Source organism: Afipia sp. P52-10, from assembly GCF_000516555.1.
In the GTDB taxonomy this organism is placed as follows: domain Bacteria; phylum Pseudomonadota; class Alphaproteobacteria; order Rhizobiales; family Xanthobacteraceae; genus P52-10.
The window spans coordinates 1-55,432 of the sequence record NZ_AZSJ01000004.1 but is presented as its reverse complement, the minus strand read 5'-3'; the positions used below and the strand labels follow the sequence as shown (position 1 = coordinate 55,432).

Annotated in this window: 63 protein-coding genes and 1 pseudogene; 45 read left to right on the top strand and 19 right to left on the bottom strand. The window is 59.8% G+C overall.

Annotation, left to right across the window (positions count from 1 at the left end; genetic code table 11):
- Positions 1-215: 215 nt before the first annotated feature.
- The 3 genes from X566_RS15265 (at position 216) to X566_RS15250 (ending at position 1,791) form a co-directional block, all read left to right on the top strand.
- Complete coding sequence (locus tag X566_RS15265; RefSeq protein WP_051444224.1) at positions 216-527, top strand: TIGR03809 family protein; 312 nt, start codon at positions 216-218, stop codon at positions 525-527.
- A 153-nt stretch (positions 528-680) separates the two neighbouring features.
- Positions 681-1,382, top strand: a complete 702-nt coding sequence (locus X566_RS24750) for a hypothetical protein (RefSeq protein WP_152539926.1) — start codon at positions 681-683, stop codon at positions 1,380-1,382.
- 13 nt (positions 1,383-1,395) lie between these two features.
- Positions 1,396-1,791, top strand: coding sequence for a hypothetical protein (locus X566_RS15250; RefSeq protein WP_034469024.1), 396 nt, complete (start codon positions 1,396-1,398; stop codon positions 1,789-1,791).
- A gap of 298 nt (positions 1,792-2,089) precedes the next feature.
- On the opposite strand, the gene X566_RS15245 is transcribed toward X566_RS15250, so the two are convergent.
- From X566_RS15245 to X566_RS15205, 9 genes are all read right to left on the bottom strand, one after another.
- Complete coding sequence (locus tag X566_RS15245; RefSeq protein ID WP_034469023.1) at positions 2,090-2,761, bottom strand: pyroglutamyl-peptidase I; 672 nt, start codon at positions 2,759-2,761, stop codon at positions 2,090-2,092.
- Positions 2,758-3,753, bottom strand: a complete 996-nt coding sequence (gene meaB / locus X566_RS15240; protein WP_034469022.1) for a methylmalonyl Co-A mutase-associated GTPase MeaB — start codon at positions 3,751-3,753, stop codon at positions 2,758-2,760. The genes X566_RS15245 and meaB overlap by 4 nt, the downstream gene beginning before the upstream one ends.
- A gap of 46 nt (positions 3,754-3,799) precedes the next feature.
- Positions 3,800-4,582 (bottom strand): DUF3298 and DUF4163 domain-containing protein, encoded by a 783-nt coding sequence (locus tag X566_RS15235; protein WP_034469020.1) that lies wholly within the window; start codon positions 4,580-4,582, stop codon positions 3,800-3,802.
- A 5-nt stretch (positions 4,583-4,587) separates the two neighbouring features.
- A complete protein-coding gene (gene scpA, locus X566_RS15230; RefSeq protein ID WP_034469018.1) occupies positions 4,588-6,744 on the bottom strand; it encodes a methylmalonyl-CoA mutase in 2,157 nt (718 codons plus the stop codon).
- A complete protein-coding gene (locus tag X566_RS15225) occupies positions 6,741-8,612 on the bottom strand; it encodes a methylmalonyl-CoA mutase subunit beta (RefSeq protein WP_034469016.1) in 1,872 nt (623 codons plus the stop codon). The genes scpA and X566_RS15225 overlap by 4 nt, the downstream gene beginning before the upstream one ends.
- A 111-nt stretch (positions 8,613-8,723) precedes the next feature.
- Positions 8,724-9,218 (bottom strand): 2-amino-4-hydroxy-6-hydroxymethyldihydropteridine diphosphokinase, encoded by a 495-nt coding sequence (gene folK, locus X566_RS15220; protein WP_034469013.1) that lies wholly within the window; start codon positions 9,216-9,218, stop codon positions 8,724-8,726.
- Positions 9,211-9,600 (bottom strand): dihydroneopterin aldolase, encoded by a 390-nt coding sequence (gene folB / locus X566_RS15215; protein ID WP_034469010.1) that lies wholly within the window; start codon positions 9,598-9,600, stop codon positions 9,211-9,213. The genes folK and folB overlap by 8 nt, the downstream gene beginning before the upstream one ends.
- On the bottom strand, positions 9,597-10,364 hold the full coding sequence (gene folP, locus X566_RS15210) for a dihydropteroate synthase (RefSeq protein WP_244434821.1): 768 nt from the start codon (positions 10,362-10,364) through the stop codon (positions 9,597-9,599). Before folP ends, folB begins: the two co-directional genes overlap by 4 nt.
- A gap of 207 nt (positions 10,365-10,571) precedes the next feature.
- Positions 10,572-10,979: a DUF4332 domain-containing protein gene (locus X566_RS15205; protein ID WP_034469005.1), complete on the bottom strand. Its 408-nt coding sequence runs from the start codon at positions 10,977-10,979 to the stop codon at positions 10,572-10,574.
- Between the two features lie 507 nt (positions 10,980-11,486).
- Here X566_RS15205 and X566_RS15200 point away from each other — a divergent pair.
- Positions 11,487-13,055, top strand: coding sequence for a helicase HerA-like domain-containing protein (locus X566_RS15200; RefSeq protein WP_034469003.1), 1,569 nt, complete (start codon positions 11,487-11,489; stop codon positions 13,053-13,055).
- Positions 13,056-13,094: 39 nt separating this feature from the next.
- Positions 13,095-14,492, top strand: coding sequence for a M20/M25/M40 family metallo-hydrolase (locus X566_RS15195; RefSeq protein ID WP_034469001.1), 1,398 nt, complete (start codon positions 13,095-13,097; stop codon positions 14,490-14,492).
- Positions 14,493-14,500: 8 nt separating this feature from the next.
- Here X566_RS15195 and X566_RS15190 read toward each other — a convergent pair whose 3' ends face one another.
- Both X566_RS15190 and X566_RS15185 read right to left on the bottom strand, forming a co-directional pair.
- Positions 14,501-14,857 carry an NIPSNAP family protein gene (locus tag X566_RS15190; RefSeq protein ID WP_034468999.1) on the bottom strand — a complete coding sequence of 119 codons (357 nt, stop codon included), beginning with the start codon at positions 14,855-14,857 and terminating at the stop codon, positions 14,501-14,503.
- A gap of 88 nt (positions 14,858-14,945) precedes the next feature.
- A complete protein-coding gene (locus X566_RS15185) occupies positions 14,946-16,592 on the bottom strand; it encodes a glycosyltransferase family 39 protein (protein ID WP_034468997.1) in 1,647 nt (548 codons plus the stop codon).
- A gap of 666 nt (positions 16,593-17,258) precedes the next feature.
- On the opposite strand from X566_RS15185, the gene X566_RS15180 reads away from it, so the two are divergent.
- The 3 genes from X566_RS15180 (at position 17,259) to X566_RS15170 (ending at position 19,666) form a co-directional block, all read left to right on the top strand.
- A complete protein-coding gene (locus tag X566_RS15180; protein WP_034468995.1) occupies positions 17,259-18,092 on the top strand; it encodes a hypothetical protein in 834 nt (277 codons plus the stop codon).
- 127 nt (positions 18,093-18,219) lie between these two features.
- Positions 18,220-18,630, top strand: a complete 411-nt coding sequence (locus X566_RS15175; RefSeq protein WP_034468993.1) for a MucR family transcriptional regulator — start codon at positions 18,220-18,222, stop codon at positions 18,628-18,630.
- 439 nt (positions 18,631-19,069) lie between these two features.
- Entirely contained in the window at positions 19,070-19,666 is a 597-nt protein-coding gene (locus X566_RS15170; RefSeq protein WP_034469714.1) for a DUF6456 domain-containing protein, read from the top strand.
- A 9-nt stretch (positions 19,667-19,675) separates the two neighbouring features.
- Here X566_RS15170 and X566_RS15165 read toward each other — a convergent pair whose 3' ends face one another.
- Entirely contained in the window at positions 19,676-20,107 is a 432-nt protein-coding gene (locus X566_RS15165; protein ID WP_034468991.1) for a SufE family protein, read from the bottom strand.
- Between the two features lie 148 nt (positions 20,108-20,255).
- Positions 20,256-20,666 (bottom strand): DUF5330 domain-containing protein, encoded by a 411-nt coding sequence (locus X566_RS15160; protein WP_034468988.1) that lies wholly within the window; start codon positions 20,664-20,666, stop codon positions 20,256-20,258.
- Between the two features lie 496 nt (positions 20,667-21,162).
- Here X566_RS15160 and X566_RS15155 point away from each other — a divergent pair, with 496 nt between their 5' ends.
- The 3 genes from X566_RS15155 to X566_RS15145 all read left to right on the top strand — a co-directional run bounded on the left by X566_RS15155 (position 21,163) and on the right by X566_RS15145 (position 24,151).
- The gene (locus tag X566_RS15155; protein ID WP_081740295.1) at positions 21,163-22,905 is read left to right on the top strand and encodes an ATP-binding protein; all 1,743 of its coding nucleotides are present in this window, start codon (positions 21,163-21,165) and stop codon (positions 22,903-22,905) included.
- Positions 22,898-23,581 carry a peptidoglycan-binding domain-containing protein gene (locus X566_RS15150; RefSeq protein WP_034468982.1) on the top strand — a complete coding sequence of 228 codons (684 nt, stop codon included), beginning with the start codon at positions 22,898-22,900 and terminating at the stop codon, positions 23,579-23,581. Before X566_RS15155 ends, X566_RS15150 begins: the two co-directional genes overlap by 8 nt.
- A 225-nt stretch (positions 23,582-23,806) precedes the next feature.
- Positions 23,807-24,151, top strand: coding sequence for a DUF1491 family protein (locus X566_RS15145; RefSeq protein ID WP_034468980.1), 345 nt, complete (start codon positions 23,807-23,809; stop codon positions 24,149-24,151).
- Positions 24,152-24,155: 4 nt separating this feature from the next.
- On the opposite strand, the gene X566_RS15140 is transcribed toward X566_RS15145, so the two are convergent.
- A complete protein-coding gene (locus X566_RS15140; protein ID WP_034468977.1) occupies positions 24,156-25,091 on the bottom strand; it encodes a DUF2336 domain-containing protein in 936 nt (311 codons plus the stop codon).
- A 132-nt stretch (positions 25,092-25,223) separates the two neighbouring features.
- Between X566_RS15140 and X566_RS15135 the strand changes: the two genes are divergently transcribed.
- Positions 25,224-25,427: a hypothetical protein gene (locus X566_RS15135; protein WP_034468974.1), complete on the top strand. Its 204-nt coding sequence runs from the start codon at positions 25,224-25,226 to the stop codon at positions 25,425-25,427.
- Positions 25,428-25,444: 17 nt separating this feature from the next.
- Positions 25,445-26,218, top strand: coding sequence for a hypothetical protein (locus X566_RS15130; protein WP_051444223.1), 774 nt, complete (start codon positions 25,445-25,447; stop codon positions 26,216-26,218).
- 66 nt (positions 26,219-26,284) lie between these two features.
- Here X566_RS15130 and X566_RS15125 read toward each other — a convergent pair whose 3' ends face one another.
- The 3 genes from X566_RS15125 to X566_RS15115 are packed head-to-tail and all read right to left on the bottom strand — an operon-like array spanning position 26,285 to position 29,703.
- The gene (locus tag X566_RS15125; protein ID WP_034468972.1) at positions 26,285-26,845 is read right to left on the bottom strand and encodes a DUF1254 domain-containing protein; all 561 of its coding nucleotides are present in this window, start codon (positions 26,843-26,845) and stop codon (positions 26,285-26,287) included.
- Complete coding sequence (locus X566_RS15120; protein ID WP_034468970.1) at positions 26,842-27,420, bottom strand: DUF1214 domain-containing protein; 579 nt, start codon at positions 27,418-27,420, stop codon at positions 26,842-26,844. The genes X566_RS15125 and X566_RS15120 overlap by 4 nt, the downstream gene beginning before the upstream one ends.
- A 24-nt stretch (positions 27,421-27,444) precedes the next feature.
- Positions 27,445-29,703, bottom strand: a complete 2,259-nt coding sequence (locus tag X566_RS15115) for a transglycosylase domain-containing protein (protein WP_034468969.1) — start codon at positions 29,701-29,703, stop codon at positions 27,445-27,447.
- Positions 29,704-30,031: 328 nt separating this feature from the next.
- On the opposite strand from X566_RS15115, the gene X566_RS15110 reads away from it, so the two are divergent.
- Positions 30,032-30,511: a YcgN family cysteine cluster protein gene (locus tag X566_RS15110; RefSeq protein WP_034468967.1), complete on the top strand. Its 480-nt coding sequence runs from the start codon at positions 30,032-30,034 to the stop codon at positions 30,509-30,511.
- A 123-nt stretch (positions 30,512-30,634) separates the two neighbouring features.
- Positions 30,635-32,158: an MDR family MFS transporter gene (locus X566_RS15105; protein WP_081740255.1), complete on the top strand. Its 1,524-nt coding sequence runs from the start codon at positions 30,635-30,637 to the stop codon at positions 32,156-32,158.
- A 1,225-nt stretch (positions 32,159-33,383) separates the two neighbouring features.
- On the opposite strand, the gene X566_RS15100 is transcribed toward X566_RS15105, so the two are convergent.
- The gene (locus X566_RS15100) at positions 33,384-34,283 is read right to left on the bottom strand and encodes an IS1595 family transposase (RefSeq protein WP_034468962.1); all 900 of its coding nucleotides are present in this window, start codon (positions 34,281-34,283) and stop codon (positions 33,384-33,386) included.
- Between the two features lie 243 nt (positions 34,284-34,526).
- On the opposite strand from X566_RS15100, the gene X566_RS25160 reads away from it, so the two are divergent.
- The 17 genes and pseudogenes from X566_RS25160 (at position 34,527) to X566_RS15035 (ending at position 45,508) form a co-directional block, all read left to right on the top strand.
- Complete coding sequence (locus X566_RS25160; RefSeq protein WP_173402590.1) at positions 34,527-34,679, top strand: hypothetical protein; 153 nt, start codon at positions 34,527-34,529, stop codon at positions 34,677-34,679.
- Between the two features lie 21 nt (positions 34,680-34,700).
- Entirely contained in the window at positions 34,701-35,168 is a 468-nt protein-coding gene (locus tag X566_RS24745) for a hypothetical protein (RefSeq protein WP_152539925.1), read from the top strand.
- Positions 35,155-36,423 carry a DNA-packaging protein gene (locus X566_RS15090; protein WP_051444294.1) on the top strand — a complete coding sequence of 423 codons (1,269 nt, stop codon included), beginning with the start codon at positions 35,155-35,157 and terminating at the stop codon, positions 36,421-36,423. Before X566_RS24745 ends, X566_RS15090 begins: the two co-directional genes overlap by 14 nt.
- A 51-nt stretch (positions 36,424-36,474) precedes the next feature.
- The gene (locus X566_RS15085) at positions 36,475-37,650 is read left to right on the top strand and encodes a phage portal protein (protein ID WP_034468959.1); all 1,176 of its coding nucleotides are present in this window, start codon (positions 36,475-36,477) and stop codon (positions 37,648-37,650) included.
- A gap of 77 nt (positions 37,651-37,727) precedes the next feature.
- Entirely contained in the window at positions 37,728-37,940 is a 213-nt protein-coding gene (locus X566_RS15080; protein WP_034469710.1) for a hypothetical protein, read from the top strand.
- Positions 37,941-37,969: 29 nt separating this feature from the next.
- Positions 37,970-38,122, top strand: a complete 153-nt coding sequence (locus X566_RS25155; protein WP_173402589.1) for a hypothetical protein — start codon at positions 37,970-37,972, stop codon at positions 38,120-38,122.
- A gap of 59 nt (positions 38,123-38,181) precedes the next feature.
- Complete coding sequence (locus X566_RS15075; protein WP_034468958.1) at positions 38,182-38,847, top strand: HK97 family phage prohead protease; 666 nt, start codon at positions 38,182-38,184, stop codon at positions 38,845-38,847.
- Positions 38,844-39,779 carry a hypothetical protein gene (locus X566_RS15070; protein WP_034468957.1) on the top strand — a complete coding sequence of 312 codons (936 nt, stop codon included), beginning with the start codon at positions 38,844-38,846 and terminating at the stop codon, positions 39,777-39,779. Before X566_RS15075 ends, X566_RS15070 begins: the two co-directional genes overlap by 4 nt.
- Entirely contained in the window at positions 39,772-40,260 is a 489-nt protein-coding gene (locus X566_RS24375) for an Imm1 family immunity protein (RefSeq protein WP_160170484.1), read from the top strand. Before X566_RS15070 ends, X566_RS24375 begins: the two co-directional genes overlap by 8 nt.
- A gap of 6 nt (positions 40,261-40,266) precedes the next feature.
- Positions 40,267-40,353: pseudogene (locus X566_RS25330) on the top strand (HK97 family phage prohead protease); the annotation flags it as partial.
- Positions 40,354-40,368: 15 nt separating this feature from the next.
- Positions 40,369-40,740: a hypothetical protein gene (locus X566_RS15065; protein ID WP_034468956.1), complete on the top strand. Its 372-nt coding sequence runs from the start codon at positions 40,369-40,371 to the stop codon at positions 40,738-40,740.
- A gap of 506 nt (positions 40,741-41,246) precedes the next feature.
- A complete protein-coding gene (locus tag X566_RS15060) occupies positions 41,247-41,471 on the top strand; it encodes a hypothetical protein (RefSeq protein WP_152539924.1) in 225 nt (74 codons plus the stop codon).
- A gap of 126 nt (positions 41,472-41,597) precedes the next feature.
- Positions 41,598-41,765, top strand: coding sequence for an HK97 family phage prohead protease (locus tag X566_RS24370; protein ID WP_244434798.1), 168 nt, complete (start codon positions 41,598-41,600; stop codon positions 41,763-41,765).
- 416 nt (positions 41,766-42,181) lie between these two features.
- Positions 42,182-42,598 carry a hypothetical protein gene (locus X566_RS15050; RefSeq protein WP_034468951.1) on the top strand — a complete coding sequence of 139 codons (417 nt, stop codon included), beginning with the start codon at positions 42,182-42,184 and terminating at the stop codon, positions 42,596-42,598.
- A gap of 128 nt (positions 42,599-42,726) precedes the next feature.
- The gene (locus X566_RS15045) at positions 42,727-43,977 is read left to right on the top strand and encodes a phage major capsid protein (RefSeq protein WP_034468948.1); all 1,251 of its coding nucleotides are present in this window, start codon (positions 42,727-42,729) and stop codon (positions 43,975-43,977) included.
- Positions 43,978-44,179: 202 nt separating this feature from the next.
- A complete protein-coding gene (locus X566_RS15040) occupies positions 44,180-44,848 on the top strand; it encodes a hypothetical protein (protein WP_034468945.1) in 669 nt (222 codons plus the stop codon).
- 291 nt (positions 44,849-45,139) lie between these two features.
- Positions 45,140-45,508, top strand: coding sequence for a DUF2019 domain-containing protein (locus X566_RS15035; protein WP_034468942.1), 369 nt, complete (start codon positions 45,140-45,142; stop codon positions 45,506-45,508).
- A 359-nt stretch (positions 45,509-45,867) separates the two neighbouring features.
- Here X566_RS15035 and X566_RS15030 read toward each other — a convergent pair whose 3' ends face one another.
- Positions 45,868-46,644 carry a trypsin-like serine protease gene (locus X566_RS15030; RefSeq protein WP_034468939.1) on the bottom strand — a complete coding sequence of 259 codons (777 nt, stop codon included), beginning with the start codon at positions 46,642-46,644 and terminating at the stop codon, positions 45,868-45,870.
- Positions 46,645-46,705: 61 nt separating this feature from the next.
- Between X566_RS15030 and X566_RS15025 the strand changes: the two genes are divergently transcribed.
- The 13 genes from X566_RS15025 to X566_RS14970 all read left to right on the top strand — a co-directional run.
- Complete coding sequence (locus X566_RS15025) at positions 46,706-47,266, top strand: head-tail connector protein (RefSeq protein ID WP_034468936.1); 561 nt, start codon at positions 46,706-46,708, stop codon at positions 47,264-47,266.
- 47 nt (positions 47,267-47,313) lie between these two features.
- Positions 47,314-47,688, top strand: a complete 375-nt coding sequence (locus X566_RS15020) for a DUF3168 domain-containing protein (protein WP_051444293.1) — start codon at positions 47,314-47,316, stop codon at positions 47,686-47,688.
- The gene (locus X566_RS15015; protein ID WP_034468933.1) at positions 47,675-48,022 is read left to right on the top strand and encodes a head-tail adaptor protein; all 348 of its coding nucleotides are present in this window, start codon (positions 47,675-47,677) and stop codon (positions 48,020-48,022) included. Before X566_RS15020 ends, X566_RS15015 begins: the two co-directional genes overlap by 14 nt.
- 80 nt (positions 48,023-48,102) lie before the next feature.
- On the top strand, positions 48,103-48,471 hold the full coding sequence (locus X566_RS15010) for an HK97 gp10 family phage protein (protein WP_160170483.1): 369 nt from the start codon (positions 48,103-48,105) through the stop codon (positions 48,469-48,471).
- Complete coding sequence (locus tag X566_RS15005) at positions 48,464-48,880, top strand: DUF3168 domain-containing protein (RefSeq protein WP_051444222.1); 417 nt, start codon at positions 48,464-48,466, stop codon at positions 48,878-48,880. Before X566_RS15010 ends, X566_RS15005 begins: the two co-directional genes overlap by 8 nt.
- Positions 48,881-48,931: 51 nt before the next feature.
- Positions 48,932-49,378, top strand: a complete 447-nt coding sequence (locus X566_RS15000; RefSeq protein ID WP_034468930.1) for a phage tail tube protein — start codon at positions 48,932-48,934, stop codon at positions 49,376-49,378.
- Positions 49,375-49,776, top strand: coding sequence for a gene transfer agent family protein (locus tag X566_RS14995; RefSeq protein ID WP_051444221.1), 402 nt, complete (start codon positions 49,375-49,377; stop codon positions 49,774-49,776). The genes X566_RS15000 and X566_RS14995 overlap by 4 nt, the downstream gene beginning before the upstream one ends.
- A 2-nt stretch (positions 49,777-49,778) precedes the next feature.
- A complete protein-coding gene (locus X566_RS25035) occupies positions 49,779-49,949 on the top strand; it encodes a hypothetical protein (RefSeq protein ID WP_160170482.1) in 171 nt (56 codons plus the stop codon).
- Positions 49,950-49,959: 10 nt separating this feature from the next.
- Positions 49,960-50,790 (top strand): phage tail tape measure C-terminal domain-containing protein, encoded by an 831-nt coding sequence (locus X566_RS14990; protein WP_034468927.1) that lies wholly within the window; start codon positions 49,960-49,962, stop codon positions 50,788-50,790.
- A complete protein-coding gene (locus X566_RS14985; RefSeq protein ID WP_244434797.1) occupies positions 50,784-51,434 on the top strand; it encodes a hypothetical protein in 651 nt (216 codons plus the stop codon). Before X566_RS14990 ends, X566_RS14985 begins: the two co-directional genes overlap by 7 nt.
- A gap of 23 nt (positions 51,435-51,457) precedes the next feature.
- Positions 51,458-52,096: a hypothetical protein gene (locus tag X566_RS14980; protein ID WP_343213087.1), complete on the top strand. Its 639-nt coding sequence runs from the start codon at positions 51,458-51,460 to the stop codon at positions 52,094-52,096.
- Positions 52,093-52,500 carry a hypothetical protein gene (locus tag X566_RS14975; protein ID WP_034468921.1) on the top strand — a complete coding sequence of 136 codons (408 nt, stop codon included), beginning with the start codon at positions 52,093-52,095 and terminating at the stop codon, positions 52,498-52,500. Before X566_RS14980 ends, X566_RS14975 begins: the two co-directional genes overlap by 4 nt.
- Positions 52,501-55,432 (top strand): phage tail protein (locus tag X566_RS14970; RefSeq protein ID WP_051444220.1); only part of this gene is annotated, 2,932 nt, incomplete at its 3' end.

Genomic DNA, 55,432 nt, shown 5'->3' with positions numbered 1-55,432 from the left:
GCTGCTCTCAAGACACGCCCGGCATCACGTCTAACCGAAGGTCGGAGTTGTGGTTGCGGGCAAAGGATCGTGGGTAGGTAAACGAACGGACTTGCATGTTCTCCTCGTCATGAAAATCAGATACATACTGATTCGTAGGTGATGTAAGCGTGATCGCGTGCGCGTGGCGTATCTCGGTTCGTTTTCCTCCAAACGGCATTGCCTCCGGCGCCTAAATGACAGCCTCTTTTGATGCTCAGCGATTCCAGCGTACGCTGGAACGTTGGCGAGCGCTTGCGGACAAGCGACTCGCCCATGTGACAGACCTTTATGAAACAGGCCGCTGGCAGCGCTATTTCAGCGAGCGCGATTTCCTAGCGATGATGCGTGAGACCCGCGAGGCCGTCGAATCCTGGCATCGGCTGGTGCCGGAGATCGCTTCAGCCGATGTGGTCGAGCTGGCGCCGTCGCGGACGCATCTTCCAACGCCATCTTTCGTTGCTGCACCGAATGTGGCTGCGTCAAGCGTCAAGGCTTCGGCTGCGTGACAGCGGGCCTTAACAGAGCTCATCGTTAGAATAGCGATCTCGTAGTGAAACGGCGTGCGTCCGAGAGATGAGGCTTTGACTTGACTCAAGGTAAATAATCCTATAGAACAAATCATGAACATAATTTATAGAGGACCATAGGATTACTAAAAGATGGGGCTACGCAGCGAGATAGAGGATGTCCGGCGGCAGATGCGCAGCGAGTATGCTGCGCTTTTGATTGAAGATGCGCGTCTTGTCGTCAAGAGCGCGAAGCTCATGCTGGTGCAACATCTGCTGGAGCACAAAGTCCGGCGTATGTTGTCGGGCATCAAGGCGAACTTCAATCCGGCGCAGCCGCGGGTGCCAGCGGGTAACTCCGATGGCGGGCAGTGGACGAATGACGATCGCAATTGGGAGAGGCTACGCGCGCAGTATGCGCGCAGCGATGGAATTACTGATCGCCGCGTTCTGTTGGATGCTATTCCTGATCCCGAGCGGATTATTTCTGGTGCAGAATACGCTGCTGACGGACACCATCACGTTCCTCGAGGAGTCTATAATAAACCGTATTATGATTTTAATCCTGAAGTCCGTAGGATATTCAACAATGCGAAAACTGGTAGGTTGGCAGATCCGAGCAGCAATCTAAATGATCGGATGCATCAAGCGTACAGCAGAGCAATTAAGGAGATGCTGGACAAGTTCATTCAAGACAATAACATCAGGAAAGGCGAGATGACACCAGCGCAGGCGTACCGATTTGTCGGTAAGGTGCTGAGCTCGCGTGATCCAAGGGTTTATCGCTTTCAAGAGCGTTTGATTATGCGCGAATTGCGCGCGCGAATGCCCGGCATGTTTCGAGGCGGCGAATAGAGAGTTAACCAGCATGATCGAGGAAGCATATCAGGAGCGGGTCTGGACCCTCATTTACGGCAAGCTCGTCGCGCTCTTTAGTCAGTTTGGTGAAGAAGAGTGCACGGGAGCAGGAGACTTCTGGGTCGTCGATGACAATTACGGATGGTCAAGGAGCACCGTCTTCGTTAACAATCTGCGATTGTTGACGCCGTGGATGGTGACCACTGTGCAATCGTTTTTGGAAGGCGTGCCTGATTGGACGATTGTCCTCGTCGTCGCCGTGGATGGTGAGGGAGAGCGCTGGCCCGACATGGGTGTCACCATACGCGAGCACGAAATCATCGATACGCTGCAGCGCGAGTACCTTCCGCCGCCATACAATCGACTGGAGTTTCCCGGCAGCCGGCCAGGCACGGGCTATGATTGAAGTTTCTAGCTGGCCTGGCTTGCACCCGGTGTTACGTAAATAGTCCTAATGAACTTAATTCATGAAGGACCATTGGGAATAAAAGGAGGGCTAAGCAGTGAGATCGAGGATCCTATCGGCATCAACGACAACCCAAAGCTCATCAATGAGTATGACAAGCCATGTGGGTTGCGTCGATAGCACGCGGGAAGAGTGTCAGCGAGGTTGTTGATTATCTAGGGCAAAGTGGAAGTCGAGGAGCTGGGTTTGGAGATTAATAGGGATCGAAACCAGCGTGTTGTGAAAATAATCACGGTCATCACTTTATAATACTAAGGCTACGATTGATACGCATTACCCGGGTGGTCCTGATCATCTCCGTTAGGATCGCTTCGCCGGCGTCGGTGAGGGCGTCTAAAGTCACACGCGGCGTTTTACTCTTAAGCTGGATCAACGTGCCTCGCGGCACCAGCGGCACATGGATGAAGGCCGTCAGCGGCGGCGGTGCCAGGCTGGCGCTCGCCTCGATCGTACGCCAGCAAAGGTAGTTGCAGAGATAACGGCCGGCGTCGCGCGAGAGGGCCGAAGGAATACCGGTCAGGCGCGCAGCACGCAGCAGGCGCTTCACATGCGGGCCAAAGGCCAGTGCGTCGGGACCGCCGGGCGCGATCTTGCCGAGCTTGATGCGTGTGTGGCCGGCATCCGGCCAGATCGTCGTGATGGCATTGCGCGCGCGGGTCTCGACGCGAAGATGCGGTGTGCGTGCAGCCAGACCAAACATCAACAGCGCATCGGGGCGATGCTTTCGCAGCAGCTTCGGTAGATCGTGATCAACGTCGCCATAAGCGACCGTAAAGATATGCGCGACGCGCTCAATGTCGTTGAACGCCGGGCGGCGAAGCTTCATCAGCCGGCTGACCAGCGCCTCCGTTGGATTGTATGGCGCCCCCGGAAACGGGCCGAAACCCGTGATGAGAATGCGGAGGCTCATGGTGCCTCCAGCAACCGTGCGATCGTGTCGGCGGCGAGCGCCGGCGTCATGCGGCCGTCGGCGACCCCGGCCTCGGTCTGCCTGACCTTCGCGCGGATGGCGGGGTCGGCGCGCAGCCGCGACTTCAGTCGCTCCTCCAGCATCGACCACATCCACTTGACCTGCTGCTCGCGGCGACGGGCAGCAAAGTCGCTGGATGCGTTCATGGCTTTGCGATGGTCCAGCACCTTCTGCCAAAGTCCGGCGATGCCGTCGCCGGTCAGCGCTGAGTAGGTGACGACCGGAGGATGCCAATGCTCCGAACGTGGTGCTAGAATATGCAACGCGGCGCGATATTCGGCGGCGGCGGCATTAGCTCGCGGAATGTTGTCGCCATCGGCCTTGTTCACGGCAATCATGTCGGCGAGTTCGACCAGCCCTTTCTTGATGCCCTGCAGCTCGTCGCCTGCGCCCGGCAGCATCAGGGCAAGGAAGAAGTCGGTCATGTCGCAGACGGCAGTCTCGGATTGGCCGATGCCGACCGTCTCCACCAACACCACGTCGAACCCTGCAGCTTCACACAGGAGCATGGCCTCGCGCGTCTTGGCGGCGACGCCGCCGAGTGTTCCCGCCGACGGCGAAGGTCGGATGAACGCTGCGTCGGAGGCCGACAGCTGCGCCATCCGCGTCTTGTCGCCGAGAATCGATCCGCCGGTTCGCGCGGATGAAGGGTCGACCGCGAGCACTGCTACCTTCTGTCCAAGACCGATCAGATACATGCCCAGGGCATCGATGGTGGTGGATTTCCCGACGCCCGGCGAGCCAGTGATGCCGACGCGTACAGCCTTTCCCGTATCCGGCAGAAGCTGTTGTACGAGTTCGCGTGCGGAAGCCTGGTGATCGCTACGGCGGCTTTCGACCAGCGTGATTGCCTGCGCCAAGGCGGCACGATTGCCGGCGCGCAATGCAGCGGCGAGCGCGGGTATGTCGGATGCGAATTGCGAACGGCTCATGCCTCGGGTTTACAACGGCGGTGATCCGCAAGCGAGGGGCAGCCGATCATTGTGTGCCGGTTTCTTTCGGCTTGTCGCCGCCGAAGATGGATAGGCCTTCTGCCGTCAAATATGGGTGGAGAATTCGCCAGGGTACGAACGCGGTATATGAACCTTCAACATAAGGTCCTACCGCATAGGGCGAATAGTGGAAGGTGAGACCTGAACTCTTGCCCGCCTCGGTCGACGGTTCGAGCGTCACAGGACCGATCTTGAGTAGGCTCGGTTCCACTCCCTTGGACCAGCTGTTGTCGGCCGGCTCGAACGTGCCTCGCTCCTTCTTTTCGACGGTCAGCGCGGAGATGATCGCATTTTGGATTTCGACCATCGCACGGCTGTTGTCCGACAGGTCTGTGAAAAATGGCCGGATGCTGATGCGCTTGCGGAGTTGTTCGTCCCAGAGCAGTGTGTCGAATACCGTGTTCGGGTGTGCTCCACCGGCATAGGTAATTTCGGTACGCAGCACGCTGATGTAGCGATTGGCGACCACCGAAGTCACGGAATAGTCCCGCTGCGACGTCCAACGCAAACCACTGCGAAACAATTCGGGCGATGTCTGCCATTCGCGGTCGGCTTCCTTCCGCTCGTGATCAGCCCACTTTTTGGCCTCGGCCAGGAGGTTGGCCGACAGGTTCTGTCTCGCCTTGATGGTGTCGTCGATCGTGACGGAAATCTCGATCGCTTTCGTTTTGATCGAGAGAGTGGGCTTTTCTTCCGTCGCATGCGCTAACGACGAAAGCACCGCGATCGTGGCTGCGATCGCGATGCGGATGGCCGAGCGACGAAACACAGTGTTTACTCCGCGGCCTCGCTGGAATGTCCAAGACGGACGTTCAGCTTACGGATCAGTTCCTCCGCCGCATCGGCGATGACCGTCCCCGGCGGGAAGATCGCTTCCGCTCCGGCCTTATAGAGGGCGTCGTAATCCTGCGGTGGCACCACGCCGCCGATGATGATCATGATGTCCTCGCGGCCGTGCTTCTTCAAAGCGGCCTTCAATTCGGGAACTGCCGTAAGGTGCGCGGCGGCGAGCGAGGAGACGCCGAGGATGTGGACGTCATTTTCAACAGCCTGGCGTGCGGCTTCGTCGGCCGTTGCGAACAGCGGTCCGATGTCCACATCGAAGCCGATGTCGGCGAAAGCCGAAGCAATCACCTTTTGACCGCGGTCATGACCGTCCTGGCCGATCTTGGCGACCAGAATCCGCGGACGCCGGCCTTCGGCGTCCTCGAACGCTTCGATCAGGTGCGCCAGCCGTTCGACCTTGTCGGACATGGTGGAAACCTCGCGCTTGTAAACGCCGGTGATGGACTTGATCTCTGCGCGATGGCGTCCGAACACCTTTTCGAGAGCGTCGGAGATTTCGCCCACCGTCGCCTTTGCGCGGGCCGCGTCGATAGCGAGCGCAAGCAGGTTGCCGTTACCGTCACCCGCCGAGCGTGTGAGGCTGTCCAATGCTGCTTGCAGAGCCTTTGGATCGCGCTCCTTGCGCAGACGCGAGAGCTTGTCGATCTGCAGCCGGCGGACGGTGGAGTTATCGACCTTCAGCACATCGATCGCGGCTTCGCTCTCGGGCTTGTACTTGTTGACGCCGATCACCGACTGACGGCCTGCATCGATGCGGGCCTGAGTCTTGGCCGCAGCTTCCTCGATGCGCAGTTTCGGTACACCGGCTTCGATCGCCTTTGCCATGCCACCCAGCGCCTCGACTTCCTGGATGTGCCCCCAGGCCTTCTTCGCGAGCTCCTGGGTGAGGCGCTCGACGTAGTACGATCCGCCCCAGGGATCGATGATCCGGGTCGTGCCGCTTTCCTGCTGCAGGAAGAGTTGAGTGTTGCGGGCAATCCGCGCCGAATAGTCGGTCGGCAAAGCCAGCGCCTCGTCGAGGGCGTTGGTGTGCAGCGACTGGGTATGGCCTTGCGTTGCCGCCATCGCCTCGATCGTGGTGCGCATGACGTTATTGAACACGTCCTGCGCTGTCAGCGACCAGCCGGAGGTCTGGCTGTGGGTGCGCAGCGACAGCGATCGGGTATCCTTCGGGTTGAAATCCTTCATCAGCTTCGCCCAGAGCAGGCGCGCGGCGCGCATCTTGGCGACTTCCATGAAGAAGTTCATGCCGATCGCCCAGAAGAACGACAAGCGCGGTGCAAAGCGGTCGATATCGAGGCCGGCGGCGACACCGGCTCGGACATACTCGACACCGTCGGCGAGCGTGTAAGCGAGTTCCAGGTCCTGCGTCGCTCCGGCTTCCTGCATGTGGTAGCCGGAGATCGAGATTGAGTTGAACTTTGGCATCTTCTGCGAAGTATAGCCGAAGATGTCGGAAATGATCCGCATCGAGGGGGTGGGCGGATAAATGTAGGTGTTCCGCACCATGAATTCTTTGAGGATGTCGTTCTGGATCGTGCCCGACAGTTTCTCCGGCGGCACGCCTTGTTCTTCGGCCGCGACGACATAGAGCGCCAGCACTGGAAGTACGGCGCCATTCATGGTCATCGACACGCTCATCTGGTCGAGCGGAATGCCTGCGAACAGTGTTCGCATGTCATAAATCGAATCGATCGCGACGCCTGCCATGCCGACATCGCCTGCCACGCGCTGGTGGTCGCTGTCATAACCACGGTGTGTTGCAAGGTCGAAGGCGACCGAAAGGCCCTTCTGTCCTGCGGCGAGGTTGCGACGATAGAATGCGTTCGAATCCTCGGCCGTGGAGAATCCGGCATACTGGCGCACGGTCCACGGCTGGTTGACATACATCGTCGGATAGGGGCCGCGCAGATACGGCGCGATGCCGGGATAGGTGTCGAGGAAGTCGATGCCCTTCAGATCGGCAGCACCGTATGCCGGCTTCACCTCGATCCCTTCCGGGGTGAGCCACGGCTCTCCGCCATCCTGCGCCGGAACCTGCGTATCGGCGAAGGCGATATCTGCGAAATTCGGAATACGGGTCATGACTTGGCCATCTTAGCATAAGCCGCACGCAGCGTCGTCAATGCGTCGCCGCCTGCGAAGATGAATTCTGTAACGCCGGCGCTTCGGTAATCGTTCTCCTTCTCGCCGGGACGGCCGGCGAGATAGATCGCCGTTGCGCCGGCCTCTGCGAGCGCCTTGGCCGCGTCGACGGCGTTGGTCCCGTAAACCGCATCGGACGAGCAGAGGCAGGCCAATGTGGTTCCCGTCTTCTTGAATTCGTGCACGAGGGTTGGAATCTCCCAGAAGCCGTCATTGTCGAGGGCCTCGATGCCGCCAGCCTCGAAGAAACTTTTCGCAAAATTCGCGCGTGCTGAAAAGTTCGCTGGTGTACCAAGGTTGGCGAGAAAAATGCGGGGACGCTGACCAGTTTGTTTAAGGGTGACGTCGGAGGCATCGCGCAACGCCTCGAAAGGCTCGGCGAGCCGATGTGGTGTCAACGCCTCGAACGTGATCTTGGGCTCACCATAGGATGGCAGGCGCACCGCTTCGACGTTCAGCACCTCAGGCGTCTTTTCCATCAGGTTTGCAAATTCACTGACGCCAGTGACGACATCCTTGCGGCGGGCGATGTTCTTCTCTCGCGCGCGGCGGACTTCGGCAATCTTATGCTGCAGCAGGTTGCCTTCTAGGGCTGCCCAGATGCCGCCAGCGCGCTCGATCTCCTGAAACAGCGTCCATGCGCGGGTGCAAAGCTGCGTCGTCAGCGTCTCGATGCCGCCGGAGCCCGCCGCAGGGTCGGTGACCTTTGCGAGGTTCGATTCTTCAAGCAGGATGAGCTGGGTGTTGCGGGCGATACGGCGTGCGAATGGATCAGGCAGGCCCAGCGCCAGCGTGTGCGGCAGCACGGTGATGCTGTTGGCTCCGCCGAGCCCGGCAGCAAACGTCGCCATCGTCGTGCGCAGCATGTTCACGTCGGTGTCGCGCCGCGTCAGCATGCGCCAAGCGGTATCAGTGGCAATGAACAAGGGGGAGGGCTCCAGCCCGCAAGCTTGTTCGACCCGCGCCCACAGCTTTCGTAAGGCTCGGAACTTGGCCATGGTCAGAAACTGATCGGCATCTGCGGACAGACGCGCATAAATCATGTCGCGGGCCTCGGGCAGAGCCATGCCGGAGGCTTCCAATGCACGCAGATAGGCAACGGCAACAGCCAGTACAAAGGCCAGTTCTTGGGCTTCCGATCCGCCGGCATCGTGAACCACACGACCATCGGCCACCGCTGCCGGACCCTTGAAGCCTTCCGCCACGACGTTGCCGACGGCTTGGGCCAGAGCCGGGGCAATATCGGTCCATGGATAAGGGCTGGCGCCCCAGATGGCGGCCGCGCCAAGGGGATCAAAGCCGAAGCGGATGTCACAGCTGCCCGCTGCGATCCCCTTTTCCTTCAGCAGGGCGGCAAGATGGAAGGGCGCCTCGCGTGACTGAGGGCCGATCTGAAAATCGATGCCTAACCCGGCGTCGAAATGGATGTCCTGTGCGAATGTGCGAATGGCCTCCGCGGAGGGATCCATGCCGAAACCAGCCGCGCCGTTGGCGCCGGCGAAGACCAGGGTCAGCGCTGTTGCCCCGTTCTCCAGATCGGTGATGGCCTGCTTGTTGGCCTGTACCGGATCGGGATGATCGATCCGCTGTGCGATCTGCCAGGGCGTGGAGGCTGGCCGCCCCGCCACCGATTTCGCATTGCTGACGCGTGAATAGAGCGGCTCGATCGCGAGCCCATCCGCGCTCTTACCCAGCAGCCGCTCGCGAGGCGCCCCCTTCAGGACGCTATCGACCAGCTTCAGCCATGTCTCACGGGTTGCCGCCGGAAATTCGGACGCCAGCGGCAATTCGTCGGTTGGGGCAGGCATAAGCGCAGGCACTCCTTGGTATTCATTCTCTGTTTGGGAATGAAAATGGCATGGCGTGGCAGCCGAGCCAATCGGCAGTTTATTCAAGCCGAGGCAGACATTTGCTCATGTCTAGGGGGGCGGCAACCTCTCGATCCCGCCAGTCTCGGCTTCGAGCCTCGCCAGGGCCTCCCGAACCCTCCGGCCGCCGATCACGCGGTCCGGTGCGATTTCAGCCAGGGGAACCAGCACGAATGCCCGTTCAAGCATCCGCGGGTGGGGAAGGGTCAGATCGGGCGTATCGATCATCAAATCGTCACAGGCCAGCAGGTCGAGATCGAGGGAGCGGGGACCCCAGCGGCGCTCCGCCTGCCTGTCCCGACCGAACTGCTTTTCGACCTGATGCAGGGCCCGTAGAATGTCATGGGGGGCCAAGGCGGTCTCGATCTCGATGCAGGCGTTGACGTATGGAGGCTGCTGCGTATCGCCCCAGGGCGGGGTGGCATAGTCGGACGATCGGGCGCGGAGCCTGCCTTGGATGGCCGCGCAGACTGCTGGGATCGCGCGGGCGAACGTCGCACGGACATCGCCGACATTGCCGCCCAGCGCGATCAGTGCGCTAGCCATCGGGCTTGTCATTTGACGATGCCCGTCGCCGGGTCAGGATGACTCCGACGTCATCGAAGATCGCAGCAATCGGTGCGTGTGGTTTGTGAACCGTGACCTTGATGGCTTCGATCGCCGGGAAGGCGGTCATGATCGCATCGGCGACTGCGCCCGCAGCGCGCTCGAGCAGATAATAGTTATGGCCCGCGAATGCCTTGGTGGCGGTGGCGACGACGTCCGAGTAGGAGATCGTGTCCTTCAGCTTGTCGGAGCGCGACGCTTCGCTGAGGTCGGTCGAAAGTTCCAGGTCAATCACGAAGCGCTGGCCGACTTCGGCTTCGTGTTCGAGCACGCCGTGACGCGCATGGATCACGATGCCGTGGATGAAGATGATGTCCGTCATCGGTGTCCTTCGATTGCGCCCGTCACGCGGAGGGCCTGAACTGTCTCCGCCACGTCATGCGCGCGGATGACGACCGCACCATGACGTACTGCGAAGAGATGGGCAGCGAGCGATCCGCCAAGCCGCTGATGCGGTTCTGAAGCGGTCACGGTGCTGATGAAGCGCTTGCGCGAGGCGCCGACTAGCAACGGGCAACCGAACGCCTTCAGCTCGGCCAGGCGAGCCAGGGCCGTCATGCTCTGTTCGGGGGTTTTCCCAAACCCGATGCCTGGGTCGAGCGTGATCATGTCCCTCGCGATGCCGGCCCGATCAGCAATCTCAAGCGTGCGCGTGAAAAACCGCGCGATGTCGCTCATGATATCGAGGGCCGGATCGACCACCTCGCGATTATGCATAGCGATCACGGGAGCATGATGATCGGCGGCGACGCGCACCATATCCGGGTCGCGTTGCAGGCCCCAGACGTCGTTGATGATGGCGGCACCCGTCTCGAGCGCGAACCGCGCAACACCAGCCTTCATCGTGTCGATCGAAACCGGCGTGCCGAGCGCGACGATATCGGCCAGCACAGGCTGCAGGCGGGCGATCTCTTGCTCTGCCGATACGGGTTGCTGACCGCCATAGGGGCGGGTCGATTCCGCGCCGATGTCGATCACCGTGGCGCCCTCGGAGATCATCCGTTGCGCCTGCGCCAGGGCTTGCTCCGGTTCGAGGAACTTGCCGCCATCGGAGAAGGAGTCCGGCGTTACATTGAGGATCCCCATGACCCAGGGCAGCGGCTGGCGCGAGACACGCCATCCCTTGATAGTCTGCGGCTGCTGCCTGGATCGCGTTCGGGATACCTCGGTCATGGATGCGCTTTGCGCGGTCCAAGGATCGGAGTCAAGGCGCCGAACCGCGGGATGCTGCCCAACGTCAGCGCGGTCTGGAATTTGGCCGACCTGAGCCGCGGATCAGGATGTCGGCGGCGGTCAATAGGTGATCTTGCGCGGGAGCTGCTTTGCCCGCTCGATCAGGGCGCTGACCGACTTTTCCGTGGGGCGGACGCGCACAAGCTTGTACTTGTCGTTGGCTTCGGCCATGGCCTCGGCCAGCTTCTTGGGATTGCGATGGCTCAGTTCGCCGACGGTCGTCACGCCCGCGCGGCGGAGCAGTTTGGCCTTTCCGCTGCCCATTCCCTTGATGCGCATGCAATCGGCATTGTTGGCCCAATCGAGCCATTGCTGTTCGGAAATTCCAGTCGCCTCGGCGAGCTCTTTGCGTCCCCTGACAGTGTGTGCGGCTTCGAGAAGTCCTTCCGTCGTGCGAATGCGCCTTGACTTCAGCTTGACCTCGATAAAGGGCGTCATTCCATCAATGTGCTTCAATGGATAGGTCATGGCACTCGCAATTGCTGCAACTCAGGCAGCCATTCCAAACCGACAAAGACGCGGGGAGCGTCGTTACTAACGACTTTTGAGAAACAGGCTGTCGCCGATAGTCCTTTCACGCTGAGGAGCTGGACGGCATTGTCCGCAATCCCGTTGATCGCTGAAGACGGCGGCTGATGCTGCATCGTGCGTTTATCGCGCCAGCACGCCTCGACCGTCGATCCAGGTCGACGATCACTTTAGGTCTCACGAATTGGGAAACACAAGTATCAAGGCTTCTATGATGGGCTTTTTGCAACTCGTCGTGGCAAAGTGTTGCAAGTCTGCAAGAGTCGTGGCGAAATCCGACGCAATCTCGTGCGGAACGATGCAGGACTGCAGGCCCTCACAGCCGACCATACCGACGCGAACGCGCACTCAGTGTTTCGCATCCGCAAGAGATTCAGGTAGATTCATTTCTCTGGCGGACGAACTAGGCCTTTAGACTAACTTGAGACGAACTTGACAGGCACGACCATGGCGAACGGTGACACAAAGGAAGCTATCTTCGTCGGCAAGGAAGACACCACGGCCAATCTGACGCTTGCACTGGCCAATCGTCACGGGCTGGTGACCGGCGCGACGGGCACCGGCAAGACCGTGACTTTGCAGGTCTTGGCTGAAGGCTTTGCCCGCGCAGGTGTGCCGGTGTTCGCGGCGGATATCAAGGGTGACCTATCCGGCATATCGGAGCTGGGCGAAGCTAAAGATGCGCTCGTTCAACGCGCGAAGTCGATGGACATGGAGTTCCAGCCGGATCAGTTCGCGACGATCTTCTGGGACGTGTTCGGCGAAAACGGTCATCCCGTGCGCGCGACGGTTTCAGAAATGGGCCCGTTGCTGCTGTCGCGGATGATGGACCTCAACGAGGTTCAGGAAGGCGTGCTGAACATCGCTTTCCGCGTCGCTGACGAGCATGGCTATCCCTTGCTCGACATGAAGGATCTCCGCGCAATCCTCGGCTTTGTCGCCGAACAGGCGGCCGCGCTGACCACTCAGTACGGCAACGTCTCGAAGCAGACTGTCGGTACGATCCAGCGTCAACTTTTGGTGCTCGAAAACCAGGGCGGAAACAATTTCTTCGGGGAGCCAGCGCTGGCGCTGAGCGATCTGATGCGCAAGGACAAGGACGGGCGCGGCTACGTCAATATTCTCGTCGCCGATCGTCTCATGCAGAATCCGAAGCTATATGCAACTTTCCTGTTGTGGATGCTTTCGGAGTTGTTCGAGCAGTTGCCGGAGGTCGGCGATCTGCCGCAGCCGAAGCTGGTGTTCTTCTTCGACGAAGCCCACCTGCTGTTCGACGATGCACCCGATGCGCTGATGACCAAGATCGAACAGGTCGTGCGGTTGATCCGATCGAAGGGTGTCGGCGTTTATTTCGTCACCCAGAATCCGATCGACGTGCCGGACAAGGTTCTCGCCCAGCTTGGCAATCGCGTTCAGCACGCCCTGCGCGCATTCACGCCTCGCGACCAGAAATCGGTGGCTGCGGCGGCTCAGACGTTCCGACCGAATCCAAAGCTCAATACGGAGAAGGTCATCACTGAGCTGGGGAAGGGCGAAGCGCTGGTTTCATTCCTTGAAGGCAACGGCACCCCGGCGATCGTCCAGCGGATCATGGTGCGGCCTCCGTCCGCCCGGATCGGACCGATCACGGCGGAAGAACGGAAGGCGTTGATAGACAAGAGTCCGGTCAAAGGGAAATACGATACCCCTGTCGATCGGGAATCCGCGTTCGAGATGCTGCAGCGAAGGATGCAGGAGACGGCCGGCGAAGCGCCGGCTGGTGCTGGCGAGGAAGCTCCGAGCGGCATACTCGGTCATCTGTCCGCCATCGCAGGCATCATTTTTGGCACGAGCCGGAAGCGTGGCACGAAATTGACGACCGGACAGGTGATTGCCCGCGACCTCACGCGGACCGTGACGAACAGGGTGGCCGGCAAGATCGCGGCCGACCTTGGTAAGTCGGTCGGCGGTCAGCTCGGAGGTTCGATCGGGCGGACCATCGTACGGGGCGCGCTGGGCAGCCTGCTGCGCCGCTAAACCGAGACTTCAGGGAAATTTCTAACGTCGGAGATCGTGATGGCCGATCAAAAGCCGCTTGCTGCAGTGCTGGATCATATCGATGCCAATATCGACGGCAGTCTGGAGCGTCTGTTCGCCCTTCTGCGCATCAAGTCGATCTCTGCCGACCCCGCCTTTGCTGACGATTGCAAAATGGCCGCCGACCATTTGGCGAAGGACATCGCATCCCTGGGCTTTGCGACCGACGTTCGACCAACAGGCGGCCACCCGGCGATCGTCGGCAAGAGCAATGGTTCGGGGCCACGCGTGATGTTTTATGGACATTACGACGTTCAACCTGTCGATCCGCTCAACCTCTGGGATCATCCTCCGTTCGAGCCCTCGGTGCGGACGTTGCCCGATGGCCGCAAGGCGATCGTCGCACGCGGTGCGCAGGATGATAAGGGCCAGCTCATGACGTTTATCGAGGCCTGTCGGGCCTGGAAGACGGTCACCGGCGGCTTCCCGGTTTCGATCACCATCCTGATCGAGGGAGAGGAGGAGGTGGGTTCGAAACATTTCGGCGGGTTCCTCAAGGATAACAAAGGTGACCTCGCGGCCGATTTCGCGCTCGTTTGCGACACCAACATGTGGGACCAGAATACGCCTGCGATCACCACCTCGCTGCGCGGCCTCGTCTACGAGGAGGTTCGGATCAAGGCTGCCAATCGCGATCTGCATTCGGGGTTGTTCGGCGGTGGGGCGCAAAATCCTATCCGCGTCCTGACACGCATTCTTGGCGGTCTGCATGACGACAACGGCCGTATCACGATCCCTGGTTTCTACGACGGTGTAAAAGATACACCGCCGGATGTGCTGGAGGCGTGGAAGAAATTGAACTTCTCGGCAGAGACATTTCTTAAGCCGATTGGTCTTTCAATTCCGGCCGGGGAAAAGGATCGGTTGCTGATCGAGCAAGTCTCGTCCCGGCCAACGTGCGATATCAACGGGATCGTCGGCGGCTATACCGGCGAAGGTGCAAAGACCGTCATTCCTGCAGAAGCGACCGCCAAGGTGTCGTTCCGCCTCGTCGAAGGGCAAGACCCGAAGAAGATCCGCGATGCCTTCCGCGCCTATGTGAGGGAGCGCCTGCCTGCGGATTGCTCGTGTGAATTCGCTGACCACACCAATGCGCCCGCGATTGCGCTCGACTGGTCGATGAAGCCGCTCGGGGCCGCCAAGCAAGCTCTGACCGACGAATGGGGCAAGGAAGCGCTGCTGATCGCATGCGGAGCTTCCATTCCGATCGTAGCCGATTTCAAGCATACACTCGGGCTCGACACGGTGATGGTTGGGTTCGGGCTGGAGGACGACCGGATTCACTCGCCGAACGAAAAGTACGACCTCAAGAGCTTCCATAAGGGCATTCGCTCCTGGGCGCGTATCCTTGCAGCCTTTGCTGAAGCGCGGGCCTGAGCAGCGGGTCAGATGTTTACGGCCGGCAAGAGACTCTTGCCGGCTGCAGGCGAATAGTCGAGTGGCGTGAGCAGACGGTCTTCGATTGCGCCCACCAGGGCGCCATGTTCCGCTGCCGTGGCCCGCTTGATCTCCGCCCACTCGGCGTCGGCCATGAAGGCCGTCCAGGTCGCGGATTTGGTTGCCTCGCCGGGCCACTCGATTAGGTAGACGAACCGGGGTTTGTCATCCTCACGCGTTTCCCACATTGCCACGATCTTGAAGCCGTAGTTGCGCATGATGCGAGCTGCATGGTCGCGAAACCGCGCATGGAACGCTGCCTTGTTGGTGTCGAAGATTTCGTAGATTCGCAGTTGATGGATCATCGGATAGTCCCGCCTGTTGCGAGCGGGTATCTTATCCGGCTACTGCCGCGAAGTCGTGACACGTCGCTGCGAGCGGGATCGATCGTCGTTACGGCGCCGGGATCGTCAACAGGCTTGAAATGCTGCTGCCGCGAATATCGTAGACGCGCGCGAAGACGACGTCATCGCGCTTGATCTCGACCAGCACCGGAGCATTGAGGCCCTTGCAGTAGAACTCGCCCAACGTCATGGCGAAATCCGCGCTCTGACTATCCCAACCGATGCTGAATTCCGGTCCGAGGGCGACCTGCGCTGGTCTTTGCGGTCCGCACACGGCGACCTTCCACTTCCGGTTTGCGGGCGGGACCTCCTGTCGCTCTTCCAGCTGCTCGCGCAACTCTTCGGATGCCTGCTTCAGGGCGAGACCCCAGTAGTCGAGCATATAAAGCGAGTCCGCAGCACGGACCGTGCCGGCGACGTGATTGAAATACGTATATTGGTACGGGTGCAGACGGACCATTTCGGTCAGCGGCAGCAGGAGCGCGACCGCGAATACGAAGCCAACGGCACTGAGCGCCAGCGGTCCCTGCTTTTTAACCTGATCGACAATCCAAGCGACGCCGACGCCGGCCATGACCGCCATCGGCGGGATCACGAACAGGAAGTGCCGGATGCCATTATAAAGAGCAGGTCGCTTTACCATGGCCACCATCAACGGCAGCGTTGCTGCAAGCGCAATCATCATCAGGATCATCTTGCGCCTTGCGGGAACATCACGGCGAGCCTGTGCAGTCACGGCGACGATCAAGCCGATGGCCAGTGGAACCATCATCACCTCCGGCAGCTTCAGCGCGAAGAGCGTCGGCAGATAGGACCAGGGCATGTCAGGCACGGAGACGAGCGCCCCGTTGAAGAGCTCTTTCCATGGCTTTTCGAAGAAAGCCGAGAAGTAGGTCATTGCCCTCAATGGATTGTCGAGTTCGACAATCGACCACGGCCAGATCAATCCCATCACCAGATAACCGAAGATCAGGCCGGGGATCAGGATATAGACCGTCCGCACCGCACGCCGGACCGCTTCGCGCATTCCCTGTGCGCGAACGTCTTCGATCAGAAGCGGTACGAAGCCGATCAGAGCGTAAACGAGCGCGAAACCGCCGAGGATCCGGCAGCCGAGAGCCAAGCCCACGCCGGTTCCGACGATCAGCACGGTGTGAGGCGTCGGCGCCGGATATTCTTCGACCAGCCGGACCAGCCCGAGCATCAGGACCACCATCGCAATTGCGAACGGGATGTCCTTCGGGTTCATGAAGATGTGGCCGTAGAATGCCGGGCAGAGCGCCACCAGCATCAGCGCGGCGAGGCCGGCGATCGGGCCACCCACACGTCGGCCGAGGCGCCAGGTCACGGCAATGCCGATAACGCCGACAAGGGCACCGAGCAAACGACGTGTTTCGAAAAGCTCGAGCGGGAGCACCTTATGCAGCAAGGCGGCGGCCATATCGAAGCCACCGCCATACATGTAGAGATTGACGAAGGAGAGGGCGCTCTTGTCGGTGAAGCCGGACTTGTAGAGGTTGAGCAGCAGTTCGGCATACTCGGCGTGGGTGTAGTCGTCCCAGCCCAGGCCATAGTCCTTGAACGTCAAGGACGCGATGATCGCGATCGCGGCCAGCATCAGGAGCGCGAGATCGTCGCACGTTTGCTCTATCGATCGCCGCAAAGGCATATCGATGGTCGAAGTGATACTGGACATCTGTTGCTAGACCGGCAGTCCCCTCAGGACCCGCTTACATCGCTGCGCAGGTCTTCTCTCCCCGACGCTGATTATATCGCGGTAGCAGATGATCGTAAGAGCCAATTATGGCGTTATTTTCCTAATGCAATGCAATAAATGCTCTTAAAGTAAAGAATAATAGAGGCTTTCAAGACTGAAGATGACTGTCCGTTCAGGAATCGTGCGTCGCGGCGGTCGTCATTTCGTCATTCGCCGCCTGACGAGAGCGGCCGGCAGCGCGACGAACGAGGCGTGTTCCGAATAGTGATACCGGCGTTCCTGGAGGAGGTCTGATCGGCGGCTTTGCGATGCGGCGATCCTTGCTGGAGAGGGGCCGCTGCGGGCGGACCTTGGTTGCGCGCACGTAGGAGGTTGAATGCGCGCGATACGATTGCTGCTGCGCGGGTGTGGCGGTTGCGGAACAACTCAGGGACAAGGCAGCTTGGTGTTACCGCCGACGATGTCGATATAGCCGATGCCGGGTTAAGCCTACCGGCTAACCACGCTCCGGATCACCGATCGGCTTCAGGGAATCCGGTTTTGCAGTAGGCCAAGTATGACGGTAATGTGGCCTTGGGTGGACCGTTCCGGCTCGGTCGGTCTTGAAGGAATGACGCTGCCGCCTGATGCGGCGTGGGGTTTGAAATGATCGTGCTGCTCGCCGCGGGTGTTGGCGTAAGCGTGCTGGGTTTGCTGGCCATCGGCTTCGGCATCCCCATCAGCGACTCCAGTTTCGGCAATGCCTTGCTGATCGCCGGCGTCGTCATTCTCTGTACTGGGCTGATCCTGATCGGAATGTGGTTCGTCGGCCGGGAGCTTGCCCGGATCGCCAAGCTTCTAGAGCGTGAAGCTCCTTCGGATCTGCTTTCCATCCGGCCCTCAGCGCGACCGGATGCCGAAGCCGGCTCGTTTGCTCCACCCGTAGCCGAGCCGACGTTCCCATCGGCGACCGCTTCTCCGGCCGCCTCTCAGGAGGCGGGTGCTCCGTCATGGACGGATGAAATGGCTGCTCGAAGCCGAGATCTGCCTCAGGAAACGGCTCACGTTTCCAATCCAGCCGAGCCGGTCGCGCCATCACCGGCGGCCTCCGATCGGCCCGGACGGCGCAATCTTCTGTTTTCGACCAGACGACGAGAGAAGCCGGATACGCCGCTCGCAACGAGCGCGCTTGAGTCCGAGCCACGGACTTCTTTCGATAGCGCTTGGCCGAGTCCATCGCGGTCGTCGGCAGCGGAGCGTGGCACGGCTGCGAGGCCGACGGCGCCTGCCGAGGTCGCGGCGGGACCGTCCGCATCCCGTCCAGATCGAACTGCGCTCGACCAGGCCACCAACGTCACGGTGCTCAAATCCGGCGTCGTCGATGGGATGGCCTATACCCTCTACTCCGATGGCTCGATCGAAGCGCAGATGGCGGGCGAGGGTGTCGTGCGGTTTGCGTCGCTGGACGCTTTGAGAGCCTATCTGGATCAGCGTCAATAGGGAGCGGTCTGCGGGACGTTGCCGAAGTCTTTGGCCTCGGCGTGTTGGTTGGTATATCCGAGTAAACCCGGTTCCGAGTCGGGCGGCTGGGCCTGTCACATCCGGAGTTGGCTTGGAGTTGCGAGACATGACCAATCAAAGCAAGGGATTCATCGATCTCACTGCCGAAATCGTCTCTGCTTACGTCGGCAACAATACGACTCCCGCGTCTGAATTGCCGACCCTGATCGGTCAAGTGCATGCAGCGCTGGTTCGTGTATCAGAGGGACAGCTGCCGGCGACAACCGCTCCGGCCAAGCCGGCTGTACCGATCAAGAAGTCGCTGACAGCGGAATATATCGTCTGCCTTGAAGACGGGAAGAAATTCAAGTCGCTGAAGCGGCACTTGCGCACCCAGTACAACATGACGCCGGAGCAATACCGCGACAAATGGGGCTTGCCGCCCGATTATCCGATGGTCGCCCCGAACTATGCGGTGACCCGATCGCAGCTTGCAAAGAAGATGGGCCTGGGGCAGCAGCGTTCCGGCAAGCGCTAGAAAAGCGAATTTGCGGTGCCGTTCTTTGGCGGCAAGCGCGTGCCAAATCCCAACGCCTTAGTGAGCGAAAGTTCTTCGTGCTCACTTTGCATGAGCCATGCGGTGGACAATGAATGTTGAGGCCAGTTCCGCGGCATGACCCGCCTGAATCGGCGGCGGTTTTCTCCAGCAGGCAGTTCCGATCCTTATATGGGAATTAATTCTTGACTATCCTCCTTGGACATAGGAATATTGTCTATGTCGGAGGTTGTCAATGCAGCAGACCAAGAAGCGTTTCGATCAAAACAAAGACATCGCGCGGCTACTGGAAAGCCTCGCGCAAGGTGGCCAGCCGAAGTCCATCGCGGCGGATATCCTGGCACTATGCCAGCGGGCAGGACTCGTCGTGCAAACGGACAACGCAACATTTGCGCTGACCGATCTTGGTCATGCGAGCCGGATGCGTCTGCGTCAGGTTGACTCTGAGGTTGGTGCGTTTCGTGCGCAACATATGCAGCTCGCCGAGCGCGACGTGATGCTCAAGGATGAGCTGGTCCGTGTCACGGTCAATGACAATGAGAGTCCGCTGGCGTGGCTCGCGCGGCGCAAAGGACGTGATGGACGGACGTTGATCGATGGCGTGCAGTTTGCCGCAGGTGAGCGGTTGCGGGCCGATTTCACGCGCGGGCAACTCGCGCCGCGTGTCACGTCGAGCTGGTCGGCCCCCACGGCGCGGAGTGACAAGGCTGCCGGTGGTACCGGCGAGATGACCGATATGATCGTTGCTTCGCGGCAGCGTGTTCGGATGGCAATGGATGGCGTCGGCCCGGAATTTTCAGGCGTGCTGCTCGACGTTTGTTGTTTCCTGCGAGGGCTCGAAGATGTCGAACGCGAGCGCGGCTGGCCGGCGCGATCGGCAAAGGTGGTGCTGCAATTGGCGCTTGATCGGCTCGCCCGGCATTATGGCCTGGCAAAGGAAACGCGCGGCCCTCGTGCAGCCCATGTGCGGACCTGGCTGGCAGAGGGCGTTTCCTTCGGGGTAGTGGAGAGCAGTTAGCCCGCCGGGTCAGGACGCCATGGCCAGCGCGCCGCGGGCATCGGCCCGGACGCGCTCGACCATTGAGCGCAACCCGTTCGAGCGCTGAGGCGACAGGTGTTCGCGGAACCCAAGCTCGTCAAACACCTTGAGCGCATCGGTATCCAGAATTCGCTTTGCGGGCTGTTCGGAGAACAGCGCAAACAGGATTGCGATCAGTCCGCGGACGATGTGGGCATCACTATCACCGGTGAAGCTCAGTACCGGCTCGCCGGCGTCGTTGCGCTGCACGGTTGTCGCCAGCCAGACCTGGCTGGCGCAGCCTTGGACCTTGTTCTGTGGCGAGTGGTCTGCATCTGCCATCGGCTTCAGCGTCCGGCCAAGTTCGATGACGTAGCGATAGCGGTCGTCCCACTCATCAAGCAGTTCGAAATTATCCTTGATATCGTTGATCGTCGTCATGCCGTAATCAGGGTGTCTGCGGGTGCTGGATTGTAGCCGCGCCGGGCTGTCTCAGGCATATATGAGATTTTTCGCTGCCGAAAGCGAGCCGTCGGCGTTTCCCGAAAATAATCAATGATTTGCAGAGGACGGGACGATATCGGAACCGCTAGCCGGCTCGGATGACCAAAGGTGCCTTGGGCGGCATCGGTCCGCGCCATTCGGCCTTCAAGTCGTCCTGGGTCAGGGTATCGGGCGGTGCGCCGTCTCGCGCATGGGCCTCGCGGTCACTGCCGATCGAGCCGGTATGATCCGGCTTTTTCTCGGTAATCATTTGGTAAACCTTGCGGGCGCCGGCCTGGGCGCGGTGTCCGATCACGGTGGCGGCCTGGCTGCCGATTTCGCAGGCCGTGGGTTGGCGCGTGCAGAATTGGCTCATATCGGACACAGCAGCACCGGCCGCAGTAACGGCTTCCATCGCGCCGATCTGAGGCAGCTTGTCCTGATCTGGTGCTTTGTCGGTTGGCAACAGCACGAGCACCAGCCCGAGCCAGAACGCCATGCGCATAAGAAAGAACATTGTGTTCTCCCGTCAGTTCGACACATCCCCGTTGCGATTGTTCTCGCAATCTACGGTGACGATTAGCAGCTGCGCATGAAGTCGAAGTTTTTCCGGCGGGCGCAATTCGCGTAAAATTCGAATCGTTTTGTTCGACGTAAATTTTCGATTGACGGCCTTCCACTTCCAAAATCACGACTTCCCGACCTCGCGCTCCTTTCTGTCTACGATTTCGAAACCATACAGCCGCTCGTGCTGGAAACATTGCGTTCACCATGTGCACCAAATCAGCCCTGTAGTTGCGGTATTTGACGCCAGTCGAACCCATTGAAGGGATCGCGACGGCCGGTCTTAGCGTTCGTTTAAGTTCACTCTGAGACGATCTGCCAAGACCAATAAGGAGGCGTTCCGGTCGGAACAATCCGATGTTTCCGGACGCAAGGATCGATTGACTGCTATTCTGAGCATACGCCGCTTTCTCGATGCACTGTTGCATCCGTCGGCGCGGTACGACGCGATGATGGCCGAGCGGCATCGCGTATTTATCGGCACGCGCCTGCTCGGCGGTTTTGTGCTGTTGGCGAGCTTCCCGATCTACCTGGCCGTGCGCGGCGCGCCTGGTCTACTCGAGGTGGCCTGCTTCGCCTGGCTCACTGTACCTATTCTGCTTGCGTACTATCTCTCGCGCACCGGACGTTATGAAGACGCGCATTGCCTGTCTTCCGTTCTGCTCGCCGGGGTGGTGATGCTGGTTGCGATCAACACAGGCGGGATCGCATCCTTTGCAGCCGTGTGGCTGGTGGCAATTCCGATCGAAGCTGCTCTTTCAGGATCGCGCCGGATTGTCGCAGGCGCGACGGCGCTGTCACTCATGTGCGTTTTGCTTCTGATCGGCGCAAGCACGGGGGATTTTCTGCCTGCTTCGAAGATTCCGCAGCAGCTCAACTCCGTGTTCGAGGCGATCGGCATTGCATCGGTGGTGCTGTGCTGCGCGACGCTTGCGTTCATGACCGAAATGCTGGGAAGTACGAGCCGCGGTCTGCTTAGTGCTGAAGAACGCCGCTACTCACTGCTCGCACGGAACATGAGCGATGTCATCTCGCTCCATCGCCGCAATGGCGCGATTGAGTTTATCTCGCCGGCAGCGCAGGCATTGTTCGGCACTCAGCTCGGCCAGCTCGCCGGGCACGGCTTGTTCGATCGCGTCCATGTGGCGGATCGCCCGGCTTACCTGACCGCGATTGCCGAGGTGGCGCGCGGAGCGGGGGATCGCGACGTGGAGTTCAGAGTTCGTTGCGGTGCCGACGAGCAGGTAGGACCGAGCTTCATCTGGGTCGAAATGCGATGCCGGCCACTGGAGCGGAATGCCGATATCTCAGGGCCGGATGCGGAGGTCGTGGCTGTGTTGCGCGACATCACCGAGCGCAAGGCCCAGGAGCAGGCGCTGGAGGATGCACGGCGCGAGGCTGAACGGGCGCATGCGGCGAAGAGTCAGTTCTTGTCGACCATGAGCCACGAACTGCGGACGCCTTTGAACGCGATCATCGGGTTTTCAGAAATGATGGTGCGTGAGGCGGAACTCAATCTGGACGCCGAGCGGCGCCGTGAGTATGCCCAACTCATCAACGATTCCGGTCAACATCTGCTGTCCGTCGTCAACGGCATTCTCGACATGTCGAAGATCGAAAGCGGAGGCTTCGAGATATCGGCTGAGCCTTTCGTTCCGCGAGAAGCGATCGTGAGCTGTTCGAACCTGATGGCATTGAAAGCGCGCGAGGGAGGGCTTGATCTCGTCGTCAATGTTCCCGAGAATCTACCGGACATGGTGGGCGATCGCCGGGCCTTCAAACAGATCTTGCTGAATCTGCTCTCGAATGCGATCAAGTTCACGGAGCGGGGCGGCTCGGTGACGGTCTCTGCATCGGTCGAAGGAGCCAATCTCGCGCTTCGTGTCGAGGACACAGGCGTCGGAATTGCGCCGGACGATATGAAGCGGCTTGGCGATCCTTTCTTTCAGGCGGAGAAGACCTACCGCCGTCGCCACGAAGGGACGGGCCTCGGGCTTTCCATCGTCAAGGCGCTGGTTGCCATGCATCACGGTGAGATGAACGTTCAAAGCAAGGTCGACGTCGGAACGACAATCTCGGTCAAGTTGCCGCTCGATCTGGACAAGGTGGTTCCAAAGCCATCGCCGGTCGTGACGACATTGATGCCGAAATCGAAAGAGCAATCCGAGCAGAGGATCAAGAGAAGTGCCTAAGTCCGTCGCCCTCAACGATAAGCCCAGGCGACGTAAGGCGAAGGCGGCAAGGCAGAAGGAACGGGGTGTGATCATGCAGATGCTGGTTCGCTCGCCGAAGGATACGCTGGCTGGCGCGCTTGCAGCGACGGCTGTCCTGGCCATTGCCGTCAATGCCTTGTTTCTGCAGGCCGGCCGTCATCCCTCGCCACTGTTTGGAACTGCGGTGACGTTGCCGAAGCCTGCCGCATCCGCGCCCCCTGCGGAGCATCAAGCTGCAGCCTTGGTCCCTGCCACGCCAATGCCAGTACCAGCGGCCGCTCCTGCGAGCCCGATGCCGCGTCCGCGTCCGGTGGAGGCTGGCTCCAGTGATCCGATCGGCAACCTGGTGCGGGCCACGAGCACATCGGCTATCCAGACGTCGAACGTCGTGCGTCCGCCGGCGCCGGTTCCGGCCGCCGCGCCGAGCCGCGATCCGCTGGCCAATCTGATCGTTTCGTCACAGCGCGTTGCGGCGGTCCAACGGGCGCTGACCGACTACGGCTATGGTCAGCTCAAGGCGACGGGAACTGTGGGCGCAGATACTCAGGCGGCGATCCAGAAGTTCGAGCGTGAGCGGAAGTTGCCTGTCACGGGACAGCTGTCGGAACGTGTGGTGCGTGAATTGAGTGCTGCCACGGGCCGAAATTTCGACTAGCGAAGACAGCGGCTTAGCGAGATTTCGTGATAGGATATCTGATCTCATACGCCGGCGTAAGTTTCCCTGCCATCGCTCGCAATGGCCTCGCTTATCGCAAAGTCCGTCATGCTTGGCGTTGCGTCGAGTTGATGTTTGCGGTTTCCCTTCGGCACTATCGCGCTGTGCGAACTCGGCTTTTAGGACCTATATCCACTTCGCCCGAACATGCTCTAGTGTCGGCGTATGAGAATCAAGTCCGATATCTGGGTTGCGGCTTACTTACGTCGCTGCCAAACGCAGAACATCTTCGGCGCCGTGCGGCGGCGCGGGTCGGATGAGGCTGGCGCGATCTTTGTGAAGCTGGCGTTGCTGGACGGCAACGCGCTGCTGTTCACTCCCGCTCCACAGTCGGCCTACGATGAAAGCCGTCCAGCAGAGCGGATATTCTCACAATCGACATCTGGGCCAGTGGCCGAGCAGGTTGTCGAGGAGCGGCTTGCGAAGGAAGTCCGCTTCGATCCGGACGTCTGGATCGTTGAGATCGAGGATCGGGCCGGGCGGCATCTGCTGGATCTGGCCAAGCAATAGTTGCTTATGCCTGTCCGGCGGTGCGTGCCGACGGCGTGTTGACGGTGCCCGTCGCTTGGCTGGTCGATCCAGTGCGCGTGCGACGGCGCTCGTCATCATACAGATGCGGGCTGTACTTTGCCCTTGCCTGCGCGATGCTGGCTCTGCGCCAGACCGCCAGCATGATCAGGGCTACGCGCGGGCCAAGCGACTCATACAGCCGCGCAAGACGGAAGACGCTGATGACCGATACTCCCCATTCGGGCTTCAGAAACATGACGATCCGTTCGAAGATGTCTCCGGGCATGGCGAGCGCCTTGGCCGCGCAGACCAACAGCTCGCCGCTGGAATCCGCGACAATGCGTTTGGCGACGACGGCGGGCAGGTGCAGGGCGTCCGCGAGCTCGGCTGAGAAGGCGGCTTCGTCGCGCGCGAAGGCCATGCGCTCGAGCACGGCAATCGCGCGGCCGGCACGATAGGGCTCGATGCTTGCGGCAGGCTTCAGCGGAGATGTCTCGAGGCTGCGAAGAATCTGAACCCGCTCCGAGGCGGTTGCCTGCATAAACATCGCATCGATCGAAGCAGCATCGGTTGGCTGCATGGACAGCGCTGACGGAGGCGGGGTGATGCTCCGGCTGGTTTCCGGCGCTTCTGCAGGTGCCTCGGCGAACGTCTCAGGGGGAGCAAACCCGGCGAGACCGAGCTTCGCACGAATTTCGCTCGGCGTGTCCCGATACACGGCCAACCGGTTGCGGACGACTGCGAGCGTCGCGTCATCGACTTCGTCGATCAGGCGAGAGGCGAGTTCGACATAATGCCGCTCCTCCTCCACCGAGTGACTCGGGGTTTGTACGTAGAGATCGGTCAACACGCGCAAAAGGGTCGGCCGAATATCGATGCCCTCGCGCTGGGCAAGGTGCATCAAGCCGTCGAGGCTCGGAGACGGAGGCAGCTTAGCCATGGATGATCTGACGCAACAGGGAGACAACAAGCTAAACCTATCTCGGTCCCCTTAAGAGCGCGTTAACCTTGCCGAGGTCTTAATGCGATCCGCGACGCTCCGAAGGGCGGAAGATGGAGCGAGGAGAGAGCAATGGGCATGGTCGTTGAGTTTCCGGCGGGGGCCACACAGCGGCGGTTGCATGTGGCAGAGCTGTCAAGTCGCGAGCAGATGGGCACCGTATTGATTCTTCCGGTGATCCGGATCGAGCGCCACGATGAGAAAGCCTTTGATGGTGATGGCAGTGAGCGGGGGGCGTCTTCTGGACGCCGTCGCAAACGGCGCGCGCGTTCCTAAGCCATCGGCGTTGCAGGATGCGCGACGGTCCTGGGGAAACGGCCCATCGACAGTTGTTGGCCGCGTGCATTGCAGTTCCCCTTCTATCGGGGATGCTGGGGGGCTGCGCGGGCGGTGACCTCGGTCGTACGCGAGGTTCTGCGCTCAATGACGATATGCATCGCTGGATCGGGGCTGAAGCGACGGCCAGCATCGGCGCGCGTGCGTCGGACTTCCAGTTGACCGATAACGAAAGGCAACTCCGCGATCTCGCCTATCCGTTCATCGAGCCGCCGCTTTCAAGACCTGCTTGGAAAACTGTCTTCGGCGACTACAAGCCGTTGCCGTCACCTTGGCGCCAGCAGGTGCTGTTCGATCATACTTTGTATGGACGCAAGCTGCTCGACGAGCCGCATCGATCGCACGCGTCCCGCTACGGCCAATTGATCGAAGACGTTCGCAACGACCTGACGCGGCTGGATCCGTTCTTTGCTACCGCCGCGACTGTAGCTGATCTCGACGGCAAACGCCGGCAGAGCCTGAACTTCGTCTCGCAGCTTTCGCCGCGCGAGCACGACGATGCGATCGCACGCATGAAGGAGAATGCGCTGGTCGTCGAATGGGTGCGGCAATGCCTGCATCGGCGAGTAGCTTCGTACCGCTGGGCGCTCGAGCGGCTGATCATTCATGCGCCGGACGGGCAGGCTGCCGAGGCAGACCGTCTGATTGCCCAATTGTCTGGGCGAATGGGCGGAGGTTATGGGCGGGCCGGATCATCGTCCGAAGGACAGGTGATCGTTAGCAAGGGCTGATGTTGAAGCGCGACGAGAATGGAATGAGCCGCTCTCGCTCTCTAGCTGTCTTACGTACGCGTGAGGTTAGCGCGCGGCCGGATCGTTCTGCAGCCGGCATGTGGCTGCAAGCAGAGAGGCGCGTGCCTGCGCCATCAGATCGGGCTCCGCCGCCAGCGCCTTGATGATGATGAGGCCGGTCAGCGTCGGCGATTCAATGATAAGGCGGTCGGCCGCAGTCACGTCCTCCTCCTCCGGTAGTTCGGCACGCTGTTCGGGGGTCATCAGATCAAGTTCGATGACGCGTCGTCCGGCGGAGCGATCGTTGATCGCGTAATAGGCGACGTCATTTCGCGTATAGAACGAGACCGACGTGTAGGCTTGGCTGACCGGCACGGAAAATTTCAGCGAGCCTGACGTCAGATCGTAGCGGCAGACGGCGGTTGCGAACGCGGGATCCTGGAACGGAAGCAACGCGTTGCGGGGCTCGGCGAGCGGAAGCTGCGATACGGCATTGACCGGAGTTATCGCTGCAAGACGAGAATATGCGTCCTTCGTCGCGACGCGTGGCAACGCAAGCACGCTGACCAGATGGACGATGCCGCCGAGCACCAGGCCCGCAAGAATGGCGAATAGCCAACGGATCATGGGCAGGCCACCGTGGTAATCGCCGGCATCGGTGCGTCGCGCTGAGAGCGCGTAGCGACGCCGACGGGAGTGTCATAAAGCCGGACGACCAGCAGATAGCGATCCAGTCCGCCGGTCGGGAGCCAGTTTCCGGATCGGGAGCGTGGTGCGATCCGAATGTCGAAACTGCCATCCGCTGTGCGGACGATTTCCTGGCTGGTGAAGCCATATCGCTGGAGCGAATTGCTGACGAGATTTCCGCGGGCATCGTACAGAGTGAGCGTCCAGAAACGGGCAGCCGGCGTGATGCCGCTGACGGTGATATCGCAGCGGCCGTCAAGTTGGCGGCCATTGTCGTCGGTCCGGGCAATGAAGGCGACTCCATCGCCGCTGCCGATCGGCAATTCGCCGCTGCGGGCGATGGCGGCTCGTGCATACGGGTCGATATCGGCGGTTCCGGTTCGGGGCCATGCGGTCCATGCACCGATGGTGATCGCGCCGAAGCTGATCCCGCGCGTCGAGGTCATCCACGTCGCCCCGAGTCCAACCGCGGTTGCTACGATTAAAGCAATCAACGAGATAAAAATCAGCCGCACAGGAAATCCGTCATCAGCGCAAGATTATCTGCCGCGCGCAATCGATGCGTCGCCTTCTCTCGTTGCCGAGGCAAAGCTGTCGGTCAGACTGGCGGGGACATGTGTCGAAGTCGTCTTCTGTGGAGCGGGCGGGGTGTCCGGCGCGGTCTTCGCGGCCTCATCCAGCAGCTTTTCCACGCGCACGAGAATATCGGCGCCCCGTCGCGTCAAGACCGGAGGCGGTCCCGCGCCAGCTTCTCCGGCGCCCGCATCCGAGTTCGAAGCAACAAAGGTGCCTTGCGCGCGCTTGACCGAGGTAACGCCGGGAATATCTTTGATCTCCACGCCCTGATGGGCCGCGACCATGATCGAGCGCCAGGTCATGGCGGGGAGGGAGCCGCCGGTCATCCGGTTTGTGGGCGAGTAGTCGTCGTTGCCGAACCAGACGCCGCAGGTGAAGTTGCCCGTATAACCGACGAACCAAGCGTCGCGAAATGCGTTCGTCGTGCCGGTCTTGCCAGCGGCCGGAATGCCATCGATCTGCGCTCGCCGCGCCGTGCCTTCGTAAACGACATGGCTCATCATTTCCGCCATGTCGGCGGCAACCTGGGGTGGAAGCGCCTGGGTCGGCTTCTTGCCGTCACGATCGAAGCGCCAGACCAGATCGCCGTTTGGTGTTCGGACCTCCAGGACCGCATGGGGCGTTGGTGCCCGTCCGCGATTGGGGAAGGTCGCGTAGGCAACGGTGTGCTCCAGCACGTTGACCTCGGTCGATCCGATTGGCAGCGAAGGCGTATCGATCAGCGGCGCAGTGATACCCATTTTCCGCGCGGTTTCGATGATCTTGGCGCGGCCGGCGCGAGGGCCATCCTTGCCGCCCATGGTGATCGAAAGCTTGACCGGGATGACGTTGATGGAACGGGTGATGGCCTGAGTAAGGGTTATCGAACCGGAATAAGACCGGCCATAGTTCTGCGGACACCAGTTGCCAATGCAGACCGGCCCATCCACCACGATGGATGTCGGCTTGAAGCCGTTCATGAGCGCGGTCGCATAAACGTAGGGTTTGAAAGATGATCCCGGTTGACGCATTGCGTCAACCGCGCGGTTGAACTGGCTCGTGCCATAGTCGCGACCGCCGACCATCGCGCGGATGCCGCCGTCGAGATCGGCCACCACCGCGGCTGCCTGGGTCGCATGGTAGTCGCGGCCAAACTGACGGAGATTGTTCTCGACGGCAGCTTCGGCGGCCCGCTGGACGTTCATGTCGATCGAGGTCCGAACGACGAAAACACGTTCCGTGTAGGACTTCGGCAGCGTATTGACGAGTTTGCGCATCTCGTCGAATGCCCAGTCGAGATAGTAGTTCGGCGAATTCTCGTCGCGGCGATCGACTGCGGTTGCCGGGTTGCGGCGGGCACCAAAGACTTGGCCTTCCGACATGAATCCGGCCTCGACGAGGTTGTCGAGTACGATATTGGCGCGGGCGCGAGCGGCAGGCAGGTTGATGTGCGGGGCGTATCGCGTCGGCGCCTTGAACAGGCCGGCGAGCATTGCTGCCTCTGCCAGGGTCACATCTCGGGCAGACTTGTTGAAATAGAAATGCGCGGCTCCGTCCACGCCGAATGTTCCGCCGCCCATATAGGCGCGGTCGAGGTAGAGTTTCAGGATTTCGTTCTTCGTCAGGCGTGATTCCAGCCAGGCGGCCAGAAACGCCTCCTTGATCTTGCGCTCGATCGTCCGTTCATTGGATAGGAACAGGTTCTTGGCGAGCTGCTGGCTGATCGACGAACCACCCTGTACCACGCCGCCAGCGCGCGCGTTGGTCAACAGGGCGCGAAAGGTGCCGCCAATGTCGATACCGAAGTGGTCATAGAAGCGGCGGTCTTCGGTTGCGAGCGTCGCCTTGATCAGATGGTCGGGAAATTCTTCGAGCGGAATGGAATCGTTGTGTTTGATGCCGCGGCTGCCGATCGGATTGCCGTAGCGGTCGAGGAACTGGACGGCCAGTTCCGACTTCTTCAACCAGTCTTCATCGGAGGTTTCGTGAAAGGCTGGAATTGCTAGGGCGAGCAGGGCCACCAGCCCGAGCAGGCCGAGGGTCGCGGCCTCGGATGCCGGCTCAATGAAGACCCAGCGCTTCCAACCGCCGACATGAAAGCGGTCCATGAACGCGGAAAAGCGCTCATAGAGTTCCCTCAAACCTGCGCCTGAGGAGAACAGGGTCGAATCGATCCGTGCGTCGAGGTCCAGCAGGAAATGCCGGAGCCAGCGCTTGGGACCTGCGAAATCGAACTTGCCCACTGCAAACCTTGATCTTGATCCGCGAGCTATTCAACGTACGACAAACGCGAATAACGGCCTCTTACGATTGCAATGTATTTGCGCAACACGTGGCGCTTTGACGGCACCGATTCTGCGAGCAACCGTAAAGGAGTCCTGAGCTTCTAGCTGACCCGGACGCACAGGCCAATGGGAGCGGCCCGTTTCTCCCAGGGAAGGATAACGATGGCCGATCAAAGTCTTGCGATGGGTTCCGACGAACGGTTCGGGACGACTTGCCGAACCCTAAGGCGGGCGACTAAGTAGCGGCAGCGGCGGCATCTGCCGGCTGGCGGAATACAGGTGCTGAATGGCGGATTTGTTTTGGAAAACCAAAGCATTAGAGGAAATGACGGCCGCCGAGTGGGAAAGCCTCTGCGATGGCTGTGGCCGCTGCTGCCTCGAAAAACTCGAAGATGAAGATACCGGCAAGATCTATTTCACGCACATCTCCTGCCGGCTGCTGGATACTGCGAGTTGTAGTTGCAAGGACTATGTCCACCGGCACGCCAAAGTGCCGGATTGCGTTCGACTCACGCCCGACAACGTTCGAACTCTGAATTGGCTGCCGCCGAGCTGCGCCTACAGGCTTGTGGCCGAGGGCAAGGATCTGGCCTGGTGGCATCCTTTGATCTCGGGGCGAGCGGATACGGTCCACGAAGCTGGCATTTCTGTCCGGGGACGGGTTGTCGGAAGCGAACTCGATATCGACCAGGCCGATTGGGAGGACCACATCGTCAAGTGGCCTGGTCTGTTTCCGAAGAAGGCAAAGCGGACGACGCGTCCGTAGCAGCAGTTATCTTTGAAATGCCTCCTGAACCCGTGATCGGGAAGCTGACATGCGCGGATATCTCTCGCGATCCCTTTCGCCTCGACTAAGCTCGCGGCCCGTTTGCTCCGGAATACGATATCGATGGACAATCTCGCGCGCCGCCCTAAGCCTCTCGACAAAGCCGATGTCGATGAAAGCCACGCACCGTTCGTAGCTCCGCTTACGCACGCCGAGCTGCGCACCTTGTTCATCGGCCTGATGGTCGCGATGTTCCTGGCTGCGCTCGATCAAACCATTGTTGCGATCGCGCTGCCGACCATCGGCCGACAATTTCAGGACATGAACAACCTGTCGTGGGTGATAACGGCTTACCTGTTGTCAGGAACGGCCGTCGCGCCGGTATTCGGAACGCTCAGCGATATTTTCGGCCGGCGCGTCATGATGACGGTCGCGCTGGGTATTTTCGTCGCTGGATCGATCTTGTGTGCGCTCGCACCGAACCTGCTGACGTTGGTTTTCGCTCGCTTTTTACAGGGGCTGGGAGGCGGAGGGATCATTCCAGTCTCGCAAACGATCATCGCGGATGCGATCAGTCCAAGAGAACGAGGCAAATACCAAGCTTACTTCAGCGGCGTCTGGCTCGCGGCCGGAATCTCCGGACCGCTGCTGGGAGGGCTGATCACCGATTACATGCATTGGTCGGTGATCTTTTGGATCAATCTGCCTTTGACGGCGGTCGCGCTGGCCGTGCTGTTGCCGCGGATGAGCCGGCTGCCGGTCAACTATCGCAAACGCAAAGTCGATTGGTTTGGAGGCGTGCTGCTGATGGCTTCAGCGGTTACGATTCTGCTGGTCTTGACATGGGGTGGCGTTCGTTATGCTTGGTCGTCTGCTTTGATCCTCGCAATGATCGGCGGCGGGATTGTGCTCGGCGCCGCATTCGTTTGGCATGCCGGCCGTGCGGCAGAACCCTTTATCCCGCTGCGCTTGTTGGGTGGAACGGTGGTGCCGTTCGCGATTCTTGCGGGCGGGCTCACTGTCGGTACATTGACCGGACTGACGGTCTACCTGCCGATGTATTATGAGATCGTCTACAAGCTGTCTCCGAGCGAAGCAGGGCTCGCGCTCCTGCCGCTGGTTGCGATTTCGGTGCCGGGATCTTGGATTGCCGGTCGCGTGATGTTGCGCTGGCCGCGCTATCTGTGGGTCAGCATTGTCGGCGGCGCGCTCGCGGCGCTCTGCTTTGGCACACTCGCGATCGTCAGCGATATTCCGCTCTGGATGTTTCTGAGTATTTTATCGATCGGTTCGTTCGGGATCGGTCCGATGTTCTCGACGACGGTGGCAGCTCTGCAGAATGCGGTTGCACGCAACCAGATCGGCACCGCGACCGGCGCGATGAATTACACTCGAGCGCTGATGGCGTCGTTTGCGGTTGCGGGATTTACCGCGATCCTCATGGCGGCGCTCGGGACGGGTGTATCTGGGCGCGACAATATCGACCTGACCCGTGATCTGACGAGCATCGAAGCCGTCGCAGCATTCCGTTACATCTTCGGTGCTGCTGCATGCATGATGTCGGGGGCGACGCTGCTGATGGCGTTAATGGAAGAGCGGCCACTCGCCGGACCGGAGCTCGCCTCCAATCCGGACGCTGCCGCCTGAGCGCTCGACTGTTTGGAATATTTTCCGTTTATACTTAACATATCCGTGACTCCATCTGAGGGTCGCGTGACAGGCCGGTAAAGTATGTGAGTGCGCTCCTTGAAAGGAGCGCCTAATGGGCGATTATAATTCTAAGAAAAAGCCGCTTTGCGGCGTGACGCCCGCGATGGTCGAGGCGGGGGTTTCGGCTTTCGAGATTTTCGGGGACTCTCCCCCAAGATTCTTGGTAGAGCAGGTTTTGCAAGCAGCACTCGACGCCGCTTTCCAAGGGTCCGAATCGTGTTTTGATAACGGGGCGAAAGCCCCTGCGCCCTCAACATGAGCATTGCGACAGTTTCGCACTGATTCCGAATACGTAGAATATCGGAAAGCCGTATTTGAGATTCTCGTTTCTTTGGGCGCTTCTGATCGGCAAAAAGCGTTGCGGTAGCTGTTGATTTTTTGTCGATCCGATCTATTGCGGCGTGAACCACCAAGTTGCGATTGATCCGACATCGATCTGCATATTTGGAGATATAAGCAATATGCTTTCGATGGGCTTCTTTCTTGATTGTTGCATCGGCGTATTCCTCAAGGAATTTCTGTAGCGCGACAAACCCGAAATGTCGGAATACAATGTCGTGATACTTCCGACTTGGCGACATCATATCGGACGCTAAATGCGAGTATAGTCGCTCAACGAAACTCCATATGCTGCAAAGTTCGCCTACCGCAGCGTAATAAGTTTTGGCGTGCTCCGCCCCGTCCCATGGATTTTTTTTCATATGCCGTCCGTTAAGAAAACAAACCCTATCAAAGACCCCATTTTCCAAAAGACGCTCAAGAACCTATTGAGCGCAAAGCCAAAGACTCAATCTGAAATGAAGGTAGGGAAGAAGAAGGCTGTGAAAAAGTCAAAGAAGAAAAAGGATGGTTAGTGCCGCTCGTCTGCCGGCGGCACGTCAATTCGTCCTGCCGGAGAAGGAAGTGGAAGCTGGAGTGCTGACGTGCCGCCTCAAGAGCCCGAGCAGATGCATGGCAAAGGCAGGGGTTAGCTCTAGGTGGATATGTTTTCCGCTTCTCCGATGCTGACCTTGCTGTTCTCCCACTGTTTGAAAGCGAAGATTCAGCATATTGTCTTGCTGCCCGATAACTTCGGGGTCTGCTACATGGTAGATGTAATCAGGCTTCATTGCGTTTCCTCCAAGCCAGAAAGCGCTTAACCGCCTGCTTTCGGTTTTTTAGCTCAGTGAGGCCGTCGATGGGTCAGGCGCTTGCCTTCGATTCCCTTAAGCAGGGTATCAGCGCGCATCTTATCGGAAAAGCCAAGGCCAGAGCGGTTGTTGTGGCGAGATTCGAACTCGGTAACGTAGCGCTGTAGGTGTTGTGCATCGCACTTGTGATAGGTGCCGACCATTCCGCGCTTGAATACGCCGAAGTAGTTCTCGGCAGCGTTGGTGGTGTGGTAGCCGGAGCCGTTGAAGCCATGTTCAACGGTCTTGTGCGCGGCAAACTCCTTGCCAACCTCAGTGTAGAGGCGGCTTTGGTCGGTGTGCAGTTCGGACTTACGAGACACGTTGCTAACGAGGATTTCGCGGGCGGTTTTCTTGGTCGCTGACTTGACGTGAACGACGCGAGCGCGGCCTCTGGGGTCAACCAAAGCCACAATCTGCTCTTTGTTTGAATGGCCCTTCTTGTAGCCCTTTGCGCGCTTCGATGAATTGCCGATGTAGGTTTCGTCGGCATGAACGGACTTGCCGGGACCGCCAAGCGGTCCGCCTTTATCGTCAATCATGGCCTCACGGATGCGATGGGACAGGAACCAAGCGCTTTTGTAGGTGATGCCAAGCATACGGTGTAGTTGGTGTGCGGACATGCCCTTCTTGCTGGACGCAAGCAGGTGGATGGCAAGCAGCCACTTATGAACCGGGATATGCGAGCGCTCCATAACCGTCTTGGTGCGGCAGGTGAACTTGTCGCGGCAATCGTTGCAAAGAAACATTCCGGTCTGCGTCTGGCCTTCCATGCGTCGGACTGCAAAGGACCCACAATGCGGACAATGAACGGCATCCGGCCAGCGGCTCTTTTCAACGTGAGCGATCGCGGCTTCTTCGTTAGTGAACTCGGGTGCGTAAATGTCGGCCATAACTATCTCCTTGGCCTTTTATCGCGCAACGAACTGCTAAGTCAAGTATATAAATGCGAATATTTTCCGTTTATGAGAAATTAGTCCTTGACAGCGTGACGCTCGCTGGGTACTGTCCAGGCATGCTCCACAACTGCATCGAGAGACCGCGCTGCGGGAAGGAACCTGGTTCACAGGAACCATGATCGATGCGCCGCATTGGCTTTGCTGGGCAGGTCGATCCAATGAGCCGGTGAGGTTGCAATGGTAGAGAAACGTGGAGAGCAGATCGTTGAAACCACCCGTGAGGCCCGCCAGGCTGAGCCTGGTCCTTCCGTGCGGAATGTTCTTGTGATCAGCACGATCGCGGTGATCGTGCTGATGGCGATCGTATGGCTGATTTTCTTCCGCACATAGTTGCGGCGATTGAGGAGCGCGATGGCTGTAAAGAAGACAAATTCGAAAAAGACCGCCGCGACATCTCGCCCGAAGAAGAAAAATGCAAGGCCCGGAGCCAAGCCCGATACCAAGTCTGATCAGCCGCAGGACATACCTGTGCTCACGTCCACTGCAGATGAGTATCCAGGTGACGGCAGCGAACTTGTCGGGCGGGTGAGCCGTTCGATCGAGCGCGAATTGACGCGGATCGATCTCATCTTGGATGGTAACGGAGCGGAGGAGGGGCGACACGCCGAAGCCGAACGCCGCGCGCGGACGCTTGCATCGCTCGCGCGGACGCTGCGGGAAGTTACAAACTTGCGTAACGAACGAGGTAAGCAGAAGCCGGCTGATGACGACGAAATCCCGCGCGATATCGATCAACTCCGGCGAGAGCTTGCGCGACGTCTGGAAGGGCTTATCGCCGAAGCAAAGATTGTATGTCCTGACGAGACTGCGACCGATTGACGTTGACGTTTTCAACAGTTGGTGGAACGTCTTTGCACATCCGCATCAGTTGCCGCCGGAACGAGCAAACGATGGAAGCGATTGGACGACCTGGCTGCTGATCGGAGGGCGTGGTGCCGGCAAAACGCGCGCAGGCGCGGAATGGATCAGAGCGCAGGCGCTCGGGCTCTCCCCTTTCGCCGACAGGCCAGCATCGCAGATCGCATTGGTCGGCGAAACCGAACACGATGTGCGTGAGGTTATGATCGAAGGCTCCTCCGGATTGCTGTCGGTGCATTCCCGCAGCGACCGGCCATTGTGGATTCCATCCCGTAAGCGAGTCGAGTGGAAGAATGGGGCGGTTGCATATGCCTTCTCCGCCGATGATCCGGAAAGCTTGCGCGGTCCTCAATTCGAGATTGCCTGGGCCGACGAGATTGCAAAGTGGCGATATGCGCAAGCGACCTTCGACACGCTGCAGTTCGGTCTTCGGCTCGGGGATAGGCCGCGGCAGATGATCACAACCACACCACGACCAACACCCCTGCTCAAGAGGCTGATCAACGATCACACGGTGGCGACGACTCATGCGCCGACGTATCTGAATGCATACAATCTGGCCCCTGCGTTCCTGCGGAACGTGATGTCGCGATATGGTGGGACGCGGTTGGGCCGACAAGAGCTCGATGGCGAATTGATCGACGAGCGTCCCGACGCGCTCTGGTCGCGGGCGACGATCGAGCGTTGCCGTACTGATGCGATACCCACGCTGAAACGCATCGTGGTTGCGGTCGATCCGCCGGCCTCGTCCGGCGATCGCGCGGATGCCTGTGGTATCGTTGCTGCGGGGATAGGGCACGATGGAATGGTTTACGTGTTGGCCGACGCGACGGTGGCTCGCATGACGCCGGTTGGATGGGCATCGAAGGCGATCGCGTTGTGGCGGCGGCTTGAGGCCGACGCGCTGGTCGTCGAGGTCAATCAAGGTGGCGAGATGGTCCGCACCGTGATGGGGGAGGTCGACAGGAACGTGCCGGTGGTGTCCGTCCGGGCGAGCCGCGGCAAGTGGTTGCGAGCTGAACCCGTCGCCGCGCTCTATGAACAGGGGCGGGTCAGGCATGTCGGCAGCTTTCCCGAACTTGAAGACGAGATGTGCGACTTCGATCTGAGCGGATTCTCCTCCGGCCACTCGCCGGACCGGCTCGATGCGCTGGTGTGGGCGATATCGTCGTTGTCGTTCGGGCGCGGCGAGGGGCCGCGCATGCGCGAGCTCTAACGATCGATTCAATTCACGGTTTCGCAATTCACAGATCTGAGAAGGAGCGCGATGTTCGATCGCATTAAGAATCTCTTGCGTCCGCCTGAAACAAAGGCGAGCCGCACCGCGCATCTGCTCGCCATCGAGAGCGGCGGACGCGCACGCTGGACTCCGAAGGATTATGCAGCGCTGTCGCGCGAGGGCTATCTCTCGAATGCCATCGTACATGGCGCTGTTCGCCTGATCGCGCAAAGTGCGGCGTCATGTGTCCTCGTCTTCTACGAAGGCGATGAAGAGCGCAGCGTTCATCCGCTGGCGCAACTGCTCGCGAAGCCGAACGCAAGGCAAGACGGAACGAGCTTCCTGGAGGGGCTGTACGCCCACCTGTTGCTGGCGGGCAATGCCTATGTGGAGGCGGTGACGATCAATGATCAGGTCCGCGAGCTTTATGCGTTGCGGCCAGACCGGATGAAGGTAGTGCCGGGCGCCGACGGCTGGCCGGAAGCATATGAATACAGCGTGAGCAGCCGCAGCGTCCGCTTCGACCAAATCCAGGACGGCGTGCCGCCGATCCTGCATCTGACGTTCTTCCATCCTCTTGACGATCACTACGGGCTGGCGCCGATCGAGGCGGCTGCCATCGCGGTCGATACGCACAATGCGGCAGCGCGCTGGAACAAGGCGCTGCTCGACAATGCGGCGCGGCCGTCCGGGGCACTGGTCTATTCCGGGCCCGATGGCGCCATGCTCTCCGAAAATCAGTTTGACCGGCTGAAGCGCGAGCTGACCGACACCTATCAGGGCGCGACCAACGCCGGACGGCCGCTGCTGCTGGAGGGCGGGCTCGACTGGAAGGCGATGTCATTGTCGCCGAAGGACATGGATTTCCTGCAGGCGAAACACGCGGCAGCGCGCGAAATCGCACTGTCCTTCGGCGTGCCGCCGATGCTTCTTGGCATCCCCGGCGACAATACGTATGCGAACTATCAGGAAGCGAACCGCGCGCTGTGGCGGCAGACAGTGCTGCCGCTGGCCTCGCGCGTGGCGAGTTCGCTGGTACATTGGCTCGCGCCGCAATTCGGTGACGACCTGCGCATCGGCATCGACACCGACCGCGTCGAGGCGCTGTCGTCCGATCGCGCTGCGCTGTGGAGCCGGGTTTCGTCCTCGCCATTCCTGACATTGAACGAGAAGCGCGAAGCCACGGGCTACGGTCCGATCGAAGGCGGCGATCAGATCGCCTGAAGCAGCGTATCTCATTGGCATGATCTGCTGCCGAAAGCCGGTTCCCATTTTTCGGGATCATGCCGGAAGCCATCATCATGTTTGAACTCATCGATATTTTCATCAAGCGCGGCGATCTCGCGCACATCGCGCTGTTCCTGTGGGCGTCGGTGGCAAGCGTCGCGCTGTGGTCAACGCTGCGCGAACTGGCTGCCGCCTCCCGCCGCTTCGACGATTTCGTGCGCGAGCTCTCGCGTTTCAACCGCAGGGTTCAGGGCAGAAGCCAGGGCCGGAATGAGGGCGAGGATTAGGCACGCCGTGAAAGGACAGTCCATACACCATGCCGCGTAGACCCGAGCGCAAACACAAGCCCGATCACCTGACGATCTTCCGCGAATTCCTCGCGCATCTCGACAAGGCCAGCCGGCGCGCGCCGGAGCAGGCCGCCCGCCGGAAGCCGTTGCGGCGCAAGGCCCGCACGCGCAGCCACTAACCGTTTCATCTCATCGTCGTTCCGACCAACCACCGCGCCATGCGCGCGAGGGAATGCCCATGCACGCCTCCATTTCATCTCCCTTCGCGCCGCCGCGCGTCACCCTCAGCGTCGATGGTGCTGTGGAAGGCTATGCCAGTCTGTTTGGCGAAATCGACCAGGCCCGGGACATGGTCATGCCCGGCGCGTTTCAAAAGACGCTGGCAAACCGCGGCCTGCGCCGGATTCCGATGCTGTTTCAACACGACCCTGCCGAGCCGGTCGGCATCTGGCTCGAGCTGCGCGAGGATTTTCGCGGGCTATGGGCGCGGGGGCGGTTGATTCCTGATGTCGCGCGCGGCCGTGAACTGCTGGCGCTGGTGAAGGCTGGCGCGATCGACGGCTTGTCGATCGGCTACCGCACGGTGACGTCGCGGATCGATCCGAAGACGCGGGTGCGCAAGCTGCATCAGGTCGATCTCTGGGAAATCTCGATCGTCACGTTCCCGCTGCTGGCGGGGGCCCGCGTTCACGCAGCGAAGGCAGCTTCCTCCCGGCCAAAACCTTCGCCGGCGCGGAGGCGCGCCGAAGTCGCATGGGACGCGATCGGGAAGGGCGACCCGCCGGGCGGTCTGTGTTCGCAGCCTGCGGCGAAGTCTGCCGCACGTAGTCACGACGCGCAGTGCGCTTTTGGTGTGCGCCCGACGCGGGAGGCCGTTCGCCGCGGACTGGGGCTCGGCCGATGAACAGCATCAACGAGACAGGGGAGGCGCAGCAGCGCAACCGCTGGATGCGCCCCGACGCGGGGCGTTACCTTCGCCCAGACATGGAGCGCTACTTCACGCCGGGCGCCTGGCAGGCGACGGCGTTCGCACAGCTTGCCGGCGCGACGGTGGAGCGAAAGGAGCATGTTGCCGAGGAGGAGCGCTCGGTTGAGGACCTGCGCCGTGAGCGCCGCTGGCTGGCGCAACAGAAGCTCGAGCTGCTGCAGCTTTACGATCTGCATTTGCGGCTTAAGCTGAAGGCGCTCAATCCCTCGCAGAGATCGGACCACTATCTCTATCAACCGCGCATTCCGAAACATAACGAGGGTAGCGGAAGGTGGACGCGGGAGGGCGGTGGGAGCAGTGGTAACTATGATGGGCGGCTGGCGAGTGCGGACAGGCCACGACTAGGTCGGGTTGGTGGGTTTGCAATCCTAGCTCAGATTGCTGATGAGTTAGTCAAGGCTTTTAGATCTGAGAATCTCGACCGTGATTTATTCGGTCACGAGGAGGGAACTATTGGCCTCACCAATTTCAAAGGTGAGAACATATTTGGATCGAGTTCAAGTTTGTCATCCTATTCACGGGAAGATCGAGCTGCCGCTAATGAGATGAGAAATGTCTTGCTCTCCAAGTATCCTGAGACCATGAAACAGGATAATATTGGCATGATGCCTAACAATGCACTCTTTCATGCTGAAGCCACGGTACTCCTGCGAGCTGCGCGTCGAAATGGTGGCTCTTTGCGGGGGGAAATGCTTGAAGTCTATATTGATCGGCCTATGTGCAGAAGTTGCAACACAGTTCTTCCCTTGATCGCGCGTGAGCTTGGCAATCCAACGGTGATGTTCTTCACCCGACGAGGAAAGGAGATAAGGAAGCTCCAGGATGGTGTTTGGAGTGAACATGAATAAGCATGGCGCGAAAAAGTGGGCTCACTTTGACGAGTACTGGGGATTAGGTTGGCCGGAGCTGACCTGGCTCGAACCATATTTTTTGGGACCGCCTGAGAGGCGTTGGTTTTCCGACACAGGTAACGACAGTGCTGGCCTCTCGTTGCAGGGAATTGAGGGGACCTCTCATCTGGAACTTGGCCTGGGACGTGTAGACATCGAGCTTATGCTGTGGGGAAATCCTAACTTAGGCGTTCTCCTCATCTATTCGAAATCGGGTGGTCACAATGGGGAGGATTATAGTTCAAAGGGAGATATTACCCGTATTCGTGAATGGGTTCGGAGCACTCACGGTGATCCCTTGCCCATTGGTCTATTTATCCCATTTGAGAAAGCCTGGTTAGCAGTGAAGGAATTCATCAAGACTGAAGGTGAATTACCAACCAGTATCGAGTGGATTGCCAATCGGGATCTTCCACCAAACACTTTCCCTGATCCGTAGTATTCGGCCGAGCCGGTCGGCATCTGGCTGGAGCTGCGCGAGGATTTTCGCGGGCTGTGGGCGCGGGGGCGGCTGATCCCCGACGCTGCGCGCTACCTGCGGCCGGACATGGAGCGCTACTTCAGGCCGGGCGCCTGGCAGGCGACGGCGTTTGCGCAGCTTGCCGGCGCGACGGTGGAGCGAAAGGAGCATGTTGCCGAGGAGGAGCGCTCGGTTGAGGACCTGCGCCGCGAGCGGCGCTGGCTGGCCCGGCAGAAGCTCGAACTGCTGGAGCTTTACGATCTGCATTTGCGGCTGAAGCTGAAGGCGCTCGATCCCTCGCAGAGATCGGATCATTACCTCTATCAACCGCGCCTACCGAAGGGCAATCCCGACGGCGGAGAGTGGACGCGTGAAGGAGGGGGGAAGCGGAGGCAGTCGGCTACGTTCAGATTGCCAATCTTCGAAGTGGAAGAGGCGGGATCAATGATCGGCAAGTGATCTCCGATGCCGATCCGGAACCGCCCCTGAACGGCCCAACGGCTGCAAGGTACAGGGATCCAAGCAATCCTAACGATCCAAGCAGACCCAATTGGCGGAATTTTGGGGGCGGCGGAGGCCCTAGTGGGTCTGGAGGTTCGCCTTCCACCTCCCCAGGTAGCGGAGCGGCGAGGGCAGCGATCGAAGCTCTGGCTAAAGAGAATCCGCTTTTTAGAGCGGGCCTGAATCGATACCGAAATTCGGATTTAACGGAAGCGGGACGGGCGCTCACAAAACATCCGGAGGTGATTGGCGCCACGAAGGATACGCTGCGGTAGACGCTGCGATCTGACCCGTCGATCTGCGGCACATACGGCTCTGGCCAATATCGTGCGCAACGGAATCACGGCAACGCTCTACCGGCCGAGATTTGGGCAAGTCATTGATATTCGAATTCCTGGAGGATTCGGCGCGCGATGGTATGCTAACGGCAAGTTTATTACGTTCCTAAATCCGAGGAGATGAGCATGGACTTTTCCAAGGCTCAATGGTGCAAAGCCGGCGATGTTGATCGGGAGTATGCTCTTTTCGAACTCATTTATGAGGACGTGATCTTGCTGGACGTCGGATACTCCGACGATGGCGTGTTCGAGATCGCATTCGACGAGGGTATCGCGAACAAAATTACCGATTGGGACAGTTTCTCTCGAGTCATCGAATATGGCAGGCGACTCGCCGACGCTGATAAATGACCCCCGAGGGCGGTTATCGCCGTGCCGATGACCGAGTGCCAGATAATATGACCACGCTCTACTACTGGCAGGACGCTTATTGGCTGAGGGGTAGGCGCTAGCTGGCGCTCGATCGGCGATCGCACGGTGACGTCGCGGATCAATCCGAAGACGCGGGTGCGCAAGCTGCATCAGGTCGATCTCTGGGAAATCTCGATCGTCACGTTCCCGCTGCTGGCGGGGGCGCGTTCACGCAGCGAAGGCAGCTTCCTCCCGGAGAAAACCTTCACCGGCGCGGACGCGCGCCGAGACTGAGTGGGGACGGCTCGGGCGGGCGCCCCGCCGGGCGTTCTGTGTTCGCAGCCTGCGGTGAAGTCTGCCGCGCGCAACAGCGACACGCAGCGCGCTTTTGGTGCGCGCCCGACGCGCGAGGCTATCCGCCGCGGACTGGGGCTTGGCCGATGAGCAGCATCAATGACCGATGGGAGGCGCAGCAGCGCAGTTACAGCTGACACGATCGTGTGAAATGTCTTTGCGAATGGCCTGTCGCGCTTCGCGTATTCATCGACGATTGAGGGTGCGACGTTGTATCTCCGTCCGTTCATGTTCCAGACAGATTGGTGTTCGTATCGTCGATGTCGAAGCGTGGCGTGACGCTTTCGAAACGTGTCTGATGAGCTATTGAGGCTCGTTAAGTGCCGTTTGCCGTGGAAGTGCGTGGCGGGGGCTGGATGTCTGACGACGAAAACTATACTAGCGATTTTGTGCCGTTTGGTACGTTCAGATTCTCGGAGGAAGCAGTCGAACTGATCGAGGATTACGTGCGACGTATCAAGCATATGCAGAGGCCGGGCAGCTTTGCTGTCGTGGTCGAGTGGGCGGACGACCGGCGCTCGCGCAATGTCGACGGTGTCTCTTGGACGTCGCACGGACCAGGCCTTTGTTTGCATACGGTTGATCTTTTCGCGATGCCTCCCGAGGCTGCCCAAATTTTCGAAAGCGCGGTCGTTGCGATCAGGATTCCTGCGTTCATTCGCGAACGATGCAAAGAGTGCTGCATCGACGTTGATCCATGGACCTTGCCTGATTCGGCTGATCCCAAGTCGCCAATGCCGGGAATGGGGACGATCGGCTTGATTGCGCTCTAACACTCTACGCTCGTGCATCCTTGCTCACGACTCTGTAGGCTGATGACCGTCAAGACCACTGAACCGAACCGCGCGCGGATGTATGGCGTCTGCGCGCTTTCCTTTTCACTATTCACCAGGAGACCTGTATGGACATTGACATTCAAGACCAGGCACCGGAGCGCAAGGCCGGTATTTCCGCGGACACGCGCGCTGTGCATGACGATCTTTCGCGAACATTCGAGGAGTTCAAATCCAGTAACGATGAACGCCTGTCGGCTTCGCATGCCGATGTGTTGCTGGAAGAGAAGATCGCCCGCATCAACGATGCACTCGATCAGAAGATGAAGCAGTTCGATGATATGGCATTGCGCAATGCGCGACCGCATCTGGAAAGCTCCCGCCGCGTCATGTTCGACGGTGCCACGCGGGAGCACAAGAGCGCGTTCAATGCATACGTCCGGGGTGGCGAGACCGGCGTGCTGCGGCAACTCGAGACCAAGGCGCTTTCGGTCAGCTCCAATCCGGATGGTGGTTATCTCGTTCCGGTCGAACTCGAGCACTCGATCAGCGCGCGGCTGCGGACCATCTCGCCGATCCGCTCTATTGCATCGGTGCGCGAGATCAGCGGCAACATTTACAAGAAGCCGTTCATGACGGCGGGGCCCGCTGCGGGATGGGTCGGAGAGACCGACGCACGGGCTCAGACCGCTTCGCCAACGCTCGATGCACTCTCGTTCCCGGCGATGGAGCTCTACGCCATGCCGGCGGCGACCGCGACGCTGCTGGAGGATTCCGCTGTCAACATCGATGAGTGGATTGCCTCGGAGGTGGAACTGACCTTCGCGCAGCAGGAGGGAACGGCCTTCGTCACCGGCGACGGCGTGAACAAGCCGAAGGGATTCCTGAGCTACTCAACTGTCGCCAATACCTCCTGGAGCTGGGGCAATCTCGGTTATATCGCCAGCGGCGAGGCCGGGGCATTTCCCGAGGAAGATCCGGCCGACGTGCTGATCGACCTCATCTATGCGCTCAAGGCGGGCTACCGCCAGAACGGCTCGTTCGTCATGAACCGCAAAACGCAGGCGACGGTGCGTAAGTTCAAGGATGCCGGTGGAGCCTATTTGTGGCAACCGCCCGCGCTGGCCGGCGGGCGCGCGACGCTGATGTCGTTCCCGCTTGTCGAAGCTGAAGACATGCCGGACATTGGCGCGAATTCGTTCTCGGTGGCCTTTGGCGACTTCATGCGCGGCTATCTGGTGGTGGATCGTCAGGGCGTGCGCGTGCTGCGCGATCCGTATTCCGCGAAGCCCTATGTGCTGTTCTACACCACCAAGCGTGTCGGTGGCGGCGTGCAGGACTTCGATGCGATCAAGCTGGTGAAGTTCGCGGAAAGCTGATCGTCGACAGCATTGACGGATGCGTTCGAGGGCGCCGCTTGTGGCGCCCTTTTTCTTTGCCTGCCCGTGACGGCGCTCGCACCGCTGACGGCTGGGACAGGCCCAGTTTTTTGGCTGACGGAGAGCCTTCGCTTCTTCCCGCACGGGTGAGGCAAGGCTGCGTCAGCTCACCCTTTCATATCCTGATTTTGAAAGCCCATTCATGGAAGAGCGAGAAGACGCGTGGTTGCGGAATCCGCAGTCGCGCTATTTGCGTCCGGATTTCGAGCGCTACCTGCGGCCGGACCGCGATCGTTATCTTGAGCCGCACGCGCAGGATGACTGCCTACCACGCCATGTCCGTTTCGCGCCGGCGACCATTGCGCGCGAGATAGAGAAGGTCCGCGAACAGCGTGCGATGCTGGCCGAGATCTTGCGCGAGAAGCAGGAGCTCGCGGCAATCAAGGTCAAGCTCGCTCTCTTGCGCGGCATGCGGCTGCTGTTGAAGGCGCGATCACCGTCGGATTTCGATCCTCGGCGTTCGCATTACAACCCCAATCAACCGCGCGTTCCTAGAGGGAATCCCGATGGTGGCGAATGGACGGCTGCCGGTGGTGGGAGTGGAGCGAACCGTGAAGGCTGGATACAGGTCGCGCAGGTTGGCGCTCCGCCTGGCATTGGGCACAACTCCGGGGATCCTCCGGAAATTCCAGGGAGTCGGCCTAACGATAGCAAGGAGCGCACAAGCTACATTCGATCTATTGGTGAGTGGCTCGTTAAATACGGAGGAGGCCTTAGTGCGATTGCCTATCTTGGAGCCTTAAACAATATAGAGTGGCTTAAGGGGCATCAGGATAATATTCAGGCCTCCGTCAACCTCCCAAGACGCTAGAGGAATTGCAGCAGGATGTGTTGGAGCCGAGACCCGGTTACCAAATTCATCACATTGTTGAGCAGACTGGTGCTAGAAACGCTGGGTTCTCCAATGAGACGATCAACGCTCGAGATAACCTCGTTAGGGTGTCCACGATTAGGCATATTGATCTTACCGCTTGGTATGCGCGGCACAATGCCAAATTCGGAGGGCTTTCCCCCAGAGAGTATTTGAAAGATAAAAGCTGGGAGACGAGGCGTAGAGTTGGTCTATATGCTCTCCGAAAATTCAAGATAATGCGGTGATCTCATGCCTAAATCTCTTAGTGCAATAAGTACATTTGAACTTGTTGAAAGTTTTCTGTCGATCACCCTCCAGCAGTATGAAGCGGAGCGGCATTATAAAACGCGGAAATACAATCGGTTATACGATGAAATGGAGACTGTGAAAGCGGAATTGAAGGGCCGTGCCGGTGATCAACGCCGCGCGCTTCTACCTTTGCTCCAGCATCCAAATGTGCAGGTTCGGCTCATGACTGCAATCGCCTTACTGGCTGTCGAGCCTGATCGGGCGAAGGCAACCCTCGTGGAAGTCAGCGATGCTATGGAAGTGGCTCAAGCAGCCGACGCAGCGATGATGTTGGAAGCCCTTGAGGAAGGGGAATACATTCCAAGTTGAAGTGATCTTGAGGCTGCTTGGACGAATGTTTCCGAAGATAATGAAAAGCGCCACCTGCTTCGATAGGTTTGATCAGGACAGCTGAGCATCTCGATGAACTGAAGACGTTTTTCTTCGCTCCGCAGGGGCAAGAGTGGTTCTATTGAGGTTGCGTGAGTTCGTGCTTGATCTGCATGGGACGTCCGCTGGTTTCTTTATCCTCTTTGCCGAAGCGTGAAAGGCCGTGAAAGACTTCATCGAGACTGACGGCGAGCTTCCCAAGAGCATTGAGTGGCTAGCAAGCGAAGATGTTCCGCTTGAGGCGTTTTCGGATTAGTAGCCGTATACGACCTGCATTTGGTCTTGCCGGAGGGGTCTTGCTATAATCGACCGCCCCAGCCGCGTGCGGTCTGTACGATCCAGTCGCGATAGAGTGAGAAGGGCGTAACGCCCGTCATGCCACCGCAACCGGCGGTGCCGTTTGGCCCGGTGGACCAACTGACGACACCGATCAGCACGCTGCGGCCTTGCTGATCCTCGAACACAGGCCCGCCTGAATCGCCGGTGCAGGCGCCAAGACCATCGCGCTTGCCGCCGGTCAGCGGATCGACCAGCCGAATCTGCAGTGTGCCGGGCTGGCCCGTCGTAACCAGGCTGGCCGCGCGGACGATGCCGCCGCTTTTGCCATCACCGCGTACGGTAACGCCGATGCCGGCGACGGTGAATCGGCCGCCGACGGCAATCGGGATGCGCGGCGTCCCGAGTTGTGCTGGCTGCCGTCCAGCGGCGACCGGGTTCGCAAGCCTGAGCAGCGCAACGTCGGCAGTGGCCCGATGCGCCAGCATGGTTTGCAGATTGAACTGCGGGTGGGTTGCGACTTGCGCCACGTCGCGCAACTGCGGCGTCCGCTGCGCGTCATATTCGACAATTTTATAGGTCGCGCCGCTCTGCACGCAATGCGCGGCGGTCAGCACGATCGCCGGCGCTATCATTGTGCCGCTACAGAAGTTGCCGCGCGAGCCGACGATGGTGACGACGCTGCGGCCGACGCCATCGGCGCTTGGCGCGCCGCCGCCGACGATAGCTGAGGCTGGGGATACCAGCAGCAGGCTGGCGACGACGGCAAAGAAGCTGGAACAGGATCGAAGTGCGCTCATGGTTCAGGGATGAACCTTGCCGCGCGCATCCTGTCAATCATTCACTTTACACGAGGACTTGATGTCTGCCTTCCTTCTGACGCCCCCGGCGACGGAGCCTTTGACGCTGGCTGAGGCCAAGCAGTTTCTTCGTGTCGAGCACACCGAAGACGATGCCATGATCGTCTCGCTGATTGTGGCCGCGCGAACACAGGTCGAAACCATGGCGCGCAGCGCTCTGATCGCGCAGACGTGGCGTTTCGTACGCGACGCATGGCCGCAAGATGGAAGGATCGCCCTGAAGCGCGGCCCCTTGATTTCCGTTCAGGCTGCACGGGTGCTCGACGGCGAGAGGGCGAGCATAGACATCGATCCCGAGACATTCGTCTTGGACAAAGCGTCGTGGTCGCTCGCGGCGCCAGCCTGGACGTTACCCATCCCCGGGCGACGGATTGCCGCCATTGAACTCGATGTTGTGCTCGGCTTTGGCACCACGGAAACGAGCGTGCCGGAGCCATTGCGGCAGGCGGTCCGGCAGCTGACGGCGCACTGGTACGACAATCGCGGCCTGATGCAAGGGGTGGCGGCGATACTGCCCGGACTCTGGCCGCTGATCGCTCCCTATCGGGCGCTGTCACTGTGAATGGCGCGACGGGGGAGTGCACAAATACCCTGCGGCAGGCCGTCCGAATGGCTCTTGTCGAGGATGGAGGCGTATCGGTGGTTCTCGGCGGGCCGTACATTTACAGTGACGTGCCGGTGAATGGCATCTATCCCTATGTGTCGCTGGGAGAGATCGAGCCCGCGGGCGACCGAGACGACGAGTGGCAGCTCACAGTGCATGCTTGGAGCCAGGGGCGTCAAGGCGATGCGCAGGCGATCGCTGGAGCTTTGCTTGGCGCTCTCGATGATGCTCCGCTGAGGATTGAACAAAACCGGTGTTTCGAACTGCGGTTCTCACTCGCGGACATTCGCCGCGAGAAGCGGCGCGTTTATCGCACTACCGTCGTGTTCAGGCTGCGGTCAGGCGAAGCAATTCTTGGAGGGAATAATGCAGACGAATAGCGCAGGTGATTTGCGCCGGCGTATCGCGTTCGACCGACGCGCATTGATATCTGACGGTTATGGCAACACGCAAAACGCGTTCGAAGAGCAATTCGTCGCCTGGGCCAAAGTCGAAGAACAGCTTGGTGCAGAGGTTATGGTTGGCGGATCGTCCCGAGATCGCCGACCTGTCCTGATCACCGTGCGTCAAGCCGCTTCGACGCGCGCAATCGCTGTCGACTGGCGGGCTCGAGATGTCATATCCGGGGCACATTACGCCATCCGCTCGATCGCTGACGTTGATGGCAAGGGCGAGTGGCTCAAGGTCTCTGCGGTTACAGACTTGCCGATCTAAAGCTCGCGGCGTGCGAAAAGCAGTTTGTTGCTTTGTCCAATGACACTCGAAAGCGGCGTTGAGCCGTACAATGAGGAATGATGAGCGGTTTCGACGAAGAGCTTCGGCGTTATCTGGAAAACCTGTCGGCCAAGCTGGTACGAGACATGTCGGCATTCGTCGCCGATGAAGCCGACGATTTGCGGGCAGCCATTGCGGCAAACATCCCGGCGGACGCTCCGTCCGAGCTTGCGGATTCGGTGCATGTGCGTCGAGGCCGGCAAGATCACACGTTAGACGTGACCGTCGGCGGAAACGAAGAGGAAAACCACGCTGCGCTCGCTGCTGAATATGGAACCGAGCGGAATGCAGCACAGTCCTATTTTCATGCGACGGTCGACGATTGGGCGGATGGATACGCGCGGCGAGCGGAGCAGGCGTTAGCGGAGGCGTTGTCGGAGCATGAGTGATACCGATGCGCTGTTGTTGTTGCAAAGGGCGATTGTCGATCGCCTCAAATCGTCTCCAGCGATTGTTGAGCTTGTCGGAGACCGTGTGTTCGACGATGTTCCCCCGGCGGCGTTGAAGCCATATATCTCCTTGGGTCCACGGCGCGTACTTGTTGAAGCCGCGGCAGAATACGAGGGATCAGACAGCCGCTTGCAGATCGATGGCTGGTCCGAAGCCGTCGGCATGGTGGAAGCGCAGAAGATTGGGTGTGCCGTGCGCGACGCGCTCCACAATGCTCCCTTGGATCTCGGGGATGGTCAGCGGCTGATTTCAATCGATTTTCAGCGTGCGAATTATCTCAGGACGCAAGACGGACAGACGAAGCATGCGGTCTTGCTATTCCGAGCACGCACCGAACCGTCGAACTAACCTTCATTTCTCACCTGTCATGCCCCGCGGGGCTTTTTTACGGAGGCCGACATGGCTAAGCCGACCACAAATCGTTGGTCGAAACTCTCGATCTGGCCAGGCGATGGAGCTGATCCGGAAGACTTCACGTCGAAAGTCTGCGGGCTGACCTCAAAAGGGATCGCTTTCTCGGCGGACACATCCGATGCCGTGGTCGGCGACTGCGATGATCCGGATGCGCCAACCTGGACGGAGAGGGTGACTCGATCGTTGTCCGCCGGCGTGAACGGTTCGGGACTTCAGGCCGATGAGACTTTTCCATTCTGGAATAATTGGTTTCTTTCCGGCGAGGCGAAGAACGTTCGTATCGTGCTCGACACGGCAGCGCCCGGCTATTGGCAGGGTCGTTTTCTGCTGACGAAGTATGAGGTCACGGGAAATCAGGGAGACGGAAAAATTCAGTCGTCGTTGTCTTTGGTGTCTGATGGGCCTGTCACATGGGCGAACGGCGCCCCATGAGTGCAAACGGAACGCGAACCATTGTTTGGTCCCATGGCGAGGATCAGTTCTGTATCGCGAAAGTCGGCTTGATTCTCGACCTTGAGGAGAAATGCGGAGCCGGGATAGCGGCGATCCTGCAGCGCCTGGCGGACGGTACATGGCGACTCAATGATGTGCGCGAGACTATTCGGCTCGGCTTGATCGGCGGCGGTATGTCGCCGGAGAAGGCGATGGCTGCGGTCAAAAATCACGTTGATGAAAATCCATTGGCTTCGAGTGTGCTGATTGCTTACGCGGTGATCGAGGCAGCGTTGGTGCCGCCGAGAGGGGACGACGTGGGAAAAGAATTGCCGGCGGAGGTGATGCAGGCCGGCTTTATCACTCCAATGGACGCCTCCGACGTTCGGAAATCCTGAGTTTGGGGCAGGGACTCGGGTGGACCCCACGACAGACCGATGACGCGACGTTGTGGGAGATCATCGCCTGCGTCGATGGTTATAACCGCGCTAACGGCATGGAGGAGATGCCCGCGATGATGGGGGAGGAGTTGGAGCATATGATCGAGCGACATCGTCTGATCGTTCGCTAGAGGAATAGCGATGGCAATACCTGCTTTGACGATTCCAGTCGGGATCGATCTTGCGGCGTTCGAGAAGGGGATGGAAGTTCTCAATGCCCTGACGCGCCAAAGCGCAAAATCGACCCTGGAACAGTACCGGCTCATGAATGTTGAGCTCGCTAAATCGAGTCAAACGTTGGCATCCCTTGGATCGGGAGCGACAGGGAAGAAGCCCGACGCTGAGGCGAAGGGAACAGAAGCTGTCAAGAAAGCTGCGGAGACACGGCCGCTGCTTGATTTCATAAAGGAAGCGCAAGCTGTCGATAAGGCACTCGAGAATGCTGCGGTTAAGGGACTGAAGAGTTTCGAAACCGGAATCATCGGCGTCGTCATGGGCACCAAAACGTTGAAGCAAGCCTTTAGCGAGATGGCGAAGGGCATTGCCGAAGACCTTATGCGTATCGCTATTCGGCGCGCGATAACAGGGCCAATTGCGAACGGGTTGCTTGGCGCGTTCGGTGGCAACTTTGTCAATGGATACGACGTTTCACTTACTGGGGGCGTTAATCCCTTTCCGCTTCCTATCGGCAGCAACGCCGAAGGTACCGACAATTGGCGAGGAGGTCTGACCTGGGTCGGCGAGCGCGGGCCGGAGCTTCTGAACTTGCCTCGCGGCGCGCAGATTATCCCGAATGACGTCGTTCGTCATATGGGAGGAGGCGTCACTGCTCCGGTCGCGATTTCGATCGACGCGCGCGGTGCGGATCAAGCGGGTCTTGCCCGACTTCAACAGCAACTCGCAAAACTGGAAATATCGTTGCCGTACAAGATCAGGCAGGTAGTCCAGGATCGACCGAATACGCGATGGTGACCGCAATGGCATTGAGTGAGCCTGTTGATTTCCTTGCTGACTGGCCTGGCTGGATCACGTCGTTCGAGCCGATGCATCGGCAAGAGCAATCGCGTGTCGCTGGCGGCCGAACCTATGTCAGGGACATGGGACAGCCGCTCTGGCGAATGACAGCACAGTCGAAGACGCTGACGCCAAACCAGCTCGATCACTGGCGCGCGAAACTGAACGCGCTCGGCAACGGTTTCGGCACATTCATCGGCTACAAGCTGTCCCGGTGCTATCCGATCCTGTATCCTAACGGCTCCTGGCCGACGGGTGGTGCGTTCTCCGGTGCGACGGCAGCTGTTCACACCATCGGTGGTAACAACAAGTCCCTGCGCGTGAAGCAGCTTCCGGTCGGTTACATCTTCAGCGTCGGCGACATGATCCGGATTGGCGCTGCGGATCTGTACGAGGTCATGGAGACAGCCGCCGCTGATGGCGCCGGTATTACGCCTCCAATTGAGGTGCGGCCACATTTCTGGCCGGGGACCGTTGTGGATGCGGTCGTGTCGGTCAAACGCCCGCATTGCATTATGGCGCTGGTGCCTGGCTCGGTTTCGGCAGATGCCGATTTGTCCGGCCGCGGTAGCATCAGCTTCCAAGCGGTGGAGGCACGCTGATGCGTTCGATCTCTGCGGAGAATTTGGCGGCGCTGCCGGCTCGCAAGTTGGTGCTTGCCGATTTACTTTGGATAGAGGTGCGGGATCGTTCGACCGGTGATCGGGTTGTGGAGGGACAGTGGTCCGGCGTCGGACAGCGCGGCATGCAGGTGATCAACCCGCGTACCGGCGGTGTAGAGACCCGCACGTTCTACGGCACGTATACGCTGACGGAGATTTCTGACATCCCGCTTGTGCATAACATCACCGTGCAGACCGTCACGGTGAAGATGTCGCAGATCAACGCGCGGGTCGAGGAGCTTCTGCGCCAGTACGATGCCCAGCAGGCACCGGTGCAGATCTTCAGGACGCTGTTCGATCCGGAGACCATGCAGCAGGTTGCGCCGGCTATGCCGCGCTTCCTGGGCTTTGTCGACAAGATCGAGATCAAAACCCCGGCCGAGAATGAGGACGGCGGTGTCAACCTGACGTGCAAGTCGCATACGCAGGAAATGACCCGGTTCAATACCGACACTCGTTCGCACGAATCCCAACAGTTGCGACTGCCGGGTGATGCGTTCTTCCGGGATGTGGCTGTCGTCGGTGATTGGGAGCATTTCTGGGGCAAGGTGAACGGCAAGCTCGAAACCTCGCCGGGCATCAAGGCGGCGACGAAGGGATGAGGCAAGCCACGCGCGCCGATATCGGCGCGATGGTGGGTCTCTTAAAGGAACATCATGCTGAGCAGGCATTCCCGTTCTCGTTTGATCCCGCCGCTGCGGGCGCCGACCTGACGCATGCGATTGGCGATCGGCATTGGCTGTGTCTGGTCGCCGATCGAAGCATGTTCCTGGGGCACTGTTATCGGCCGCCACTGGTATCGGTCATGGTCGCCAGTGAAATCATGCTGAAATGCAGTCGTCCTGGAACTCGGCGGCTGTTTGTTGACGCGTTCGAACTGTGGGCGAGGGAGCGGGGCTGCCTGCTTGTGACGCTCGCAACCACCCACTCCATTCCAGCCTTTGGCCGTCTGTACGGCCGCGACGGATATCGCCTCGCTGAGGCGCAGTTCATCAAGGTTCTCTGAATGCCAATTTTCACGGGTATTGGCGCGCTGATCGCTACGGTCGGCTCGTTCTTTGGCGCCTCCTTCTCCGTTGGCACTTTCCTGCTCAATGCTGCCGTAGGCGTCGGTCTGTCTTTGGTGTCGCGCCTGCTGGCGGGTACGGCTGCGCAGAACCAAGGGGCGCGCGTCGGTGGTGTCCAGGGCAAGCTTCAGGCAGCTGGCGATCTCGCACGTTCGTTTCCGTTGGGGTTTAGCGTTACGGCTGGATCGCTTGTCTATGCCAATACGTGGGGCAAGGACGGCGACACGCCCAACGCTTATTTGACGCAGGTGATCGCGGTCAGTGATCTGCCGACGACGCTGGCGCGGATCTATGCCAACGGCGTGTCGACAACGATTCTGACAGGTGAAGCGCATGCTGACTACGGCATTCCGGTCGAGCAATATCGGAAGGACGGCAAGGATCATCTCTGGATCAAGTTTCACGACGGCACGCAAACGACGGCCGACACGTTCCTCTCCAACTCCGTGGCGAGTGCTGAACGGCCATGGGGGCCAGACCGGATCGGCAAGGGCATCGCGTATGCAATTTGCACTGCGCTAATCAATGATGAACTGTTCACGGGCTTCCCTCAGCTCCGGTTCGAGCTCGATGGCGTCAGGCTCTACGATCCATCGCGTGATGACACTGCGGGTGGAACCGGCTCGCAGCGCTGGTCCGATCCATCCACCTGGGGCGGAGACGGCGATAACCTGCCGGCGGTGCAGGCCTACAACGTGCTGCGTGGCATCAGCTATGGCGGACAATGGCTTTACGGCTTGCAAGGGGTGTCGGCTGCTCAGCTACCAAGCGAAGCGTGGATTAACGCCATCAACGCCTGCCGCGACCCGATCGAGGGAGCGAGCGGACTGGAACCGAGTTACCGAGCGGGCATGGAGCTGCTCGTCTCGCACCAGATCGGTGATACCCTCGATGTGCTGATGACTTCATCTCAGGGGCGGCTCGCCGAGATCGGCGGCACCTACAAAATGCGCGTCGGTCCGCCTGGCGCTCCGGTCCTGATCTTCACTGACGAAGACATCATCTCCACCGAAGAGCAGACCTTTACACCGTTCTTCGGCTTGTCAGAGACGGTCAACGGCATCTCGGCGAGCTATCCGGAGCCGGCCGAGGGTTGGAATATGAAGGTCGCGCCACCGCTGCTGCGGACCGACCTCGAGGCTATGCATGGCGGCCGGCGCCTGCTGTCGGAGATCAAGTTCGACGCGGTACCCTACGTGGAGCAGGTGCAGCGTTTGATGAAATCGGCGCTGCTCGAAGCTCAACGCGCCCGCCGGCATACCTATAGCTTGCCCCCGATGTTCTGGTTGCTGGAGCCGGGCGATGTCGTTGCCTGGTCGAGCGCTCGCAATGGCTATGTCACCAAACTGTTTCGCGTCGACGGAGCGATCGACAAGGCCAATCTGGACGTGATCGTGGATCTGACAGAAGTCGATCCGTCAGACTATGAGTGGAACCACGCAACCGACTTCCGTCCAGTCCCGCGCAACCCGATCGTCTTCGTGCGACCGTCCGCACAGGCCGTGCTGGATTGGTACGCAGAAGGTGCCACGGTATACGATGCCAACGGTCTTGCTCGGCGTCCGGCGATCCTGCTGGAGTGGAACGGCACCGTCACCAGCGATATCGCCGCCATCCAGTTCGAGGTTCGCGAAGGCTTCGGAACCATGGAGATCGTCCATCGCGGGCGCTCCGAGAACGTCGCCGCAGGTTCGATCCTGGTCTCACAGAACCTGCTGCCGAATACGTCCTATCAGGTGCGCGGACGCTACATTCCGGGCAACCCACGCGACACGCTCTGGTCGGATTGGATCGCTGTCACAACGCCGAACATTCTGGTCGGCGGGAAGGACATCGTTCAAAGCCTGCTTTACCAGATGCAGGAGTTGCAGGACGAGATGGACCGGCGCATGTCGCTGGTCGAGAACGGCATGCAGACTTCCGCCAACTCGTCGGCCCGTAGCATCCGCGACAACACCCGGCTGCGCGGCCAGACGGTCAAGATGGTTGAGCGCGTTGAGCTGCGGGTTGATGATGCAGAGGCGTCTATCGAGGATGTGCGCGAGCTGGCGGTCAGCAATGAAGGCGCCATCGCCAGCCTGAGTACGAGCGTCGATGCTCGCTTTGCTACCACAAACGCGAACGTGACGATGAATGCCGAGGCAATTGCTGCGCTCGACTTCTCGTTCGGCCAGTACCAGGTCACGGTCAACGCGCAGCTCGGCAACCTGAGCAGCCGCGTCACCACAAACGCGCAAGCCATTGCTGCGCTCGACTATTCGTTTTCACAGTATAAGATCACGGTCAGCGCACAGCTCGGCAATCTGACCAGCAGCGTGACGGCCAACGCGACAGCCATTGCGCAGCTCGACCATTCGTTCTCGCAGTATCAGGTGACGGTGAATGCGCAGCTTGGCAATCTGAGCAGCAGCGTGACCACCAATGCCACGGCGATCGCCGGCATCGGCGCGCAGTACACCGTGCTGCTGGATGCCAACGGCTATGTGTCCGGAACCAAGCAGCTCAACGGCGGTCCGGGCGCGTCGTCGTTCACGGTGCTGGCCGACTTCTTCCAGGTTGCCAAGCCTGGGGTTGCGGGCGGCGCGCCGGTGCCGGTGATCACGCTCGGTACCGTGAACGGTGTGCAAAAACTGGCCTTGCGCGGCGACATGCTTGCCGACGGCACGATCACCGCGCGAAACATCCTGGCGGGCTCAATTACGGCCGACAAGATTCAAGCGAACTCCATTGGTACAAACCAACTTGCGGTGGGTGGCGTCGATATCACCAACCTCATCGCTGGTGCTGCAACGCAGGTCACGTCTCATGATGGCGGCGCGCTCAGTCTGACGGCGCCCGGGACGTTGTTCGATCTTGTTTCCAGTGGTCCAG

Bases quoted from the DNA above. Each gene is read 5' to 3' on its own strand.
- meaB (WP_034469022.1), bottom strand. From the start codon at position 3,753: ATGAGCCGTTCGCAATTCGCATCCGACATACCCGCGCTCGCCGCTGCA.
- X566_RS15130 (WP_051444223.1), top strand. From the start codon at position 25,445: ATGCGCGACGGTCCTGGGGAAACGGCCCATCGACAGTTGTTGGCCGCG.
- X566_RS15140 (WP_034468977.1), bottom strand. From the start codon at position 25,091: ATGGCTAAGCTGCCTCCGTCTCCGAGCCTCGACGGCTTGATGCACCTT.
- X566_RS15030 (WP_034468939.1), bottom strand. From the start codon at position 46,644: ATGAGCGCACTTCGATCCTGTTCCAGCTTCTTTGCCGTCGTCGCCAGC.
- X566_RS15060 (WP_152539924.1), top strand. From the start codon at position 41,247: ATGGACTTTTCCAAGGCTCAATGGTGCAAAGCCGGCGATGTTGATCGG.
- X566_RS15245 (WP_034469023.1), bottom strand. From the start codon at position 2,761: ATGAGCCTCCGCATTCTCATCACGGGTTTCGGCCCGTTTCCGGGGGCG.
- X566_RS15205 (WP_034469005.1), bottom strand. From the start codon at position 10,979: ATGACCTATCCATTGAAGCACATTGATGGAATGACGCCCTTTATCGAG.
- X566_RS15010 (WP_160170483.1), top strand. From the start codon at position 48,103: ATGAGCGGTTTCGACGAAGAGCTTCGGCGTTATCTGGAAAACCTGTCG.
- X566_RS15070 (WP_034468957.1), top strand. From the start codon at position 38,844: ATGAACAGCATCAACGAGACAGGGGAGGCGCAGCAGCGCAACCGCTGG.
- X566_RS14985 (WP_244434797.1), top strand. From the start codon at position 50,784: ATGGTGACCGCAATGGCATTGAGTGAGCCTGTTGATTTCCTTGCTGAC.
- X566_RS15170 (WP_034469714.1), top strand. From the start codon at position 19,070: ATGCGTCTGCGTCAGGTTGACTCTGAGGTTGGTGCGTTTCGTGCGCAA.
- X566_RS25160 (WP_173402590.1), top strand. From the start codon at position 34,527: ATGGTAGAGAAACGTGGAGAGCAGATCGTTGAAACCACCCGTGAGGCC.
- X566_RS14995 (WP_051444221.1), top strand. From the start codon at position 49,375: ATGAGTGCAAACGGAACGCGAACCATTGTTTGGTCCCATGGCGAGGAT.
- X566_RS15035 (WP_034468942.1), top strand. From the start codon at position 45,140: ATGCCTAAATCTCTTAGTGCAATAAGTACATTTGAACTTGTTGAAAGT.
- X566_RS15005 (WP_051444222.1), top strand. From the start codon at position 48,464: ATGAGTGATACCGATGCGCTGTTGTTGTTGCAAAGGGCGATTGTCGAT.
- X566_RS15085 (WP_034468959.1), top strand. From the start codon at position 36,475: ATGTTCGATCGCATTAAGAATCTCTTGCGTCCGCCTGAAACAAAGGCG.
- X566_RS15185 (WP_034468997.1), bottom strand. From the start codon at position 16,592: ATGTCCAGTATCACTTCGACCATCGATATGCCTTTGCGGCGATCGATA.
- X566_RS15135 (WP_034468974.1), top strand. From the start codon at position 25,224: ATGGGCATGGTCGTTGAGTTTCCGGCGGGGGCCACACAGCGGCGGTTG.
- X566_RS15180 (WP_034468995.1), top strand. From the start codon at position 17,259: ATGATCGTGCTGCTCGCCGCGGGTGTTGGCGTAAGCGTGCTGGGTTTG.
- X566_RS15165 (WP_034468991.1), bottom strand. From the start codon at position 20,107: ATGACGACGATCAACGATATCAAGGATAATTTCGAACTGCTTGATGAG.
- X566_RS15125 (WP_034468972.1), bottom strand. From the start codon at position 26,845: ATGATCCGTTGGCTATTCGCCATTCTTGCGGGCCTGGTGCTCGGCGGC.
- X566_RS15250 (WP_034469024.1), top strand. From the start codon at position 1,396: ATGATCGAGGAAGCATATCAGGAGCGGGTCTGGACCCTCATTTACGGC.
- X566_RS15200 (WP_034469003.1), top strand. From the start codon at position 11,487: ATGGCGAACGGTGACACAAAGGAAGCTATCTTCGTCGGCAAGGAAGAC.
- X566_RS15225 (WP_034469016.1), bottom strand. From the start codon at position 8,612: ATGCCTGCCCCAACCGACGAATTGCCGCTGGCGTCCGAATTTCCGGCG.
- X566_RS15100 (WP_034468962.1), bottom strand. From the start codon at position 34,283: ATGGCCGACATTTACGCACCCGAGTTCACTAACGAAGAAGCCGCGATC.
- X566_RS15040 (WP_034468945.1), top strand. From the start codon at position 44,180: ATGGAAGAGCGAGAAGACGCGTGGTTGCGGAATCCGCAGTCGCGCTAT.
- X566_RS15145 (WP_034468980.1), top strand. From the start codon at position 23,807: ATGAGAATCAAGTCCGATATCTGGGTTGCGGCTTACTTACGTCGCTGC.
- folP (WP_244434821.1), bottom strand. From the start codon at position 10,364: ATGGGGATCCTCAATGTAACGCCGGACTCCTTCTCCGATGGCGGCAAG.
- X566_RS15000 (WP_034468930.1), top strand. From the start codon at position 48,932: ATGGCTAAGCCGACCACAAATCGTTGGTCGAAACTCTCGATCTGGCCA.
- X566_RS15195 (WP_034469001.1), top strand. From the start codon at position 13,095: ATGGCCGATCAAAAGCCGCTTGCTGCAGTGCTGGATCATATCGATGCC.
- folB (WP_034469010.1), bottom strand. From the start codon at position 9,600: ATGACGGACATCATCTTCATCCACGGCATCGTGATCCATGCGCGTCAC.
- X566_RS15105 (WP_081740255.1), top strand. From the start codon at position 30,635: ATGGACAATCTCGCGCGCCGCCCTAAGCCTCTCGACAAAGCCGATGTC.
- X566_RS25155 (WP_173402589.1), top strand. From the start codon at position 37,970: ATGCCGCGTAGACCCGAGCGCAAACACAAGCCCGATCACCTGACGATC.
- X566_RS15175 (WP_034468993.1), top strand. From the start codon at position 18,220: ATGACCAATCAAAGCAAGGGATTCATCGATCTCACTGCCGAAATCGTC.
- X566_RS15160 (WP_034468988.1), bottom strand. From the start codon at position 20,666: ATGTTCTTTCTTATGCGCATGGCGTTCTGGCTCGGGCTGGTGCTCGTG.
- X566_RS15015 (WP_034468933.1), top strand. From the start codon at position 47,675: ATGCAGACGAATAGCGCAGGTGATTTGCGCCGGCGTATCGCGTTCGAC.
- X566_RS15155 (WP_081740295.1), top strand. From the start codon at position 21,163: ATGATGGCCGAGCGGCATCGCGTATTTATCGGCACGCGCCTGCTCGGC.
- X566_RS24375 (WP_160170484.1), top strand. From the start codon at position 39,772: ATGAATAAGCATGGCGCGAAAAAGTGGGCTCACTTTGACGAGTACTGG.
- X566_RS24745 (WP_152539925.1), top strand. From the start codon at position 34,701: ATGGCTGTAAAGAAGACAAATTCGAAAAAGACCGCCGCGACATCTCGC.
- X566_RS15025 (WP_034468936.1), top strand. From the start codon at position 46,706: ATGTCTGCCTTCCTTCTGACGCCCCCGGCGACGGAGCCTTTGACGCTG.
- X566_RS15065 (WP_034468956.1), top strand. From the start codon at position 40,369: ATGGAGCGCTACTTCAGGCCGGGCGCCTGGCAGGCGACGGCGTTTGCG.
- X566_RS15045 (WP_034468948.1), top strand. From the start codon at position 42,727: ATGGACATTGACATTCAAGACCAGGCACCGGAGCGCAAGGCCGGTATT.
- X566_RS15075 (WP_034468958.1), top strand. From the start codon at position 38,182: ATGCACGCCTCCATTTCATCTCCCTTCGCGCCGCCGCGCGTCACCCTC.
- X566_RS24750 (WP_152539926.1), top strand. From the start codon at position 681: ATGGGGCTACGCAGCGAGATAGAGGATGTCCGGCGGCAGATGCGCAGC.
- X566_RS15265 (WP_051444224.1), top strand. From the start codon at position 216: ATGACAGCCTCTTTTGATGCTCAGCGATTCCAGCGTACGCTGGAACGT.
- X566_RS15110 (WP_034468967.1), top strand. From the start codon at position 30,032: ATGGCGGATTTGTTTTGGAAAACCAAAGCATTAGAGGAAATGACGGCC.
- X566_RS15080 (WP_034469710.1), top strand. From the start codon at position 37,728: ATGTTTGAACTCATCGATATTTTCATCAAGCGCGGCGATCTCGCGCAC.
- X566_RS15020 (WP_051444293.1), top strand. From the start codon at position 47,314: ATGGCTCTTGTCGAGGATGGAGGCGTATCGGTGGTTCTCGGCGGGCCG.
- X566_RS14975 (WP_034468921.1), top strand. From the start codon at position 52,093: ATGAGGCAAGCCACGCGCGCCGATATCGGCGCGATGGTGGGTCTCTTA.
- folK (WP_034469013.1), bottom strand. From the start codon at position 9,218: ATGGCTAGCGCACTGATCGCGCTGGGCGGCAATGTCGGCGATGTCCGT.
- X566_RS14990 (WP_034468927.1), top strand. From the start codon at position 49,960: ATGGCAATACCTGCTTTGACGATTCCAGTCGGGATCGATCTTGCGGCG.
- scpA (WP_034469018.1), bottom strand. From the start codon at position 6,744: ATGACCCGTATTCCGAATTTCGCAGATATCGCCTTCGCCGATACGCAG.
- X566_RS15050 (WP_034468951.1), top strand. From the start codon at position 42,182: ATGTCTGACGACGAAAACTATACTAGCGATTTTGTGCCGTTTGGTACG.
- X566_RS15190 (WP_034468999.1), bottom strand. From the start codon at position 14,857: ATGATCCATCAACTGCGAATCTACGAAATCTTCGACACCAACAAGGCA.